Genomic DNA, 51701 nt, shown 5'->3' with positions numbered 1-51701 from the left:
GCGGGGTGGCCATGGAGGTGCCGGACTTGTAGTCGTAGTCCGCCATTGGCTCGATGGAGATGGTGGCCGCCATATCCATTTCCAGTGCTTCACCGTCTTCCTGGCTGAGGGATACTGCAACCAGGTCGCTGGTGGTGCCCAGGTCGCCGCCGAAGATACCCGGTGCGTTGTTGTAGACGATGGCACCGATGCCGCCACCTGCTTCACAGTTGGCGACTTTGTCACCGAAGCTGATTGCACCGCGTTCGATTACACAGATCTTGCCGCTTGCGTCTTCACAGGCGCTGTCGCCGATGCCGCAATTTGCCAGCGGGGCGCTGACGGTGCCGATGGTGCCGCCCACCATGGGGATGGACTCAAACGAGGCGCCGTTCTGCGAGACTGCACCCACGCCGGTTTCACCGGTGCCGCGGGGCACGGTGGACAGCGTGCTCACGCCGGGAGCGGCGATTTCCACCTGCGCAGTGCGCTGGGAGAAGGACGCATGGTTATTGCCTCCGTCCACGGCGGCCACGGACATTACGGCGTCGTAGGAAGCGGGGTAGGAGTGCCATGCGACGCCGTCGTTACCGGCCGCGGCGATCATCAGCACGCCGTCGCGCGCTGCCTGATTGATGGCGCGCTCTTCAATCGGGTTTTCCAGTGCGCCACCGAGGCTCATGGAAATCACGTTGGCACCGGCGTCGGCACAGTCGCTGATCGCACCCGCCAGGCTGGAGGCGTAGGCAAAGCCACCATCGTCGTTGAAAACACGCACGATGTGCAGCTGGATATTGCCGTCGTCATTGACGCCGACAACGCCCTCGCCATTACCGCCCAGCGCGGCGATGGTGCCCGCAACATGAGTGCCATGGCCGTTGCCATCCTGGTCCCAGGGGCCAGCCAGGCCGCCGTCTTCGCCGCTTACCGCAGATGCGGGCAGGTCCGGGTGGCCGTAGTCGTAACCGGAGTCGATGATGCACACCTTGGTGCCGCCGGCGTAGTCGAGCTGGTCGGCCTGGGTCTGGGCAATACCGAAGGGCGAGATCTCGCCCATACCGCCGGTGTCGAGCATCTTGCGCGGGGTGTCTGCATAGACGCCGATAATGCCGGATACGTCCTTCAGGGCGACGAACTGTTCTTTGGTCATCTCCAGCGCCAGGCTGTCGAAGCGCTCGAGTTCGCGGTGCACGGTAATGCCGCGGCCTTCCAGTGCGGTTTTGACTGCGTCGCCCTGTCCGGGCTTGTATTCCAGGACCATGCGCATGGTGTCGGCCGCGAGGGTGGGAGCGCTCATGGCGGCAGTGATGGCTGCTGCGAGCAGCGTGTTGTGTAATTTCATGAATTCACCTTTTTATTCTTTTGCGGGCGATCAGCCGTTTTCTTCGTCGTTTTTATCGTTTTTGGTGGAAGGGCATTCCTGGGTCTGTACGTTGCCGCTCAGCGCGCCGCGATTGGCATAGCTGGAAAATGGGCCGGTATCGACACTGATGCTGGCCATGCCATTGATGCGGTAGGACGCATTGACACCCTCGCCCCAGTCGACCAGACAGGCGACACCGGTGCCCTCGCCAGGCAGCTGCGGGTTGGTGGAGTCGTATTCGAAGGTCACCTCGAATTCACCGGGGCCGCACCGCTGGTCACAGGCCAGCGCTGCGTCCCCGCTAAATTCAATATCTTCTCCACATAAACCCGCCTCCACTACGTTGGCCCGAAAACTAACGCCACCGTCGTTTTCCCAATCGATGGCAGTTTTGTCCTGGAAGTTCACCTGCCCTTTAACCGGTTGTGCGTCACAGCGCTCGGCGTTGAAGGTCATGACTGCTTTGCCGGCGCCACCCATGGAATTCATGGTGCCGCCGCCGTTGACCTTGCCGTCCATCTTGACGCAGCCGGCAGTAGCCAGGGTGATGGCGAGTAGTGTGGTAGTGGTTTTGAGAGCTGGAAGTCTCATTACGATATGGCTCCTTTACGGATTTTTATTTTATAAATTCGTGAATGTGATCACGTTTGTCTGTCAACAGGCAGCCTTTCCGGATAAATCATTTGTGAGAAAGGTTGCAACTGTAACCAAATGACGCGCCATGACGGGCGCGCCTCAATAAAATTGCCTGGGAGAACTGACTAATTGGTCATGGTCAAATTAACCAGTAGTTGTCCCTTTTTTATCTTGACAATATGGTTTTCGCTTGGGTTTGGGTGTGCGCTGTCAGGTCGTTGCGTTGACAAAGAGGAAGGTTGATTCTAAATTCAAACAAATGTTTGAAACGGGTGATTGAATTGCCCGCCAGATTGACCAGATTCAGAAAAATGAGGCGAGAAAATGGCTGAGTACAAGGCGCCGCTGCGCGAGATGAACTTCCTGCTGCACGAGGTTTTTGAGGCCGACAAGCTGTGGGCGCGTCTGCCGGCACTGGCAGACACCGCTGACCGCGAAACCGCCGATGCCATTCTCGAAGAGATGGCCAAGCTGGCCGCAAATACCCTAGATCCGATCAATCGCACCGGCGATGAAGAGGGCTGCCACTGGAACGACGGTGTGGTGAGCACACCGAAAGGTTTCCCGGAAGCCTACGCCACCTATTGTGAGGGTGGCTGGGGCGCGCTGGTCGGCAACCCGGAATTCGGTGGCATGGGCATGCCGAAGATGCTTGGCGCTCAGGTGGAGGAGATGATCTGTTCCGCCAATATCTCTTTCGCCCTCTATCCTGTGCTGACCAATGGTGCCTGTCTGGCGATCGATGCTCACGCCAGCGAGGAACTGAAGCAGAAGTACCTGCCGAACATGTATGCCGGCACCTGGGCCGGGGCCATGGATCTGACCGAGCCGCACGCTGGTACCGACCTCGGCATTATCCGCACCAAGGCGGAGCCACAGGAAGACGGCAGCTACAGCATTACCGGTTCCAAGATTTTCATTACCGGCGGCGACCACGACCTGTCTGAAAATATCATTCACCTGGTGCTGGCCAAGCTGCCGGATGCACCCAAGGGGCCTAAGGGGATCTCGCTGTTCCTGGTGCCCAAGATCATGGTCAACGAAGACGGCAGCCTGGGTGAGCGCAACGCCGTAAGTTGCGGCTCCATCGAGCACAAGATGGGTATCAAGGCCTCTTCCACCTGCGCGATGAATTTCGACGGCGCCAAGGGCTGGCTGGTGGGCGAGCTGAACAAGGGCCTCGCGGCCATGTTCACCATGATGAACTACGAGCGCCTGGGTGTGGGTATCCAGGGCCTCGGCGCTTCCGAGCGCTCTTATCAGAGCGCCATCGAATACGCCCGCGACCGCGTGCAGAGCCGCTCGCCGGAAGGCGCCAAACTGCCGGAAAAGGCGGCGGACCCGATCATCGTGCACCCCGACGTGCGCCGTATGCTGCTGACCCAAAAGGCGCTGATTGGCGGCGCCCGCGCGCTGTCCACCTATGTGGCCAAGTGGCTCGACCTGGCCAAGTTTGGCGAGGGAGAGGAAAAGAAACACGCAGAAGCGCTGGTGGCGCTGTTGACCCCGGTGGCCAAGGCGTTCTTCACCGATAAGGGTCTCGAGTGCACCGTACTCGGCCAGCAGGTGTTCGGCGGCCACGGTTATATCCGCGAGTGGGGCCAGGAGCAGCTGGTGCGCGACGTGCGCATTACCCAGATCTACGAGGGCACCAACGGCATCCAGGCGCTGGATCTGATCGGCCGCAAGACGGTGGCCAACAGTGGCGCCTTCTTCGAGTTGTTCGCAGCCGATGTACAGGCATTTATCGATGCCAACGGGGATAACGAAGCCCTGGCGGAATTCATCCAGCCACTCGGTGCAGAGCTGCAGCGCCTGAAAGAGGTGACCGCTGCGGTTATTGAAGCGTCCAAAACCGACCCCAATGCCCCGGGCGCCGCATCTGTTGAGTACCTGCACCTGTTCGGCTACGTGGCTTACGCCTACATGTGGGCCAAAGTGGTGAGTGTTGCGGCCCCGCAGGCCGACGCGGACGATTTCTACCGCACCCAGGTCAAGACCGCGCGCTTCTACTTCGCTCGCCTGCTGCCCCAGGCCGCCGCGCTGTCCAGCAGCGTGCTCGCAGGCAGCGAAACCCTGATGGATCTGGAAGAAGCGTTGTTCTAAGCCAGAAAAGAACAAACGAATTGATCTGCTGATCAGCCCCGCTCTGCGGGGCTTTTTTCGTTGTGGAGATTCTTCTAGACTCGGGGCATCACAATAATAACCCTGAGGTCAGATCCTCATGTCTGAAAATGACGCCCCGATCCCACCCAAAAAGCTTTCCGACGAAGATCAGGCCAAGGTCGATGCCTACCTGAAAAGTGGCTACAACGATGTTGAACGCAAGCCGTTTCGCCCGTTCCTGCTGCTCGGCGTGATCCTCGCGGTGCTTACCGCACTCTCGCTTCTCAGTCTGGTGATCGCACGCACCAAGGGTGTCGTTTGATATGGCGCATGCTGAGGGATTTATTCCGCTGGAATTTGAACGGCTTGACGATACGACGATGGTGGCGCGGGCCAGGGCGTTTTATCAGCACATGAAACAGCGTCGCTCGGTGCGCGATTTCTCAAGTAATCCCGTGCCCCGTGAAGTGATAGAACAGGCCGTGCTAACCGCCGGCAGTGCACCCAGTGGTGCGAACATGCAGCCGTGGCACTTCTGCGTGGTAGAGTCGGCGGCGGTGAAAAAAGAAATTCGGCAGGCGGCGGAGGCCGAAGAGCGGGAATTCTATGCGCGGCGCGCCTCGGAGGAATGGCTGGATGCCCTGGCACCCCTCGGTACCGATGCGCAAAAGCCCTTTCTGGAAACTGCGCCCTACCTGATCGTGATTTTCCTGAAGAAGTTCTCCGAAGGGGAGCAGGGCGAGCAGCGCAAAAATTACTACACCGCCGAATCGGTTGGCATCGCCACCGGCATGTTGCTGGCAGCGCTGCACGATGCGGGTGTGGCCACGCTCACCCATACCCCGAGTCCGATGAAGTTTCTCAACACCATTCTGAAACGCCCGACATCGGAGCGCCCCTATATGATCGTGGTGGCAGGGCTGCCCGCAGAAAATACCGAGGTGCCGGCGATCGACAAGAAGCCGCTGGAGGAGATCGCTGAGTTCTTTTGACCGCCTTTGCCTGACCGGGGTTAGTTCCCGAGTCGGCTCAGGGTCCGCCACTCCTCCGCGGTCACCGGCTGGATGGACAGGCGTCCCTGCTTCACCAGTACCATCTCCGCCAGTTCCGGGTCCTGCTTGATCTGTTTCAACGGCACCGGGTGGGCAAATTCGCTCTGCCACTGGATATCCACGCAGAACCAGCGCGGATTTTCCGGGCTCGCCTTGGGGTCGAAGTATTTGCTCTCCGGGTCGAACTGCGCCGGATCGGCATAGGCGGCCCTGACTACCTGGGCGGTGCCCACCACCGCGGGCACCTTGCAGGCGCTGTGGTAGAAGAGCACGCCGTCGCCCTCCCGCACCGCATCCCGCAGGAAATTGCGCGCCTGGTAGTTGCGGATACCGTCCCAGCGGCCGGTTTTGCCCGGTTCGCCCTTCAGATCCGCAAGGCTGTATTCGTCCGGTTCTGACTTGAATAGCCAGTAATTCATCCTGCACCTCATCCTGAGCCGCATTCTGCGGCAGTCTGTCAGATTGTTGCGTTTGGTGGTATTTCGTCCACGGCCAACGTCAATTAGTCTATTTTCCCAGATTGGCGCACTTTCTGCGCATTTTGGAGAATTATGGGTACTTCTGTTTTCAATTGGCTGTCCGAGTGGCTGGGATCCGAGCGCAACCAGTACCGGGCGCTGCAGTGGAGTGGCTGGGCTGGCTATACCCTGCTGACGTTTATCGGCGGCTTTTTCTGGGTCGAGAGCCACTGGCTCTACACCGGTTATATCGCCGTGGCCACTGCATCCGGTATCGCGATCTCCGAGGGTATGCGCCGGGGCTTCCAGCGGCTGTGGAACCAGCAGCCGGCACAGCGTCTGCTAGGCACGCTCGGCGTCATCGTGGTGGGCGCCGCACTGTGGGCGGCGATCAAATTTGGCGGATCCCTGTGGCTGTATGGCAGGGAGAGTGATGAGCACCCGGTGGTGCTAGCGGTCTACTGGTTTTCCTATTCCTTCCTGATCTACATGACCTGGACGGCACTTTATTACGGTATCAAGTACTATCAGGCGTCCCTGCTTCAGCAGGAAAAAGCGCTGAAAGCGGAATCCATTGCGCACCAGTCGCAGCTGAAGATGCTGCGCTACCAGCTTAACCCGCATTTCCTGTTCAACACCCTGAACGCTATCTCTACCCTGATTCTGGAGCAGGACGGCAAGACGGCGAACAGCATGGTGACGCGCCTGTCCCAGTTCCTGCGTCATTCGCTGGACAATGACCCGATGCAGAAGGTGACGCTGGCGAAAGAGGTGGAGGCGCTGATGCTGTATCTGGATATCGAGAAAGTGCGCTTTGCCGATCGCCTGCAGGTAAATGTGGATCTCGATGGCGAGGCTCCCGAGGCGCTGGTTCCCAGTCTGCTGCTGCAACCAATCGTTGAGAACGCCATCAAATACGGTATCTCCCAGCGGGAGTGGGGTGGACAGATCACCATCAAGGCGCGGGTGTTTGCCGGCGAGTTGTTACTGGAAATCAGTGACAATGGTCCCGGGGTTCCCGAGGCAGAGCTGGCGCGGCTGGGCAGTGGCAGCGGTGTGGGTATTCGCAACACCTGCGAGCGCCTGCAGGCGCTATATGGTGTCGAGCAGAAGACCCGTTTCTGTAATCGCCCGGAGGGCGGACTCGCGGTGCATCTGCGGATTCCGTTTGAGCGGGACTGACACAGGGAGCGCGGTACCGGGGTACAGCGCGGGGGAAAGTTTGTATGAATGGAGTGATAAGCGGTGAGTAGCGACAGTCTGAAAGTCATTATCGTGGATGATGAGCCTCTGGCCCGGCGCGGCTTGCGGCTGCGCCTGGAAAACCTGGGCGGGGTCGAAGTGGTGGCCGAATGCGGCAATGGCCGCGAGGCAAAAGAGCAGATCGAACAGCTTAAACCGGATGTTGCGTTCCTCGACATCCAGATGCCGGGGGTGACCGGGCTGGAGCTGGTGCAGCTGTTGCCGAAAGACGAAATGCCGCAGATCGTATTTGTCACTGCTTACGATCAATACGCGGTGGAGGCGTTCGAGGTCAACGCAGTGGACTATGTATTGAAGCCCATTGAAGAGGATCGTCTCAGTCGCGCGATGCAGCGGGTGCGCGAGAAGCTCGGCAGTGAAAACCTGGCGGCCCAGCGCGAGCAGTTACTCGAGGCCGTGGCGGATCTTACTCAGGAATCCCCGGAGTCCCTGGAGGTCAAGCTGGCGGCGGGGGAGCTGGGCGGCAGTCGCTTTCCGGAAAAAATCGCGATCAAGGATTCCGGCAAGATCACCCTGGTGCCGGCGCGGGAAATCGACTGGATTGATGCCGCCGGTGACTACATGTGCGTGCACGCCAATGGCGAAACCCATGTTATGCGTATCACCATGAAGGAGCTGGAGCAGCAACTGGACCCGAAAGTTTTTCAGCGCATCCACCGGTCAACCATCGTCAACCTGAAGCGGGTGCGGGAGATCTGCGCCCACATCAACGGCGAGTACCATCTGGTGCTGAATAATGGTGAGCGCTTGAAGATGAGCCGCAGCTACAAGAACAAGGTGCAGCACTTTATCTGAGGTGCAAAAACCGGGGCCCGGCTCAGATCTGAATCAGCGCCTGGGCCTCGCGGATCAGTTGCTTGCGATCGCGCAGTTCCAGCTTGCGCAGGATCGCGGTCACATGGCTTTTGACCGTGGGCTCGGTGATGTCCAGGTCGTAGGCAATCTGCTTGTTCAGCATGCCCTGGGCAATCATCTGGAATATCTTCAATTGCTGCGGGGTAAGCTGGCTTAGCTTTTCCGCCAGCGCACTTTCGCTCTCTGCCTGTAGCGCCTCTTCACTAAACCACTGATCCCCCGCCAGAACACACTCGATACACTGCAGGATTTCATCTGGCCGCGCGGTTTTGGAGAGGAAGCCACTGGCGCCGAGCCCGGCCGCCTGTTGGATTACCGCATGCCTGTCGCTGCCCGAAACCACCACGACCGGTACCGCGGGGAAATCGTTGCGGATGCGCGCGAGGCCGCTGAAGCCCTCGCTACCCGGCATATTCAGGTCGAGCAGCAGCAGGTCGATTTCCGACTGCGCGAGCCGCTGCAGGGTGGAGTCCAGATCCTCGCTCTGCAGCAATTCCGCATTGGGAAAATGCGGGGTAAGCGTGGTCGCCAGCGCGTCGCGATATAGCGGGTGATCGTCGGCGATCAGCAATTGATAGTTCACAGCAGCACCCTGAAGGATAAATGAAGCGGGTGCAATGGATACTACTGTGCGCTCCATCCACCGTCCACCGGCAGGGCCGCACCGGTAATGGTGCCGGCAAACTCTCCGCACAGGTACAGCGCCAGTTCTCCGATTGCTTGCGGATTGGTGGCCCGCGCCATCGGCTGTTTGGCCCCTACCAGTTCGGTGCGTGCGGTTTCCAGATCTACCTGCTGTTTGCGGGCAATGTTTTCAATCTGCGGCTGAATCAGCGGTGTTTCCACCCAGCCGGGACAGATGGCATTGGCGGTGATATTGCAGTCGGCATTTTCCAATGCGAGCACCTTGGTCAAACCGACCAGTCCATGCTTGGCGGCGCAGTAGGCGGACTTGTGTTCCGAGGCCACCAGGCCGTGTACAGAGGCAATATTGATAACCCTGCCCCAACCACTGGCACGCATGGCCGGCAGCAGGTCGCGGCTGAGAAAAAAGCTGGCACTGAGATTGATCGACAAAATCTGATGCCACTTGTCTGCGGGGAACTCGTGGGCGGGCGCGGTGTGCTGGATGCCGGCATTGTTAATCAGTACTGACGGATTGCCAATGGCTTCGCGGGTGTCAGATACCAGCTGCGCGCAGCCGGCTTCACTGGAGATATCCGCACTGCTGAATCCCACCTTGCCGGGGTAATCGGCAAATTCGTTGCACAGGGTGCGCGCGGTTTCGCTGTCGGCGAGGCCGTGCAGCATCACATGGTGACCGGCGCGCCCGAAACAGTGGGCAATGGCAAGCCCGATACCACTGGTGGACCCAGTGATCAGAACTGCGTGTGTTTGACTCTTCTGCTGCACGGCGAACTCCCGCAGATGCTTATTCTTTGGATAAATCCTAGCAGCGGCGGGAGTTGCGGGTCTGTATGACCAAGGTATGAGTCGGGCTCATACCCCGGTCAACTGGCCGGAATTAGCGGCGACGATGTCCGCTACCACTGTGACGATGGTGTCCACCGCCATGTCCGGGGCGATGTCCCGGGCGGCCGGGACGATGATAGCCGTGGGGCGGACGATAACCGGGACGGTTGTAGTAGTGGCGACCGTGGTGGCGATAGTAGCCACCGCGGTGACGGTAGTAACCGCCGCGATAGTAGCGGGAACCACCGTACCGGTAGTAGCGTGGCGACGAATAGTAGAAGGACACGCTACCGGACGGATAGACATAGGGGCGGGAGTAGGGATAACTGGAGTAACCCACACTTCCGGAACTGTAATAGCCGTCTGAAACACAGGCGCCCAGGGTCAGGGTGCCGAAGACGGTTGCGGCCAACAGGCCTTTTTTGACAATGCTCTTCATAAGAGACCTCCGAGGGGCAAGCAACGGGTTACCAGGGTGTCGATCCACCGTGGATACCGGTTAACTGGTGTCAGTGTTTAACCAGAGATTTGAGAAGGCTCAGCGAGGCTGATTCACGCGGTGTCGTGGCATCGGCTGGTAGTAGCTGCCGCCACGGATGTAGTAGTCAGAATGCCGGGCGTTGTGACAGTGCCCGTTCTGGTGGCAGTGGTAGTAACGGCCTTTTACCGAGTAGTAACCCGGTCCCTCGTTGGTTCGGTTGATAGCCGTTGTGGTATCGGTCATATCCTCCATGCTGGTACAGCCGGACAGGGTCAGTAGGGCTACTGCGCCGAGCCCGCTGGCCAGTCCTGCGAATGTGCGCTTCATGAAAACCTCCACGCCGCGAGGGCGGGTGAACCTTTTTATTTTCGATCCGGTCGCCGGCCGCAATGTGCCGACGCCAAATCGAAACCCAAGTGGAAGTTATTTAAGGGTCGCGCAAGCTCGATCACGACCCATTGCGATGAATATCAACAACCAATAAGTAATTAGTGGTTGGACGGATATAAGAGAAAGGCTGGGTGAGAAACGCAGAGGTGCGAGTGCTGGGGGGAGGGAAGTGGCCAATGCCCGCCAGTCAGCGGGCGGGCATCAAGGATGAACCGGGGCTGAGGGAACGCTTCAGGCGGAAACCAGCTGCTGTAACTGATTGTCCAGCAGTTGCTGCAGCTTGGGATTGAGCCCGGTTATTTCGGCTCCCCAGCTGGTGGTGTGACACTGAATACGGTCGGCGAGGGATTCGTCGTCCTGCAGCTGTGGATGCAGCGCCAGCCCGCGGGACTGGCTCAGTAATTGTTCGCCATCGAAATCGAATTGCTCCGGCTTGGTGGGCAGTACCGCCAGAGCCAGCTGCAGGCCAGTGGCGCGGCTGGACTGCTGCAGCCCCCGCAACAGCAGTCCAGCGCAGACCGCGCGAAACGCCGCGTCCTCACCGGCAAAGCCGAGGCCCACGGTGGGGCCTGCGCTGGGTAGCGTGCGCGCATCGTAAATACGGGTCAGCAATTGCAGTCGCTGTACGAGCTCGCTCTGCAGGCTGTCCATGGCACTGCGCGAGAGCTGGTTGCCCAGTTGTGCCCAGTTAAGGGGGCGCAGGTACAGCCCGGCAGTCACTTCCGGCGGTGGCTTGGGTTTGGCTTTGGGGACGATCAGCGGTTTGCGCGATGACTGCGGGCGAATCTGGCTGACCGCGAGGGCGCAGGCCGCACTGAATGGCAGCGCGAAGATCAGGCACAGCAGCAGGCTCGCCCAGGGATAGGCGACAGACGCCCCGGGCTGGATATTCAGTGCCACGCTACCCGCCAGGCTATCGTGCAGCACCACCGGCTCGGTAATCATTTCCCCGCGATCGCGCACCCCGGCCTGCGCCAGCGGGCTGGAATCCACATCCTGGATGGTCACGCCGCGCACGGATGGCAGTGCCAGTGCCTGCTGGGCCAGCATCTGCAAGCTGATGCGATCGCCTGCCACGATCTGCTCGAGGCTCTGGCTTGCCAGCAGCTTGGCCGCCGCCTCCGCACTGGCCCGGTCCCGGGCAATGGCATCGGACTGTTGTCGGCTGTAGGCGTGGCCCAGGGTCGCCAGGCAAAAGCCGGCGAGGGTCAGCCAGATGGTGGCCGCCAGCAGCTGGCGCTGGCGGTTGCGGGAGAGTCCGGCAAGCCACTGGGGCAGGTTGCTGGTAAATTCGGACAGGCTGGCGAGCAGGTTTTTCATCTTGTTATGGATTCGCTGGCGATACAGCAGCTGATTTTATCCCACTTCTTCAGCGAAAAAAGGCGCCGGGCTATAATGCGCGGCCTTTTCCCGGCGATCGAGCCGCTCGAGCGCCCCATTAGAGTCGATAAGAAACAGCCATGGAAGCACCAACTTACTCCTCCGTCGCCGCTCTCTGCCAGCAGGTATTTTCACTGTCCGCGGGCGAAAGCATGCCGGATTCCCCTTCTGCCGTGACCGCCCCCTGGTGCCTGACCCTGCTTGCGGAGCCGGTACGGGAGTCGCAACTCGCGCAGGTGAAGGCGTTTCTGGGCGAGCAAGGCTGGGCGGTGAGCGGGCTGGATATTCTCGCCTGTAGTGCGGAGCGAATCGCCATCCGCCTGCAGCTGGATGCGAACCTGGATTTCGACAGTGCGCGCAAGGCACTGCTTGAGCTGGCTGCAGCACTGGGCGTGGAACTGACGCTGCAACCCGGCAGCACCCAGCGTGCGCCGCGGCTTGCCTGCTTTGATATGGATTCGACGCTGATTCAGGCAGAAGTAATCGATGAGCTGGCCAAGATTGCCGGAGTGGGGGAGCAGGTGGCTGAGATCACCCTCGCGGCCATGCGCGGCGAGCTCGATTTCCAGCAGAGTTTCCGCAAGCGTATGGGGCTGTTGCAGGGGTTTACCGAGGAGCGCCTGGCTGAAATCGCTCCCAAGTTACCGATTATGCCCGGCGCACCGCGCCTGCTGCGGGCACTGCGCGCGCTGGGGTGTAAAACCGCCATTCTGTCCGGGGGCTTCACCTATTTCGCCGGCTACCTGAAAGACAACCACCTGGCGGTGGATGTGATTCATGCCAACCAGCTGGAGTTTGAAGGCGGTGCCCTGACCGGTGGTGTGATAGACCCGATTGTGGACGGCGCGCGCAAGGCCCATTTGCTGCAGGAGATCGCCGAGGAGATGCACCTGTCACTGGATCAGGTGATTGCCGTGGGGGATGGCGCCAACGACCTGCCGATGCTGTCGCTGGGTGCCCTGGGTATCGCCTTTCACGCCAAGCCCAAGGTGCGTGCGGAAGCGCCGCAGGCGATCGATGATTTTGGGCTGGATGCGGCGCTGTATCTGTTTGGCCTGAACGACCGGCAGATAGCGGAGTTACTGGCGGAGTAAACTCGCGGGCGGTATTTGCCCGGCTTTCAGAAGGACTGGATCAGTGCCAGAGCGGGGCGCAGCTCGCTGTCGAGGGCGGCAAACGGCATCGGCGGCTTGCGTTCGCGGTTGCCGTCCCGGTAACAGGTGGCCTGTCGCTCACAGGCAGCCATGACCATTGCCAGTGTGACCAGTGCGATGACGGCGAATATTCGCTTGCCCATGAGGGTTCCCTGTCTGCGATGAATTGGTGTCTTTGCGGTGTGTTGCGATTTAGACGAGCTGAGGCGAGAAAAAGTTGCGCTTGGAGCGCAGAGATTAAGAGAAATGCGCCGGTTTGAATAGCGTTGCGGCAACAACGGCGCGGTAATCCACATTCTCTTCCCCCGTCGAGAGTTTTTGTTATTTTCCTGTACGTTTTCGGGGCGTTTCCCCTGCGTTCTTCCGCCCGCTTCCTTCCCCTGTGTCATAGGCATATTTCGAATTGATATACATCGATGGGCACAGTTCCTTGCATACAAACGTCATACCATATGAAGTTTGCGCCGTGAAAGAGATGTATGCCGTGCCTATTGCCGGGCTGCGTGACCTGCAGGCCCCGGGGGTTAATCAGGGTGCCGTCGCAGAGTTTCTTCCATACGGATAAAAAAATAACGTTATATGGAAAATGTTTATGTCTAGAAAAATTCTCCTGTTCCTTTTCCTCAGCCTTTGCTCCGCTGCGTCCATGGCGCAGAGCCTGCTTGATGGACGCTATGCGATTGTCTCCCGCCACAGTGGCCTGGCACTGGACGTCGCCGGTGCCAGTGGTGAAGACGGTGCCAATGTACAGCAGTGGGGCTACGACGGCGGCGATTGGCAGCATTTCGACGTCGTCTATCAGGGCGATGGTTACTATTCCATTCGTCCGGTGCACAGCGGAAAATCCCTCGATGTCTATGGCTGGAGCAGCGAACCGGGCGGTGAAATCCGGCAGTGGAGTTACCAGGGCGCGGACAACCAGCTGTGGGCCATTGCCGCTACGGACAGCGGTTATTTCACCATCCGCTCCAAGTTCAGCGGCCTGAACCTGGATGTATGGGGCTGGAGCGAAGAGAGTGGCGGTGATATCCGTCAGTTCACCCCCGATGGGGGGTACAACCAGCAATTCCGCTTTGTGCGCGCCAATGACGGTGAGACCACGGTGGAAAATGGTCGCTACGCGATTGTCTCCCGCCATAGTGGCCTCGCCCTCGATGTCACCGGCGGCAGCAACGAGGATGGCGCCAATATCCAGCAGTGGGGCTATGGCGGCGGCGCCTGGCAGCAATTCGACGTCACATATCAGGGCAATGGTTACTATTCCATTCGCGCGGCCCACAGCGGCAAGTCTGTGGATGTTGCAGACATGAGCCTGGAGGCTGGAACCAGCATCGTGCAGTGGAGTTACTGGGGCGGTGATGGCCAGTTGTGGTCGATCCAGCCTGTGGACAGCGGCTTTTACACCATCACTTCCAAACTCAATGGCATGGCGCTGGACGTTTGGGAGTGGAGCACGGAGAACGGCGGTGATATCCGCCAGTACACCGCCTGGGGCGGTGAGGCGCAGCAGTTCGGCTTTACTTCCACCGTCGCGGGTAGCAGTGAGTCGGCAGATGGGTTTGCCTCCCGCGGTGGCGGCACCACCGGCGGTGGTAGCGCAAGCCCGGTAACGGTCAACAGCTGTAGCGAGCTGGCATCTGCGGTTTCCGGCTCCGGCGCCAAGGTGATACAAATCTCCAATAGCACGATCGATTGTCGCGTGAGTGGTAATTATCGTGAGGCCTGCCCCATCGATTGTGGGGACGGCAAAATGTACCACCGGGTGCCGGTGGGCTCCCAGAGCTGTACCGAGCTGGGTTCCAGCAACAACAACACCGAAACGGTTGCGGTGCGTGATACCCGTATCAATGTCGGCTCCAACACCACCATTGTCGGTCTCGGGGCAAACTCCCGGGTACTGGGGGGTAGCTTCAATCTTGGTGACGCCAGCAATGTCATCCTGCGCAATTTCACCATTGAGGATATCAATCCCGGACTGGTGGAGGCGGGGGATGCGGTGACCCTTTCCGGCAGCAGTAATATCTGGGTGGACCACATGCGCACCAACCTGATCAGTGACGGTCATGTGGATATCAATTCGAGCCAGAATGTGACCCTCAGCTGGAACCACTTTATGGGTTACAACCCTCAGGTGTGTGGCAACCAACACCACTACACCAACGGTGTGGGTGAATCCCAGGTGACCTTCCACCACAATTTCTGGGATACCAATTCCGGGCGCAATCCTCGCCTTTCCGGCTCCAGTACCAACGCGCATATTTACAATAATTACTGGCTGGACATTACCTATTTCTCCATTAACACCAGTGACGGTGCCCAGGCGAAGGTGGAGGGGAATTACTTTGCAAACTCTTCCCGTCCTCACTGGAATGAGAGCGGCTACATGGATGCGAATATTGCATCTAATCGCTATACCGGTCGCTCCGCAACGGACAGCGAAAGGGATACCGGAGATAGCGTCTTTGCCGTGCCCTACAGCTATTCGCTCGACAATGTGGATAACCTGCCGGCAGTGTTGAGCAGCCAGACCGGCCCGCAGTAGCGAACGGTTTATATCCGCCAATAAAAAGCCCCCGCCCGGGTTCCGGACGGGGGCTTTTGCGTTTCAGGTGCGCGGCTATTTGCGCCGCTTACTTCACGGGATGCTCGGATTCGAGCTCCGCCACATCCCGCGCTACCTGACCGGGTGAACCGGTGCGGCGTGCCAGCACGTCGTAGGCCACCGGCACGATGTACACCGTGAACAGGGTCGCCGCCAGCACACCGAACAGCACCACGGTACCGATGACCGCGCGGGTTTCCGACCCGGCGCCGGAGGACAGCAGCAGCGGCAGCGAGCCTGCGGCAGTGGTGATCCCGGTCATCAGGATCGGCCGCAGGCGGGTCTCCGCGGCCTGGCGCAATGCCTGGCCAAACTCCACGCCGCGGTCCCGCAGTTGGTTGGCGAATTCCACAATCAGGATCCCGTTCTTGGCCGCCAGTCCCACCAGCATGATCAATCCCACCTGGCTGTAAATGTTCAGCGACTGATTGGTAAGCAGCAGGCCCAGCAGGGCACCGGCCATGGCCAGGGGTACGGTGAACATGATTACCAGCGGGTGGATAAAGCTCTCGAATTGGGCGGCGAGCACCAGGAACACCACCAGCGCGCCGAGCAGGATAGCGAACAGGATGGTGTTGCCCGAATCCTGGAAGCTTTTCGACTGGCCCTTGTAGTCGATCACCGGCGAGCCTTCGATATTTTCGTCCACCAGCTGGTTCAGGTAGGCAAGCGCCTCACCCAGTACCAGCCCGTCCGCCAGGTTGGCGTCGAGGGTGATGGAGCGCACCCGGTTGTAACGCTGCAGTTGTGGCGAGTCCGCGTACTCGCTGACTTCCACCAGGCTCTGCAGGGGGATCAGCTCGCCGGTGGTCGAGGAGCGCACGTACAGGTTTTCCAGGCTGTCCGGGGTGCGCTGCATATCGCGCTCCCCCTCGAGGATCACATCGTATTCCTCACCGTTGTTGATAAACGTGGTGGCGCGCAGCGAGCCGAACATGGTCTGCAGGGTGGTGCCCACATCGCTCACCTGGACACCCAGATCCGCGGCGCGCTCGTAATCCACATTGATACGCAGCTGGGGCTGGGTTTCCTTGTAGTCCCAGTCGACGCCGAGCAGGCCAGGGTTGGATTTTTCAATTGCGGCGTTCAGCTGGTCCCGCCACTCGGTCAGTTGCGCGTAGCTGCCGCCGCCTACGACAAACTGCACCGGCTTGCCCAGACCACCGCCGAAACTCTGACGCATCACCGGGAAGGCGCGCACCCCACTCAGGTCACTCACCGCTGCGCGCACCTGGTTCATCAGTTCAAACCCCGAGGGGCGTTCACCCCAGGGTGCCAGGGTGAAAATCACCATGCCGGTATTGAACGTGGCAGAGGTGCCGAAGGAGCGCGGTGAGCGCACCAGCAGCCGGTTTACATAGCCCTTTTCCACCAGCGGCATCAGCCGCTCCTCGATGGTATCCATGTATTCCTGCATGTACTGGTAGCTTGCGCCCTCGGGACCGTTGACCAGCAGGAAGAAGGAGCCGCGGTCTTCGCGCGGGGCGTATTCGGTCGGGATCAGGCGGAAGGACAGCGCGGCGAAGATCATCACGCCTACAAACACACAACCAGCGACCCAGTGCTTGCGCAGAATAAAATCGAGCCCGCCCCGGTAGCGGCGCTGGATGCGGGTCAGCGCGTTGTCCATAAAGCGGGTGGCCGCATTGTGCTCATCGTTGGGGCGAATCAGTTTCGCCGCCAGCATGGGCGACAGGGTCAGCGCAGTGATAGAGGAGAAGATCACCGCCGCAGACATGGTCAGCGCAAATTCGGAGAACAGGCGGCCGATATCCCCTTCGAGGAAGGTGATGGGCACAAACACCGCCACCAGCACCAGGGTGGTGGCGACCACCGCAAAGCCCACCTCGCGCGCGCCGCGATAGGCCGCCAGCAGCGGCGGCTCGCCGTATTCGTCCATGCGCCGAAAGATGTTCTCAAGCACCACGATGGCATCGTCCACCACTAGGCCGATGGCCAGTACCAGCGCCAGCAGGGTGAGCAGGTTGATACTGAAACCGAAGGCGTACAGCAGGATGGAGGTGGCGATCAGGGATACCGGCACCGTTACCGCGGGCACCAGGGTCGCGCGCCAGTTACCCAGGAACAGGTAGATCACCAGGGTCACCAGGATCACCGCGATTACCAGGGTGGTGTATACCTCCTTGATCGCCTCGGACACGAACACCGACGCATCGTAACTCTGGCTGAGGCGCATGCCGTCCGGCAGCGTCTTGTTGACCTTGACCATCTCCGCCTTTGCCGCTTCCGCCACCGCCACGATATTGCCGGTGGACTGGCGGGTAATACCGATACCCACCATTGGTTCGCCGTTGCCGCGGAAGGTGGAGCGGTCCTCGGCGGAACCCAGTTCCACCCGCGCCACATCACCGAGGCGCACCACATGGCCGCTGTCACCGGTGGCAATGGCGAGGCGTGCGAAGTCCTCGGCACTCTGGAACTGGCGCTGCAGGCGCAGGGTGAACTGGCGATCGCTGGACTCCAGGTAGCCAGCCGGCAGCTCGCGGTTTTCCGCGCGCAGCGCCTGTTCGATATCCGCACTGGTAACGTTGTGCGCGGTCATGGCGCCGCGGTCCAGCCAGATACGCATGGCGAAGTCTTTGGCGCCGCCGACCCGTACCCGCGCCACGCCGTCGAGCACCGAGAAGCGGTCCACCAGGTAGCGGTTGGCGTAGTCGGTGAGCTCTGGCACGGTGAGGCGGTCGGAGGTGAGGTTCAGCCAGATCACCACGTCGTCGCTGCTATCGACCTTTTCGATTTCGGGGGGATCCGCTTCCACCGGCAGGTTGTTCATCACCCCGGAAACCCGGTCGCGGATATCGTTGGCCGCGCCGTCCACATCGCGGTTGATATTGAACTCGATGGAAATCCGCGAGCGCCCGTCGGTGCTCGATGAGGTCACCGTCTTGATGCCCTCGATTCCTGCGATACGATCCTCAATCAGACGGGTGATACGGGTTTCCACAATATCCGCGGAAGCGCCCGGATAATTGGTGTCGATGGACACGATGGGTGGGTCGATATCCGGGTATTCCCGCAGCGCCAGCCGGTCAAAGCTGATCAGGCCGAACACCACCAGCAGCAGTGACAGTACCAGCGCGAAAACCGGGCGTTTGACCGCCGTATCACTGATGATCATTGGTTGGCTGCTCCGTTTTCAACCTGTACTGAAACGGGCTGACCGTCGCGGATATGCAGGGTGCCGCGGGTCACCACCTGCTCACCCTGGGACAGCCCGGACAGCACTTCCACCTTGCCGCGGTAGCGGTGCCCGATCTGTACCTGGCGGCGTTGCACCATATGCCCGCCCTCGGTTTTCTTGACCACATATACGGACTGGTCTCCCGCCAGCGGTACCAGCGCTGCCTCCGGAATAGTCAGTGCCTCGCGCGGGTTGCTGATGATGCGCACCCGCAGGAGCATGCCGGGCTTGAGCTGGCCGTCGGGATTATCGAGGCGGCCACGCACGGTAAACGCGCGGGTCTGCGGGTCCACCCGCGCTTCCACAATCATTACCTCGCCGTTGAATACCCGATCGGGGTGGGCCTGGCTCACCGCTTCGATTTTCATACCGCCGCTGATCGCCGACAGCTGTCGCTCCGGCACGGTGAAATCCAGTTTCAGGCGATCGATTTCCTGGATGGTAGTGAGCTCCGTGGTGGGGGTGGCGAGGCTGCCCACACTGATATTGCGCAGCCCGAGCTGGCCGTCAAACGGCGCGCGGATAATGCGGTCGTCGATGCGCGCCTGCAGGCCGTCGATCAGGGCGCGGGTCTCCGCTACCTGGGTTTCTACCGCCTCCAGCTGTTCGCGGGTACTGAGGTTTCTGCCCACCAGGCCGCGCAGGCGCTTCGCATCCCGCTCGTAGCGTTGCAGGGTGGCGCGGGCGCCGGCCAGTTCCGCCAGTTCCTCACCATGGCTCAGCTCCACCAGCACATCCCCGGCTTTCACCCGCTGTCCGCTCTCGAACGCGATACGGATGATGTGCTCGGTTACGCCAGCGCGCAGGGAAACAAACTCCCAGGCCTTGGCGGTGCCGAGTGCCTCCACCGGGTTGGAAATCTGTTCCAGGGCCACCGGGGCGGCGCGCACCGGAACTGGCGCTTTGTCGGGGCCGCCCTGGGCGAGAACTGTAGGTGGGGTGATGAGCGTGAGGAGTAACGCGGTGGTCGCTCCAAGGTGTCCGAATGCGCGGATCATTTTCATGGTTATGGGAAATACCTGGTAGCCGGGGACTTTTTCTGACGCGGAAAACTGTGGCAGCAACTTTCAGGCCAGAATAAAGGAGATGAAATACAGGGCTGGGGATTTTTACATAAGTTTACCTCCCGATGTGGAACCAGCGGGAGGTAACGCGATGAACAGCGCACTCCCCGGGATTGCCCGACGGGGAGTGCATACGGCTGTCCTCAGTCGCCGTAGATAATCTTGCTGTTTACCTTCACGGTCAGCGGATGATAGCCCGGCTTGGCTTTCTCGAAGATGCGCTTGGCTTCGTCGGTTTTACCGTTTTCCACCATATTGCGATACAGCGGACGCAGGAACTTGTTGCGGCCGATGCTCACCAGGAAGTCTTCGAGGCGCGCGTTGGACGGTTTATAGTCGTTGCGCACGGCAATCATCAGCCAGCTGAAGGCGATCTCGTTATTTTTGGATTGGGTCAGGTCGAATGTCTCGTCCAGTTCCTGCAGCTGATCTTCGCTGAGTTTCTCCGGCATGCCGTCGAGGAAGTATTTCCACTGGTGGAAGGTCCAGTCCTTGGTGTCGATATCGCCCGCCTTGATTCCACCGTTCAGCCACTGTTCGCGGATCGGGTCCAGCTTGGTGAAGGCGTCAGACTGCGGATGCGGCGCGCCTTCCGGGATGCCGGGCTCGAAGATCCATTCCTGGATACGCGCCCGGTCCAGCTGGTCCGGGTACTGCTTGAGCAGGGTCTCGTCCAGGTACTTCACGAAATCTTCTGTGGTGATGCTCTGGAAGGCGAAGTGGTTGAAGTACTCCATCAGGAACTTGTCGAAGTTCTCGCGGCCCACTTTCTGCTCCAGTTCGTACAGGAACAGGGAGCCCTTCTCGTAGGGGATGTTGGAGAAAACTTCATCGGGATCGCGGCCGCGCAGGTCGATGGCCATGATCTCGTCCTTGTCTTCGCGGTCGTCCAGGTCGGCCTTCAGGTCGTCATAACCCAGGGCCATTTCCATCTGGTAGCGTTCGTCACCGTACACAAATTGCATGATGCGGTTGGTGAGGTAGGTGGTGAAGCCTTCGTTCAGCCACAGATCGCGCCAGCTGGCATTGGTGATCAGATTGCCGGACCAGGAGTGGGCCAGTTCGTGGGCAATCAGGGCAACCAGGCTCTTGTCGCCGGCAATCACGGTGGGTGTGATAAAGCTCAGGCGCGGGTTTTCCATGCCGCCGAAGGGGAAGCTGGGGGGCAGAATCAGCAGGTCGTAGCGGTCCCAGCGGTAGGGGCCGAAGTTCTCCTCGGTGACCTCGAGCATGGACTCGGTGTCCTCGAACTCCTTGGCTGCGGATTCCAGCAGTTCCGGCTCGGCGTAGACACCGGTGCGCTCACCCATGGCTTTGAAGTCCAGATTGCCGATGCCGATGGCAATCAGGTAGGAGGGAATTGCCTGGGGCATTTCAAACTCGAACACACCGTCCAGTTCCGCTTCCGGATCGTTGTTGGCGCTCATCACCGCGCGCAGTTCTTGCGGGGTGCGGATAGTGGCCTCGTAGGTCATGCGCACCTGGGGAGAATCCTGCAGGGGAATGAAGCTGCGCGCGTGGATGGCCTGGGCCTGGGTGAACAGGAACGGGTGCTTCTTGCCCGCAGTCTGCTGTGGCTCCAGCCACTGTACGCCGGAGGCGCCGGGAGAGGTCTGGTACTGGATCGCGACCCGGTTGGCACCCTTGGGCAGCTGAATTTTCAGCGGCGTGCCCAGGTGCGGGTCTTTCTTGCCCATGCTGAATTTGACCGGCTGCAGGGAGTCGCCGATACCGGCGCGCACCGCGGTGACGTCAAGTTCGCGGGTGTCCAGAATCAGCGGCGGATTCTTGGCGGTCTGGCGTTTGATGTCGAGGATGGCCTCGCCCTTCAGGATCTTGTTGTCGAAGTCGGCGGTGAGATCGAGATCCAGATGTTTGACGAGATAGTCGTTGGTATTGGCAAAGGAGTGGTAGTCGACACCGGATTCCGGCTCGGCGTTATCCGCGAGCGGGGTGTCTTTTTCCAGATTCTCCGGCGTGTATTCGGTGGCGCTCTGCGGGATGTCTGCAGTGCTTTCACTGTTTGCCGCATCTTCATTCTTGCTGCAGGCACTCAGTGTAACGAGGCTGCAGGCGAGCAGCCCGGCGCCGATCAGGCGGCCGAGGTTGGGGGTGAACAATTGGGGCAGCATGGAAGGCTCCGTGATTGTTTTATTTGTGAATTCAGAACTGGGTAAATTCTTCGCGGCACAGAATACCGAATTGAGGGCGTGGCGGGGAAATCGGATTTCTGTTTTGGTCCTAGGTTAGACCGAAATCGAAAGACTTGCTGAATCTGCTTACCTTTCCAAAACATCCTTGTTTCAGAAAGGCTCGCAACGGGTGAAGCTCGGTCGCACACTCCTTGCGCAAAGCTTTCCGGCGGGTTTTATCAGTCCAGGCTGAAATCAAAGTCCATTTCTTCTCCGGGCGACTGTACATAGTAGCCCTGGATGTAGTCGGTACCGGTCTGCCACAGGGTGGGTAGCATGCTGGCCTGTTCCACGTGGGGGACGATTACCCGGGTATCGATCTCCTTGAGCTGGCCAACGAGATTCACCAGTGCCTCGCTGTCTACCCCTTCGTCCTGCACTTCACGCACAAACGAGGCATCAATCTTGGCAATGTCCACTTTCACGTGTTCCAGTGCCTTGAACGGGCTGAGGCCGGTGCCGAAGTGGCACACGGCAACCCGGCAGCCCATGTCCTGTACCAGTTTGGCGAAGTCGCGGGCTGCGTGGAGGTTGCTGTTGATGTCTTCCGCGCGCAGCTGGAAGGTGACAGCATTGGGCGGTACCTTGGCGGCCTTGAATGCTACACCGAGCCACGCGGGCAGGCTGGTATCCTTGAGCGATGCAGCGGTGAGGTGGATGAGTGTCGAAACGTCCTGGCCCTTGGCGCGCTGCGCGGCAGCGGCTTTGATCGCATTGAGGATGATCCAGCGATCCATTTTTGAAGAAAGGCCGGCATCGCCCAGAGCTTCGAGGAAGGTGATCGGCGAGAGCTCTTCCTTACCGTCCACCAGGCGCACAAGCACCTCGTACATTTTCTCTCCGCTACCCTGCAGGCTGAGGATCGGCTGGTACAGCAGTTTGAGATTGCCTGCTTCCAGAGCCTGGATAACCCGCGCGCGGTGGTAGGTGTTGGCGTCGCCCTGCTGGGTGCTGTCCGGTTCGTAGAGGGCGAAGCCGTTGCCACCGTCTTTTTTCACCGCCTGCTCGAGGGCCTTGCCCGATTGCTCCAGTACCTTGTCGGCGTTGCCTGAGGTTTCGCTGAGCAGGGAGATACCGATGGAGGCGGTGATATGCAGGGTTTTACCGCCGCCTTCAAAGATGGTGTCGGCGATTTTCTGCAGCAGTTCGCGGGAGCGGCCCTCGGCGCTGTCCGGGGTGGTTTCCGGCATGAGCAGGCAGTAGCTGTCTTCGCCATAGCGGGCGACCACATCGCCGCGGCGGACACTGCTTTGCAGCAGCTCTGCGAATTTTTTGTGCAATTGGTCGGCGCCGGCAACCCCTACCAGCTGCTGTACAGATTCTTCGAAACGATCGATCTGAATCAGCATCAGACCGCCGGTGCGCTGGGAGCCCGCGGCGGACTGGATGGCGCTGTTCAGCAACTGCACGAAGCGCTGACGGTTGTACAGGCCGGTAGCCGCGTCGCGATTCTTGGCTTCGCTCAGCTGTGCTTCCAGCTCTTCCGTGTTGCCACTACTGGCGGCGATGCGCACCTGCAGGCAGCGTTCGTCGTCATACACGGTGGACAGCACTTCGGCCTTGGTGGGCAGCGGGGTACCGCCGGCCGTTTTGGCAGTGAACTGCCACACCTGGGCTTCCACCTCGTTGTTGTTGATGGCGCACTGGCGCAGGAACTCACGCGCGTCGGGCTGTTCGCCCTCGGTGAGCATGTCGATCAGCGGCTGGTATTCCACATCATCGCGATCGCCGTAGCCGAAGCGCTCGGCGAAGGATTCATTGGCATAGACGATGAGGCCATCGGAAATATAGGCGATGGCATCTTTGGAACTATCCAGCAGTTCCTTGGCGCGGTTCAGTGTGGCGTTGTAGCGGCGGTCGTGCAGGCGCGCCTGGCGGCGTTCGTTAAGGGCGGCGAGTTCGCGCTGGATCACCAGCAGCAAGTGCTGGTCTTCATCGACAGTGACTACATCGCGGGCGCCGGCCTTGAGGCCCTCCACCACCGGCTGGGAGCCCTCGCGCTCGGTGAGCAGGATGGCGGGAACGTCTTTCTGCAGTTTATTGATGGTGCGGATTGCGGAGGCGGCTTCGAGCTGCTTGCTCTGCTCCGCGGCAATCAACAGATCCCACGCGTGCTCCTGCAGGAGCTTGGTGAGGGCTGCCTCGCTGGCCACGTGCTGGGCCCGGTTGGGGCGGCCTGCGTTGTGCAGCATGCTCACCAGTCGCTGGGACTCGCCGGGAGCGTCATTGATAAGAAGAAGGCGGATGGTGTTTTCGCTGCTCATTGTATTCCTGTTGTACTGCGTCGCGGCGGCGTTATGTAATTCTGTCGTTTGTTATACCGCTTCCATGCTGTACTTGGGACTCCGCTGGCGGTTGCCGGACAACCGTCAGCCAATCCGGGAGGCCGCGAACCGGATAGTGTAGGCCGCGTAAATCCGCATTAACAGGTGTAAAGTCGGCACTAGGTCACACACTTTTCGGAAGTCGCAAAAATTTGACGATTCTCGCGCTGACTCCCTCAGGAAAACTCGAAAATCGCGAAGCTCCCGGTGGCGAGTGTCTGCTTGTGCAGGGTGACCGATCGCGTCTGCCCGGCGTTGATGATATCGACGGTATCGCCGGGCTGAAACAGGGGCGCGGGCAATATCAATTCCGCCGTCTGCCCGCCATGGCCGGTAAGCAGGCCGACCATGGGATCGGTGCGACGGCCGTCGCGGGAGTAGCGGCGCACGCGCACCGCGCTGGTGTGGCCACCGAGCAATTCAACCCCGCTGCGGCACTGGTCCGGTAGTCCAAACTGCCAGCGTACCAGCGCCAGCTCCCAGTGATCCTTGACGCGCAGCGCAATCAGGTCGCCACTCTTCAGGCGGCCGCGGCAGTCCGGTGGCAACCTGAGGCCGGCACCACTGGCGCTGCTGTTGAGCAGGGTTGCGGGGATAGGTTGATAGCGTTTCTGCACGCCGTCGGTATTGGATTTACGGGATACCGAAGGGGCGCTGGGCAGTGCACGGGAAGATTGGTCATGCAGTGAGACTTCATAGTCCTTCAGTGGTCGTCCGGTGCGGAAATCGATGGTGTCCACTTCCATTACCAGGCTCTCCGCCGGGGACGCGGCAAAGGTGCTGGTCAGCTCCGGGGCGTCGCCACTATCGTTTTTGAGATGATGTCCGATGGCGCTGAGCCCGGTAATGACTTCGCAGCGGATGTTTACCGGGGTGCGTTGTGCTTCGCGGGATTTCCCGCCCGCCCAGGTGTCCTCGACCCGGTGCAGAATATCTGGTGAAAGGGCTCCCGGGCGACGCAGTCGGCGCTGGAGTTGTCGCAGCGGATGGCTCAGGTCGATGCACCAGCCCAGGGGAGCGGAGAAGTACTTCATGTCCACACTGCTGTTTTGCAAGCGCACCGAGGGGATCGGTGGCTGATCCAGACGGAGGCTGGCGAGCAGTGTTTTCAGGGCGGGATTGATCCGTTCCAGCAGGCGCGCGCCGTTTGCCCAGCGGGCGCAGCACAACCACAGCTGCAATTGCTCCTCGACAGTTAGTTGTAGCGGATTGGCGCTGGCGAACAGGGCGCAGTGCAGATAGGGCTGGGTCAGCTTTACCCAGCGGTGCGAGGTCAGGGAGGCGGTGCTGCTGTTGTTTTGCGCCGTGGGCCTGTCGGCCGCTAGCGGGTCCAGCACCCTTCGCTGATCCAGCTGTTGCTCCCGTGCCAGGGTTACCAGGCGTTGCATACGTGCCCAGCTGCCCTTGGGCGGCGCCAGGTAAAAGTGGCTGCTGATCTGGATCAGGCGCCGATAGCTGTCGATTCCCCGGTGCAGTACCCGCGCCAGTCGACGACGGTAAAACAGAGCGTGGGGCTCGGACAGCAGCTGCACACAGATACTGCTGTAGGCCTGGGCCAGGTGCTGGTAGAGAATGACCGCGGTGAGCAGGTCGCGACGCTGTTGCGGGGTTTGCAGGACACTGCCGCTGCGATCCTCGGCGAGCTGTAACAGGGATAACTCGCTGGCATGGTTGGCGATTACCGGTCGCAGGACCTCAACACACGCCAGGCGGATTCTGGCGGGGGCGGTCCAGCGGGTGATCTCGGCCAGCACACTGCGCAGGGTGCCGGCGTTGCGCTGGAGTTGTTGCTCCGGTGGATTTTGTTTCAGGTAGCTGTGTATCCAGCGTTTCAGCTGGCGGTGGTTGTAGCAGCCACAGGTGAGAGCATCCAGATCCCGCGCGCCCGGGGAAAGCTGGTCGAGGATTTTGCCCGAGGCCGAGCCGTTCGCCGGAGACGCCGGACGATCCGTTTCATCGGATGAGCGAATCTCTTCCGCGAGTGGCTCTGCGGGGCTGCGATAAGAGGGTGGTGTGCTGGCGGATTTCCGCTCGGCTTCACTGCCGGACCGGGCTTGCTGCCCGATTGTTTTTTCTTCTGCTTCCTGCATCACAATAACCGGGGTTTGACTCCCTGCAGTATACGAGGCGCTGCAATTTGCACAAACGTGCCGGTTGAAATAGGTGACGAAAGTGTCGGTTATTTTGCAATAAAGTCCGAGATAGTTCGCGTTCTTAGCGCGTATTAGCTCTTTAGGGCTGGCTCCCGATCAGCCCGGCGAGTCGCCTCAAAGCGGTGTTTTGGATTTCTCTGCGGGTATTTCACGTACCAGTTTCGGCACCAGATACCCGGGCAGTCGCTGGCGCAATTGCGCTACCAGCGCACGGGCGCGGGCATCGCTTACTTCGAAATGGGCGGCCCCCTGTACCCGGTCTAACTGGTGCAGGTAATAGGGCAGTACGCCGGCGTCGAACAGGGTCTCGGACAGGTCCGCGAGGGCCTGTTCGCTGTCGTTGATACCTTTCAGCAGGACCGACTGGTTGAGCAGGGTGACGCCGGCGGCCCTGAGCTGGCCGAGGGCGTTGCGCACCGGCCCATCGATTTCGTTGGCGTGGTTGCAGTGCAGGACCAGCACCGGCTTCAGGCGGCTACCGGTAAACCAGTCGAGGAATTCACGATTGACGCGGGATGGCGCCACAATCGGCAGACGGGTGTGGATGCGCAGTTTGTCCACCTGCGGGATTGCCGCCAGTTCACCTGCCAGCCAGCCGAGCTGGCGATCGCTCATCACCAGGGGGTCGCCGCCGCTGAGAATGACTTCCCGCAGATCCTGCTGGCCGCGGATATAGTCCAGTGCCTGCTGCCACTGGCTGCGGTTCAGGTGGTTGTCGCTGTAGGGGAAGGCGCGGCGGAAACAGTAGCGGCAGTTGACGGCGCACTGGCCGGCTGTGATCAGCAGCAGGCGGCCGCGGTATTTGTGCACCACGCCGGGCACCGGGTTGGCAGCGGCTTCCTGCAGTGGGTCGTCGCTGAATCCCGGAGTGGGCTGCAGTTCGTGCGCGCTGGGCAATACTTGTAACAGCAGCGGGTCCTGCGGATCGCCGGGACGGATACGGCCGAGGTAGGGGCGCGGCACGCGCAACTGGAACAGTTCGCCCGCCGCCTTCAGCTGTGGCAACTGTTGCGGTGCCAGCTGCAGCCGTTCAAGCAGTTCCTGCGGGTCGGTGACCAGGTCCGACATTTCTTCCTGCCAGCGGCGTTCGGCCGACCGCCGTGGGCTGTCGGTCGCGATTTCCGTTGTTGTGATTTCACGGGGGGGCTGGCGGTGCTGTATCATATGCGGCTGTTTTTTGGCGCGGTCGGCGGCGGTACTGCTGTTTTGACGGGTTTGGTTGCCCGTTTCCCGGTGCGGGGCGCGCGAAGTTTAATCAATTTGACGGCTCAATGCTGATATTTCGAGGAACTCATGGCTAGTTATTCCACTAACGAATTCAAAGGCGGTCTGAAGGTGATGCTGGACGGCGACCCTTGCTCCATTGTGGAGAATGAGTTCGTGAAGCCCGGCAAGGGCCAGGCGTTCAACCGCGTGAAGCTGCGCAACCTGAAGACCGGCCGGGTCTGGGAACGCACTTTCCGTTCCGGTGAGAGCCTGGAGTCTGCGGATGTGATGGACCGGGATATGGAATATCTCTACAACGATGGTGAGTTCTTCCACTTCATGGAGCCGGAGACTTTCGAGCAGCATCAAGCGGATGAGAAGGCAGTTGGCGATGCGGCCAAGTGGCTGAAGGAACAGGATGTTTGTGTTGTGACTCTGTACAACGGTGCGCCACTGGCGGTGACGCCGCCGAACCATGTGATTCTGGAGATCACCGATACTGATCCTGGCCTGCGCGGTGACACTGCCCAGGGCGGTAACAAGCCGGCGACCCTGTCCACCGGTGCTGTGGTGAAGGTGCCGCTGTTCCTGGAAATCGGCGAGACCATCAAGGTCGACACCCGTACCGGTGAATACCTGGGGCGCGCCAAGGAAGACTGATCTTTCCTGGATTGCTGATCTCAAGGGCGGATACTTCGGTATTCGCCCTTTTTCGTTCCTGCCCAGCGCTCTGCCTTCGCATCAGCGTTTTGTGATTATTGGCAACTAAACTGGTTCACCCTTTCAGTTAATTATTCTTATGTCTGATTCTGTTTGGCGCCCCACCGCCCCCCTGGAAAACCTCCGCCGCCGCGCCACCCTGCTCGCGGATATCCGTCGTTTCTTCAGCGAACGCCAGGTACTGGAGATGGAGGTACCCATTCTTTCCCGGCGTGCCACCAGTGACCCGCATATCGACTCGATTGTGGCCGATTGCAGCGGTGACGCTGCGTATCTGGCGACCAGCCCGGAATTCGGTCTGAAGCGGCTGCTGGCGGCGGGGATGGGGGATTGCTATTACCTGGGCAAGGCGTTCCGCAATGGCGAGGCCGGGGGGCGGCACAATCCCGAGTTCACCATGCTGGAGTGGTACCGGGTGGGCTGGGATGACCACCGCTTGATGATCGAGGTGGGGGAGCTGTTGTCCTGGCTGCTGCGGATTTCAAAAGTGCGCTCGTACAGTTATCGCGCGCTGTTTCTTCAGCACCTGGACGTGGACCCGCACCGGGCGTCTTTCGAGGAACTGAAGGCGACGGTGGCGAAGGTGCTGGAGCTGTCGTTCGAGCCGGCGGGCCGGGATGAGTGCCTTGACCTGTTGATGAGCCACCACATTGAGCCGAATATGGGGGAGGGGATCTCGCTGGTTTACGATTTCCCTGCGACGCAGGCGGCGCTGGCACGGGTGGAGGATGATGAGCTGGGCGTGCCAGTGGCGCGGCGGTTTGAGGCCTATGTAGGTGGCATGGAGCTGGCCAATGGTTACTGGGAATTGACCGATGCGCCGGAGCAGTTGCGTCGCTTTGAGGCGGATCACTGCTATCGCGAGGGTAACCACAAGCCGGTACACCCGTTCGAGGAGCGCCTGGTACAGGCCCTCGAGGCGGGCATGCCGGAGTGCGCGGGGGTGGCACTGGGGGTGGACCGGTTGCTGATGCTGGCCTGCGGTGCCAGCCGGATCGAGGAGGTGATTGCTTTTCCCATCGAGCGCGCCTGAGCGACGCGCTCCGGGTTAGGCGCTTTTGCGGCCGTCGCTCAGTTCGCTGTTTTCCGCCGGGCCGTTCGGAATATGCGCGCTGCCGCGCTCCGGGGTGAATTCGTAGTGGGCGACCTCGCCCACGGCATAGAAGCCGGCATTCAGCCACAGGTCCTGTTGATCCTCGCCCACCAGGGCCACTGCATGTTTGTGGTGGCTGTAGGTCACTTCGTTGACCAGATGCTGGAACATGGCCCTGCCGATACCGCGGCCGCGGTGTTCCGCGAGAGTGGCGAGGTCGTAGAAACCGAGGGAATCGGCGGAGGAAAACAGGCAGCCAGTGGCGACGGGGGTGCCCTGGTATTCGCCCAGGAACAGTTTGAGACGGCTGTGTTTGTGTTCCGGTAGCTCCGAGAGCTGCTGGTAGAATTTTTTGATCTGCGCGTTTTCGCGCGGGTTGCCCTGCATTTCCACAATCAGGTCGCCGTAGGCGAGGATGCCCTCCGCGGTGATAACCGGCTTGATCTCCAACCCTTCCAGTTGCACTTCTTCCGCGGCCAGCTGTTTCACCTCTGAGGCCATGGCAATCTGCGGCGCCTTGCGCACCAGGTGTAGCTCGGCGAGGGCTTCGTCATCGAGGGGCTTGCTGGCGCAGTGCCACAGGGAAAAGGGGCTGTGCCGTTCCGCAAAGTAGTCCACCACAAAGCGCTGCAGGATTCGCGGTTGCATCACCGAGTTGCTGACTACCTGGTTGAAGCGGCTGCTGAGCAGCCCGCTGTCGGTGCGCAGCAGGCCAGTGATTTCCTTGCTCTGTTTGGGATTCAAGAGGTCTGCACAGTACCCGGCTTTGTTTTCCAGGTTGCGGCAAACGAGATTTTTCGCGCTGAGACTGTATTTCATGGTTACAGAATAGTCCTGCCGGTTGATGGCCGTATCTATTGTTCGCAACCTGTGACAGCAGAATCAGCGCAAACGATCCACCTGCGACAGGGCGCATTGATTCATCGACAGCGCCGGCTGGTCGCAGCTGGCAGTGCCAATGACCTTGGCGGGTACACCTGCCACCAGCGCTTTTTCCGGCACGGCTTTCAGCACCACACTGCCGGATGCGATTTGCGAACAGCGGCCGATCTCGATATTGCCGAGGATTTTGCTGCCGGCGCCGATCAATACGCCGCAGCGCACTTTCGGGTGACGGTCGCCGGATTCCTTGCCGGTGCCGCCGAGGGTGACGGACTGCATGATGGAAACATTGTCCTCGACCACCGCTGTCTCACCGATCACGATCCCGGTGGCGTGATCCAGCAGGATCCCCCGGCCGAGCTTTGCCGCAGGGTGGATATCCACACCGAATACCACCGAGATCCGGTGCTGCACAAACAGCGAAAGCGAGCGGCGATTTTGTTGCCACAGCCAGTGGGCTACCCGCCACGCCTGCAGGGCATGGAACCCTTTGAAATACAGGAACGGCTCGTACAGGGAGTGGCAGGCGCTGTCGCGCTGCTCTACCGCCGTCAGGTCCGCGCGTGCAGCAGCGCCGATACTCGGGTCTGCTTCCAGTGCTTCATCGATGACTTCGCGAATCAGCAGTGCGGGAGCGACCGGGCTGTCGAGTTTGTTGGCGAGGTGAAAGCTGAGCGCAGACTCCAGCGTGTTGTGGTTGAGAATGGTGGCGTGCAGGAAACTGGCGAGGATCGGTTCCCGTTCCACCTGTACCGACACATCTTTGCGAATCCCACTCCACAGCTCGTCCTGCTCCACACGGGGCTTTAGGTTTTCCATCTGAATAAATTTCCTTTGCTGTGGATCACACGGCGCCGAGGGTGAGCGGCGGTTCCTGCAGAGCCGATTGCTGTTCCCTGAGGGCCAGAATATGTTCCGCCCAGTAGCGCGGGGTGTTGAACCAGGGGAAGGCGATGGGGAATGCCGGATCCTCCCAGCGCCGTGCCAGCCAGGCCGCGTGGTGCATCTGGCGCAGGCAGCGCAGGGGCTCCACCAGTTGCAGCTGGGCCGGATCAAAAGGGTAGAAGGTCTCGTAACCTTCTACCACCGCGTCGAGATAGGCGGTCTGCTCCGCGCGGTCACCGGAAATCAGCATCCAGATATCCTGGATGGCCGGGCCGCTGATGCAGTCGTCCAGGTCCACAAACCAGGGCGTATCGTCCCGCCACAGGAAGTTTCCGCTGTGGCAGTCGCCGTGCAGGCGGATTTTGCTCCATTCCTGTTCGAATAGCGGCGCGATCTGTTCGATCAGGTGGGCGGTGACGGTGGCGTAGGCCTCTACATTTTCACGGGGGAGGAAATCACCACCGAGAATGAATTCCCGACTATCGATGGCAAAGTGCTGCAGCGACAGTTCCCCGCGGTGCTCAAAGGGGCGCGCCGCGCCGATGGCGTGAATACGCCCGAGCATGGTGCCTACCTGTTCCAGGTGGTCGAAATTATCCAGCTCCACCTGGCGTCCACCGCGACGGGGAAACAGGGCGAAGCGAAAGCCGTGCGCCGAGTGCAGGGTACCGCCATTGATTTCCATCGGCGCCACCACCGGTACTTCGGCGGCGGCCAGTTCCAGGGAGAACTGGTGTTCCTCGAGGATTTGCGCATCGCTCCAGCGCCCCGGTCGATAGAACTTGGCGATCAGCGGCTGCGCCTCGTCAATCCCCACCTGGTAGACGCGGTTTTCGTAGCTGTTGAGGGGAAATATCCGCGCGTCAGACAGCAGCCCAACACTCTCCACACAGTCGATCACCCGGTCCGGGGTCAGGGCATCGTAGGGGTGTGACGATTCGGTCATGGCTGCGCTCCGCTAAGCTTCGCAAAGCTCTGGTCAATAGGGGGCGCTATGCTAACGCGGTTGCCCGGTGCCGCCAAACGACAATACCCGTGAGTCGCGCGGGAATAGTCGCGTGGGAATAGTTGCGGGGAAATGGGGGTGCTTCCCGGGGCGGCGAGTGCGCCCCGGGGGAGGGGGCTGCCTCAGTCTGCCGTCTGCGGGCCGATAATTCCGCTCACCTCGACGATCTTGTCTGCGGGAAAGCCGCCCAGCTTGGCGTGTTTGGCGATGATTTCCTTGTTCGGTGCCTGGTAGACGCAGTAGAACTTGTCTTCCGCGACATAGCTCTGCTGCCACTGGATTTCCGGCCCTAGTGATTCAAGTACCGCGCGGGATTTCTGCGAGATGGATTTGAGCTCTTCCGCGGTCAGCTTCTGGGCTCCCGGGATGGTGCGCTCAATGATGTACTGGTGGTTTTCGGCGGCAAAGGTGGACAGGCTGCAGAGCAGTAACGCGGTAGTAAAAATGGAACGTACCATGGTCTGTTTCTCCGTTGGTTGAATGACCACCGAGGTCCGCCGGTGGTCTGGGTTGCATCCAACCAGCGCGCTTACCGACCTGCAATGAATTGCACCTGACCTTTACCTGAACCGGGGAATGCCGTTAAATCAATGGCTTAGCGGTACACATGAACCGCGCATCTGGCGCGGAAATCCCTGAGGACCCGGTCCGGGTGGTGTATGACGACGCTGCAATTCGGAGAATTTGAACTCGACTGCCATCAGCCAGCGCTCACCCGGCGCGGCAGGCCCGTGAATGTGCAGGAATTACCGCTGCGTCTCCTCGTCCTGCTGGTAACCCACCCCGGTGAACTGATGACCCGGGAAGCACTGTTCCAGCATTTCTGGCCACAAGACCGCAGCGGCTTGCTCGATGACAATCTCAATACCCTGGTGCGCAAGCTGCGGCAGGCGCTCAATGACTCGGCACGCAGTTCCCGCTTTATCGAAACAGTCCCCAAAAAGGGGTATCGCTTTATTGCACCGGTAATTCCGGTGGCGAGGGAAGCGGCTGTGGATACAGCGCCGCCGCAGCCCGGCGGCAACACCATGCACCTCCCGAAACTTCCCGCTGCTGTGGTGCTGTTGACTAGTTTATCCCTGCTGCTTTATTTCCTGGTCCCTCGCTGGATTACAACTGCCCCGGAAGAGCGCGCTCCCCTCGGCTCTGTTGCGGTAATTCCGTTTATAAATACCAGTGAAAGTAACCAGCGGGATTATTTCAGTGATGGCTTGGCTGACGACCTGCTCAATCGTCTCTCCGGGTTTCAGGGCATTCGCGTGGTGTCGCGGACCTCGTCGTTCGCACTGCGGGATTCGGATCTGGACGCCCGCAATATTGGTCAATTACTGAATGCGGACGCGCTGGTTGAAGGCAGTGTGCGCAGGGATGGCGAACAGCTGCGTATTAATGTGCGGCTGGTAGACGCCCGCGATGGCTATCAGTTGTGGTCGCGCAGCTACCAGCGGGAACTGACCAATATTTTTGCAGTGCAGGAAGAGATCGCTCTGGAGATCGCCGGGGCACTGGCCGGGGAGCTGCACGCCACCGGCGAGCGCACCACAGCGGTGAGCCGGATTCCCCCGGAGGCTTACGACAATTACCTCAAGGGACGTTTCTACTGGCACAAGCGTTCGCAAAGCAGTTTGCTCGCGGCGGTGGATTATTTTGAGCAGTCCATTGCGATGGCGCCGGAGTATGCGCCGGCCTGGGCGGGGCTGGCCGATGCCCTCGCCGTGTTGGGGTTCTACGATTACCTGGCGCCGTCCGAGGCATTCACCCGCGCGCGCGGCGCGGCCCGCCGCACTCTGCAGCTGGATCCGGCCAATGCCTCCGCAGAGGCCAACCTGGGGTATGTAGCGCTGTATTACGATTGGGATCTGAACCAGGCCGAGGCCCATTTCCTGCAGGCCATTGCCTTCAAACCGGATTCCTCCAAGGCGCACCAGTGGTATGCCAACCTGCTGGTGGCTGCCGGTCGCTTTAGCGAGGCGGAGCGGGAAATGCGCAAAGCCACGGAGCTCGACCCCCTGTCTCTGATTGCCAATGCCGCACTGGGATGGGTGCTGTATCACGCGGGCCAGCATGAAGCAGCACTCGAGCAGCTGGCACTGGCACAGGAGCTGGATCCGGATTTCGAGCTGGTCTATCTGTGGCGCGGGTGGGCCCTGGAGGCCATGGGGGATCTCGATGCAGCGAAGACATCCCTGCAGGAAAATGTTTCTCGCTCCCAGGGGAGCGCCATCGGTGTCGCTTCACTGGCGAGGGTGCTGGCACTTAGCGGGCAGGCGGAGGATGCGCGTGCGCTGCTCACCGGGCTGGAAGGAAGCGATGGCTATCTGCCGTCTTATGAAATGGCGAAAGCCTATCTCGCCCTTGGGGATTTGTCGGCGGTAGAGTTGTGGCTACGCCGGGCGACGGTGCAGAACTCCCATTCCATGGTGTTTCTGAATGTGGATCCGCAGCTGGCGGCTTTCCGCAAAACAGAGTTCTACCCACCGCTTGCCGAGCAGGTTGCCTCCGGCCACTGATGCGCCGGAGGCTGGCAACATCAGACGGCGATCTTTTCCAGCGCCAGGCTGCCGATGGAGTAACCGGCACCAAAAGAACAGATCACGCCCTTGCTGCCCACGGGCAGATCGTCGCTGTGCAGATTGAACGCGATCACCGAGCCGGCGGAGGCGGTGTTTGCGTAGCGGTCCAGAACCACCGGCGCGCGCTCGGTGGAGGCCTCGTCGCCCATCAGCTTCTTCGCAATCAGGTTATTCATATTGATATTCGCCTGATGCAGCCACCAGCGGTCAATCGCGGCGGGTTGCATACCCAGTTCTTCAACCTGGGTCTCCAGGTGTGATGCCGCCATCGGGCACACTTCCTTGAATACCTTGCGTCCGTTCTGGCGGAACAGCTTGCCGGGGCCAAACGGATCGCTGTCTTCGGCGCGGGCCACGTAGCCAAAGTTCGAGCGGATATTGTTGGAGAACAGGGTCTTTGCCTTGGTGCCGAGCACTTCCCACGCAGACTCTCCGCTGCAGGTCTCGCGGCGCTCCACCACGCTGGCCACCGCCACGTCGCCAAAAATAAAGTGGCTGTCGCGATCGGTGTAATCCACCTGCGGCGAAGCCAGTTCCGGGTTGATCACCAGTACCGCTTTGGCCGAGCCGCCGCTAATGGTATCCACCGCGCGCTGCAGAGAGAAAGTGGCCGAGGAGCAGGCGACTTCCATATCGAACGCAAAGCCGTCGATACCGAGTTGCGCCTGGATTTCGATGGCGATGGCGGGGTAGGCGCGCTGCAGGTAAGAGGCACCCACGATCACCGCGTCGATGTCTTCCGGTTTCTTGTTGGCTTTTTCCAGAGCCAGCTTTGCCGCCTTCAGGCCCATTTCGGCCTGCAGACTCAGCTCGTCGTCGCCGCGCGCCGGCAGGTAGGGGCGCATGCGTTCGGGATCGAGAATACCTTCTTTGCTGACCACGTAGCGGCTCTTGATACCCGAGGCCTTCTCGATAAATTCGGCGGAGGAGTAGGGTTTGGCCTGCAGCTCGCCGGATTCGATGGCATCGGCATTTTCGCGGTTGTACTTTTCCGCGTAGGCGTTGAGCGCCTGTACCAGCTCTTCATTACTGATGGCATCCGGCGGCGTCCACAGTCCGGTGCCGCTGATCACGATGCCGCGGGGCATTTGGAATTCACTCATGTTCACTATCCCATCATCCTGTGCTGACCACTTGCGCAGGCATGCAGCCAGGGCAAGAGGACTTCTTTTATAACGTTAGCAGCCGGTTGAATTTTGCGCAGCCGCGGAAAAGGGCGACTATTGTGCCGATAGTGGTCATGCCGGTCTATAAACGGGCACGGCAGTACCGAGTGGTCATTGGGGAGAATTGGCTGAGAGTCAGGGGGTTCTGGCCAGCGCGTAAGCGCTAACCCGGATTGCCCCCGCTGCAAGCAGGGCTCGGCAGGCGACTTCGAGGGTTGCCCCGGTGGTGATGACATCGTCCACCAGGCCGATATGCAGGCCGTTTACGTGCGGGTCGCAGGCAAAACTGTTGGACAGGTTCTTCAGGCGCTCGCTGCGGCGTAATTCCTGCTGGCTGCCGGTAGGTGTGATCTTGCGCAGGGCGCGGTTATCCACAGGGATACGCCAAGAGTGACCCAGGGTGTCGGCGATCAGCTGCGCCTGGTTGTAACCCCGGGAGAGCTGCTTGCGCCAGTGTAGCGGCACTGGCACCAGCAGGTCAGGTCGTTCGGGCCCGGGATGCAATTGCCGGGCAGCCAGTTCGGCCAGGGTGCGTCCGGCGGCCAGGTCGCGCTGGTATTTGAAGCGCTGGATCAGTTGTGCCACCGGGTAGGCGTAATACCAGCAGGTGTGGCAGGAGGATTGTGGCGGTGGCTTTCGCAGGCAGCGGGGGCAGTGATGATCGGTGGTATTCGGCAATGGCAATGCACAGCTGGCACAGGCGTGGCCAAGGGCGGGCAGATCCCTGCGGCACGGGGCGCAGATCCCGTATTCGATTTCGGCGCCGCTGCGACAAAGGATGCACACCGCCAGGTGTCGGTCGATCGAGCGCTCCAGCAATTGTCCCAGCAGGCGCATTACCATTTTTCTTCCTCCCTGATCCTCCCGGCCGCACTTGTCCCTGCGGCGGTGGCCATTCCCACCCTTTTGGGACCTGTAAACCTGAAACGGTTCTGTTGGTTGACAGCCAAATGGCCCCCGCTAAACTGGCTGCCTTGATGGAAACCCGGTTGTACAACCGACCCCGGCGCCGCGACCAATCCGTTCCCGCGCCCCTGAGGAGAATAATTCCTGTGACTGCCAAGCCGCAAATGCCCCAAGCCACTTCCGTTTACGGCGAGGTTCGCCACGACTGGAACCGCCAGCAGGTTCTGGACCTGTTTGCGCTGCCGTTCAATGACCTGCTGTTTACCGCCCAGCAGGTTCACCGCCAGCACTTTGATGCCAACCGGGTACAGGTGAGCACTCTCTGCTCCATCAAGACCGGCGCCTGTCCGGAAGATTGCACTTACTGCCCGCAGAGCGCTCGCTACGACACCGGTCTCGAGCGCGAGAAGCTGATGAAGGTGGAAAAGGTGGTGGAAGAGGCGCGCGCGGCCAAGGCCGGTGGCGCCACCCGTTTCTGCATGGGCGCCGCCTGGCGCTCACCGAAAAAGAAAGACATGCCCTATGTCACCCAGATGGTGAAAGAAGTGAAATCGCTGGGGCTGGAGACCTGCATGACCCTTGGCATGCTCACCGACGAGCAGGCAAAGGATCTGGCGGACGCCGGACTGGATTACTACAACCACAACCTGGATACCTCTCCGGAATACTACGGCGAGATCATCACCACCCGCACCTATGAAGACCGCCTGACCACCCTGGGCAATGTGCGCGCGGCGGGCATGAAGGTTTGTGCCGGTGGCATCATCGGTCTGGGTGAAGGGGAAAAGGATCGCGCCGGCCTGCTGATACAGCTGGCAAACCTGCCGGACCATCCGGAATCCGTGCCAATCAACATGCTGGTGAAAGTGGCCGGTACCCCGCTGGCAGAGAACGAAGACCTGGACCCGTTTGAGTTTATCCGCTGCATTGCCGTGGCCCGCATCATGATGCCGAAATCCCACGTGCGTCTGTCTGCCGGTCGCGAGTCCATGAACGACGAGATGCAGTCCCTCGCATTTCTCGCCGGTGCCAACTCCATCTTTTACGGGGAAAAGCTGCTGACCACCGGCAACCCGGAAGCGAACAAGGATATGCAGTTGTTCGCTCGTCTCGGCATCAAGCCGGAGGAGTACCAGCAATACCAGGACGAAGCTTCGGTGGAAGCGGACCTGCAGGCGCAGATCACCGAGCAGCAGAACGATCCCTTCTTTTACGACGCCGCCAAGGCGTAACCCCGGTCAGCGGTTTTGACCTCGAGCCTCCAATCCTTTGTACAGCAGCGCCTCGACGAGCGTCGGGCGCAGCAGCTGTACCGCGAGCACAAGACCCTCGTCGCCGCGCCGAATCCAGGTGCGGTGGTGGATGGGTGTGAACTGATTACCTTCAGCAGCAATGACTACCTGGGGCTCGCAGCACACCCGGAGGTTATCCGTGCGCAACAGCGCGGCGCCGAGCTCGGTGCCGGTGCCACCGCCTCCCACCTGGTGAATGGTCACTTCGAGATCCACCAGCAGCTGCAGCAGAAAATTGCCGAGCTTACCGGTCGCGAAGCAGCGCTGTTGTTTGGCAGTGGCTATATGGCCAATGTAGGAGTGATCGGTGCATTGGTGGGGCGCGGTGATTTTGTGGTGCAGGATCGACTGAATCACGCGTCGCTTATCGATGGTGGCCGCCTGTGCGGCGCGCAGTATCTGCGTTTTGCCCACAACGATCTCGATGCCCTGGAGCGACAGTTGCAGCGCGCGCGTTCACAGTGTCGCGACGACGGAAAAATCCTGCTCGCGGTGGACGGGGTCTACAGCATGGACGGCGACACGGCGCCGCTGGCCGAAATGGCCGCGTTGTGTCAGGCCTACGACGCCTGGCTGATGGTGGATGAGGCGCATGGATTTGGTGCCATGGGCAGTGTGCAATCCCCCTGTGCGGGCAGCGTTGCCGCGGCCGGACTGGATCAGGATTCCGCACCGGTGGTGATGGGCACCCTCGGCAAGGCGGCGGGCAATGGCGGCGCGTTTGTTGCCGGTTCCCGCGAACTGATCGATTACCTGGCCCAGTTTGCCCGCACCTATGTATACACCACCGGCATGCCGCCGGCAGTGGCGGCGGGCAGCCTGCGCGCACTACAGCTGATGCAGGAGTTGCCGCTGCGCCAGACCCTGGACGAGCGTATCGCCTATTTTCGTGCGCGCGCCGCAGCACTGGGCCTGGCCCTGGAAAATTCCAGCAGCGGGATCCAGCCGCTGGTGCTCGGTTGCGAGAAAACGGTGCTGCTGGTTGCGGAACGGTTGCGGCAGGCGGGATTTCTGGTCGGCGCCATACGCCCTCCCACCGTGCCGGCGGGCACCGCGCGCCTGCGTATCACGCTTTCCGCGGCGCACTCGGAATCCCAGATAGACGCCTTGCTGGCTGCGCTGGTGGCCGCACTGGCGAGTGCGGAGTTACCCGTATGAGTACTATCCGGAACATCGCGCTGATTCACGGCTGGGGGAGCGACTCCTGTTGCTGGGAGCCGTTGCTCGACGCTATGGGGACAGTGGCACAAGCGGTGCATCGTATCGATCTGCCGGGGTTCGGTGAGTGTGCGTCACAGCCGTGGCCACAGACCGAGCAACTGCTGGCAGAGCTAGAGACACAGCTGCCGGAAGACTGCCTGCTACTGGGCTGGTCCCTCGGTGGCATGTTGGCAGTACAACTGGCCGCGCGCTCGCGAAAAGTACGCGCGCTGGTGACCATCGCCGCGAATGCCTGTTTCAGCGAGCGTGACCAGTGGCCGGGTATGCCGCCAGCCGTGTTTGATAATTTCTGTGTGTCGCAGCAACAGCAGCCGGAAAAGAACTGGCAGCGCTTCTGTGGACTCCAGGCGCGCGGGGATCGTGAAATGCGCAGCCTTTTGAAAACCCTCAAAAGTTGGCAGCCCGCAGAGTTTCCGACGAGCTGGAACCGTTCGCTGACCTGTCTGGGAGAGATCGACAACCGTCATCTTCTGCCGGCACTGAAAATACCCGCGTTGCATATCTTTGGAGAGCAGGATGCGCTGGTGCCGGCGGTCGCCGCACAACAGCTGCACGAGCTGAAGTGTCCGGTCACCATCATGCAGGGCGCGGGGCATTGCCCACACCTGAGCCGCCCGGCAGATGTGGCGGCACTGGTAAAGGGGATACTCGAGGATGGCGAATCTGTCCCACTGGATAAATCCGCGGTAGCCCGGGCATTCGGGCGCGCCGCGCAGAGTTATGACGCCGCCGCGCATTTACAGCGTGCGGTGTGTCGTGAGCTGCTTGGCCGTGTTGATGGGCACTGTAATCCCAAGCGGATTCTCGACCTCGGCAGTGGCACCGGTTACGGCAGTGCCCTGTTGCGCAAGCGCTTCCCCGATGCGGAAATCATCGCCCTGGATTTAGCGCCGGGCATGCTCGCTTTCGCACGGGAAAATCGTCCACAGGCCGACAATTATATTGCTGCAGACGCGGAACAGTTACCGCTGCGGGACGGTTGTATCGATCTGGTATTTTCCAGTTTCGCACTGCAGTGGTGCTACAACCTGCCGCAGCTGTTTGCCGAAGTGCGTCGCGTTTTATCGGCTGGTGCGCAGGTGCTGATTTCGACCCTGGTACCGGGTACGCTGCAAGAGCTGGAGGAAAGCTGGTCAGCAGTGGACGGGAATGTACACGTGAATCGCTTTCTGCCGGCAAGCGACTGGCAGCAGGCGTGTGCGGACCATCAACTGGGTGGCCTGCTGCAAACCGAGCAGCGGGTGCTGCATTTCGATGCTGTAACGACCCTGATGCGGGAACTGAAGAGTATTGGTGCGCATAACGTCAACCGCGCTGCGGGCAAGGGGTTGCTCAGTCGAGCGCGCCTGCGCCAGTTGACCGAGGCCTATGAAAACAAGCGCACTGGCGCCGGGTTGCCGGCGACTTATCAGGTGCTGTATCTCAACCTAAATCCATCCGATAACGGTGCCAGCGCACATCCGGTATTCACCGGTACGCACGCGGCTACGGGATCCGATCCCGTGTAAATGGCTGCCGCCCCCAGCGTCACTTTTCCGGCACAAATGCCACTACCCTTGTGGGGCCACCACTGCCTCCGCGAATCTTCATCGGCAGTGCAATCAGCGTAAACCCCCGATCCGGCAGTGCTTTCAGGTTGGCCACATTTTCCAGCGCCGGAATATCGTGCTGGAACAGTATCCGGTGGGTTTTAAACAGGCGGGAGGCGCCGTAATCGATACTCGGGGTGTCCAGTCCAACGGCCTTGATCTTGCGTTTTTTCGCAAGAAATTCAGCCGTTTCCGGTGCGAGTCCGGGGAACTGTAATTTCTCCACCGCCGCTTCGCCCCGCTCCGCGGTGCCCATATATTTCACCGGATCCGGCCAATAACGGGCGCTACCGGTGTCCAGCAGCACGATGCTGCCCGCGGGAATTTTCCCGTACTGTTTTTCCCAGCGTTCAATATCCGCGATGGAAACCAGGTAGTTGCGATTCTTGCCGATACGGTCGGCCACCCGGATCACGATCCCGGGACCGATCAACTGTTCCAGTGGCAGCTTGTCCACGCTGAGCTTGCCGCGGGCGAAGTGTACCGGTGCGTCCACATGGGTGCCGCCGTGTTCCGCTCCCGCCAGGTTGTAGGCCGAGTAGAAGTAACCCTTGTCGGTTTCTCCGTCAAAGACAGTGGACTTGGCAAACTTGTCCGCGGTGGGCCAGTAGATGGTGTCGTCAGCAAAGTCGTGGGACAGGTCCACCCAGCGTCCGTTGCCAAAAATCTCGGGTTGCGCCTGTGCGGGGATATTCCACCCGAGCGTTAGTATTGCCAGTGACAGTATGTGGAGCGGGCGCAGCAAAGCGGACATGAAAACCTCCCTGTTTTCTGTGCGTTGCGATTACGGTGGCAGGACCCTTGAACCTGTGAGGTCTGCGGTGGATAGTAGTCCGTCGGAAGCGGGACATGCTTCCATGTAAAACCGCCATTCACGGAAGTCGCGATACTTGAAAGCCTATACCAAAGCCAAGCCACTGCCAGCGGATTTTATCCGCGCACTGGCGCTGTCACGCCAGCGAGTGCAATACCCCTGGGAGGGGGATGTCGCCGGTCTCGTGGCACACCTGGGGGCGTTACAGCTGGACGCTATTCAGGTGATTACCCGTGCCCACCACCACCAGCTTTTCACACGGCTTCCCCGCTACCGCGAGTCGCGACTGGTGGAAGCGGAACAGGCGCGGCAGCTTTTCGAATACTGGTCTCATGCCGCCGCCTATTTGCCGATGTCGCATTATCGTTTCGCGCGGATTCGTATGGACAGAATCCGAGAGGGGCAGAAACACTGGTTTCACAAAAACGACAGGCTGTGCCGCTTTGTGCTCGACCGCATTCGCGCCGAGGGGCCACTGACCGCCAGTGATTTTGTGCGTGCCAAGGGGGGATGGTGGTCGTGGTCGGATGAGAAAAAGGCTCTGGAGCAACTGTTTCACGAAGGCGAGCTGATGGTGAGTCATCGCGACGGTTTCCAGAAAGTTTTTGACCTGCCCGAGCGTTTATTGCCGAGTGATGTGGTGACCGCGGCTGCATCTGAGAAGGAGTATGGCGAGCAGTTGGTGCGGGGTTTTCTGCGTGCCCAGGGTGTGGGGCGCGCAGAAGAAATCCACTATCTTCGCCGGGAAGACCGGGCACTGGTCAGGTGTGCGGTGGAAGCGATGCTGGGGAGTGGCGAGCTTGTCGCCGCTGGCGACGAGTTGATCCTCGCATCGGACCGGGAGGTGGATGTGCCGACACCGCGGCGAATGGTGCGTCTGCTGTCGCCGTTTGATCCGGTGGTGTTGCAGCGAAAAAGGTTGAAGCGACTATTCGGTTTCGACTATCAGCTGGAGTGCTACGTACCGGAGGCAAAGCGCCGGTATGGTTATTTCTGTTTGCCGATTCTTTACCGCGACCGGTTTGTCGGGGTGGTGGACCTGAAAGCAGATCGCGCCGCTGGGTTGTTGCGGATCAAGTCTTTGCACTGGCGGGCGCCACCCACAAGCGGCCTGGAGACGGGCTTCAATAAAGCGCTCGGCGACTTCGCCCGTTTTCACGGGCTGCTCGCCGAGGCGGTTTGATCTCTGACCTGAGAGACTATATCTGGGCGACTAGACCTGAACGACTACGTAGACCTCACGGCCGTCGCGTTGGGTCGGCATGAAGTAGTGGCCGCCATAGCGGTAGTACTGGATGCCATTGATCACCTCAGCGGTGTAGCCGGTGGGGAGCTCATTGACCACCTGGCCGGGCGAATAGGCCGGCTGAGTAGCGCCGACCGCAGGAGCGCTGGCCACCACGGTATTTGCTGGCGGCGGCACCACGACATAACGGTTTACCCGCGGCTGCCACTGGTAATAGGAGCTGCCGTACTGGTAGTAGGTCAGGCCGCCAATCTGCACGCGAACCGCACTTCCGGGCAGGGTGAGTACCGCGGCTCCCAGAGGCGCCTCGACCACCACATAGCCGGTGGGTGCCGGACGGTAATAGTAGCCACCGTGGTAGTAATAGGGATTACCTCCCACGGCCATGGTCATATAGCCCGCGGGCAGGATGGGTACGGTAAAGCCGATGCCGATACGCGGCCCGCGGAAGCGCGGTCCCCAGTAGCCGCCGTGGCGGTAACCGTGGCGATATACCGGTTTGTGGCCGTGATGGTGACCGCGATGTCCCGAATGCGCATCCGCTGGCGCCGCAAACGCAAAGGAAAGCAGTGCGGCAAGGCCCACACCGAAGAAAAGGAATTTGGCCGTGTTTTTCATTGATCCCCCGCGAGCGAGTACTTACTATCTGTGCAAATAATAACCGCAATCGCGGTTTTGCGCTACGCAATGACTCCTTTTCACCGTTAAGAATTGTCAGCTCGTCGCACCAGTTATCCACAGTCCATCGGCCCTGTGAACAACTGTGCGGCCGCCCGCCCTACAGGGGGTATGGCTTCCCAATCAGGCTCGGCATTAAGGGTGGCGGTTGCGCTGCACGATGCCCATCAGCTTGTAGAGCAGCTGGGCGGCGCCGAACTCGTAGGCGTGGAAGCCCTTGATGGGGGCGAACTCGAGCAGGTCGAAGCCGATGATTTCCCGCTGTTTTGCCACGGACTCGAACAGGTTCAGGGTCTGGTACCAGCCGAGACCACCCGGTACCGGAGTGCCGGTGGACGGGAAGACTGACGGGTCCATACCATCGATATCCAGGGTGAAGAACACCTGTCGGGGAAAGTCATCTGGCAACTGGATGGACTGCACCTGGTTGGGTACCAGCTGGTGGGCGTCCATATAGCGCACGTTGTACTCGCGGCGCGCTTGCACCTCTTCTTCACAGTAGGCCCGGATACCCAGCTGGTAGAGCGGCACACCGGCTTCACATACCAGACGCATAACGCTGGCGTGGCTGTGCCGATGCCCTTCGTAGCGGTCGCGCAGGTCGGCATGGGCGTCGATCTGCACAACGCCGAAGTCGGTATAGCCGGCATCCAGATAGCCCTTGATGATGCCCCAGGTGACGGAGTGTTCACCGCCGATACCCACGGGCATTTTCCCCAGAGTAAGTACTTCGCGGGTGGCGTTTGCGATGTTGTCCATCACCTGTTCGGCCGGCCCACTTACGTCTACGGCTTCCCGGGTGTAGATGCCGAGGTCGCAGGGGGTGGAGAAGTTGTCGAAGGTTTCCAGCTGGTGGGACGCCTCGATGATGGATGCCGGTCCCTTGCCGGTGCCCCCGCCATAGGAGACGGTCTCCTCGTAGGGGATCGGAATAATATGGAACAGGGCGTCCTCGGGCTTGGGCTGCTCGATTTCGGAGCCGAGGAAAATGTTGGGGTCTTCTGTATGCATAATTCTAGCTCTGAGGTCAGCTCTGGGTGGCCTCGGTTAACCTTCTGTGGCGGCGGGCTAAGATAGAATCAAGAAAGCCGATTCTTGAAGTCCTCATAGCCAAACTCTTTTACAAGCCGAAGCTCGTCGGTGTCAGAATTCCACAGCGCAATCGAAGGCAGTGGAATACCGTTAAACGTGTTGGTTTTGACCATGGTGTAATAGGCCATTTCCTCGAACACAACCCGGTCACCGATAAGCAGTGGCTCAGGGAAGCTGTATTCGCCAATACGATCGCCCGCCAGGCAGCTTTGCCCACCTAGTTGATAACTGTGTGGCAGCTCCTCCGGTAACGAAGCACCGGTAATCTCTGGGCGATACGGCATCTCGATTACGTCCGGCATGTGGCAGGTCGCGGATACATCCAGAATCGCTTGTTGTTTTCCATTCCACGTCAGGTCAACCACTTCGCCCACCAGGACACCGCAAAACAGTGCAACCGCTTCTCCCGGCTCGAGATACACCTGAACACCGTGCTTCTCGGAAAATGCCTTAACCGCACTAATCAGCTCTTCCACCTGATAATCGCAGCGGGTGATATGGTGCCCACCACCGAAGTTGATCCACTTCATCTGCGGAATCAGATCGCCGAACTTTTCTTCCACGGCCTCAATGGTGCGTTCCAGCGGTTTGAAATCCTGCTCGCACAGCGTGTGAAAATGCAGGCCACTGATGCCGGTCAGGTCCTCGCCTTCAAATAACGAGCGCACGATACCCAGCCGCGAACAGGGTGCACAGGGATCGTAAATTGCCGTGTGACCCTCGGAGTGTTCCGGATTGATGCGCAGGCCAAACTGTAGTTCTGGACGCTGCTTTTGAGCATCCAGGCAGGTCTCTCGGTAACGCTTCCACTGTGAAAATGAATTGAAAATTACATGGTGTGCGAAGCCCAGGATTTCTTTCAGTTCCTGTTCTTTATAACCGGCACTGAATACGTGCACTTCCTTACCGAGATCCTTACCACCGTACTCTTCAAACCCGAGTTTTGCCTCGTTGATGCCACTGGCACAGGTGCCGGAGAGATATTCGGCCACGATGTGGCCGACGCTGAACATGGAAAATGCCTTGAGTGCCGCCAGTACTTTTGCACCGCTGCGTTTTTGGACATCTGCCAGCACTTCGAGGTTATCGCGCAGGGCAATCTCATCCACCACGAAACACGGGGTGGTAACACGGCTCGGGTCGAAATCGCCGAAATAGTCTTTGCGGGGCGTCAGATCCATTTAACAATCATCGCTTCTTATATTTGCAAAAATCCCGGATCTCGCGATCCGGGATTGATGGGTATTACACGAAAGGCTTGTCCAGCCAGGTTTCCTGCCACGGCAGGCCGTACTTGTTCAGGTCATCCATAAACGGATCCGGGTCCAGCTGTTCCATATTCCACACCCCGGGTTTCATCCACTTGCCTTCCATCATCATCTTGGCACCGATCATTGCCGGTACGCCGGTGGTGTAAGAGATGGCCTGGGACTGGACCTCCTTATAGGCCTCCTGGTGGTCGCAGATGTTGTAGACATAGTAAATCTTGTCTTCACCGTCTTTGACGCCCTTGATGATATTGCCGATACAGGTCTTGCCCTTGGTCAGCGGACCGAGGCTCGCCGGGTCTGGCAGCAGCGCTTTCAGGAACTGGATCGGAACAATTTGTTGCCCCTGGAATTCGATGGGCTCGATACTGGTCATGCCCACATTCTGCAGTACCTCGAGATGCTTCAGGTAGCTCGCGCCGAAGGTCATCCAGAAACGCGCGCGTTCGATCTCCGGGAAGTGCTTGGACAGGGATTCCAGCTCTTCGTGGTACAGCAGGTACAGATCCTTTTCACCGATACCTTCCGGGAACTCGAATACCCGCTTTTCTTCCATGGGCTTGGTAGTGACCCATTTGCCATCTTCCCAGTAACGACCATTCGCAGTGATTTCGCGGATGTTGATTTCCGGGTTGAAGTTGGTGGCAAATGGCAGACCGTGATCGCCCGCATTACAGTCGAGAATATCCAGGGTCTTGATACGGTCAAAGTGGTGCTTTTTCGCATAGGCGGTAAACACACTGGTGACACCCGGATCGAAACCGCTGCCCAGCAGCGCCATCAGGCCCGCTTTCTCGAACTTGTCCTGATAGGCCCACTGCCAGCTGTACTCGAACTTGGCCTCTTCCGGCGGTTCGTAGTTGGCAGTGTCCAGATAGTGCACGCCGGTTTCCAGGCAGGCATCCATGATGTGCAGGTCCTGGTAGGGCAGGGCCACATTGATGACCATGTCCGGCTTGACCTTTTCGATCAGCGCGACCATTTCTCCGACGTTATCGGCATCCACTTCCGCGGTGTTGATTTTGCGCGGCAGCATATCGGCGATTTTGTCGCATTTCGATTTTGTGCGGCTGGCGAGGGTGATATTTTCAAAAACTTCCTCAACCTGCGCACACTTGTGTGCAACCACCTGACCGACGCCACCGGCGCCTACTATCAGAACGTTGGCCATTTTTTTCTCCCTGATCGTGATGTTGGGGAAACCAATAAATTATTTCTCGAAGTAGGTATACCCACTCATGCTTGCAGTGTAAGTGTGCAAAATATCCTTACGCTGCTGTGCAGTGATGCGCTTTTCTTTCACTGCCCGCTCCGCCAGCTTGCGGAAACGCTCAAACAGATCCTGTGGTGAGTACTCCACATAACTCAACACATCGGCAATGCTGTCACCGTGGATTTCTCGGCTGTAATCGACGTGTCCCTCGTCGTCGATACGCACGCTTACCACATTGGTATCGCCAAACAGGTTGTGTAGATCACCCAGGGTTTCCTGATAGGCGCCAACCAGAAAAGTTCCCAGAATATATTCTTCACCTTCCTTCAGCGGGTGCAGTGGCAGAGTCTTGCGTACATCCTGTCGATCGATAAACCGGTCGATCTTGCCGTCGCAGTCGCAGGTGATGTCCGCGATGATTGCCGAGCGGGTCGGCGCCTCGTCCAGACGGTGCACCGGCAGCAACGGGAACAACTGATCGATTGCCCAGATATCCGGCAGCGACTGGAACACACTCACATTCGCGTAGTAAATATCTGACAACACTTCCGGCAGTGCCTGCAGGTCCACCGGAATTTGATCCACTTCGTCCAGCAGTTTGCGGATACGCTGTGCGCACTGCAAAAACAGGTTCTCCGCCAGCGCGCGATCCCGCAGACTCACCTGGCCGTGCAGGTAGAGCGCGCGAATCTCATCGCGGTAATAAAGGCCATCGTTGTAGCTCTCCTGCAGATTCTTCGGCGTCACACTCTGCAACGCATCCTGCAGGTTCTTCAGCATCGGGTGTGCGTCGTCACCGATACTGTCTTCTTCCAGCTCGATAGGCTCGAAGCTGGTGGTATCCAGGATGTTGAACAGCAATACCGACGAATAGGCTACCGTGGCGCGGCCTGACTCGGTAATGATCACCGGGTGGTCCACGCCCTCGCTGTCCAGGGTGCCCATGATCGCCTCGACCACATCCACGCAGTACTCGTCCAGCGAGTAGTTCTTGGAGTGGGTGTAGTTGGTCTTGGAGCCATCGTAATCCACCGCCAGGCCGCCACCCAAGTCCAGATAGCCCATGGCGGCGCCTTCTTCTACCAGGTCTGCATAGTAGCGACAGGCTTCCAGCACCCCGGTGCGGATGTCGCGGATATTCGGCACCTGCGAGCCCAGGTGATAGTGCAGCAGCTTCAGGCAGTGCAGCATATTGTGGTCGCGCAGCTTGTCGACCATCGCAATCAGGTCGTTACTGCCGAGGCCGAAGATGCTGCGGTCGCCGCTGGTGGCATTCCAGTAGCCGCCCACCTTGGAGGCGAGTTTGACCCGCACACCGATATTGGGCTCTACCTGCTCGCGCTCGGCACAGTGGATGATGGTGTCCACTTCCGACGGAGTTTCCACCACAAAGAAAACCTGCACGCCAAGGCGCTGCGCCTGCAGGCCCAGGTTGATGAACTCTTCATCTTTGTAACCGTTGCAGACGATCAGCGCGTCGGTGTTGTCGAGTATCGACAGCGCTGCAATCAACTCCGCCTTGCTGCCAGCTTCCAGGCCGTGGCCGAACTGCCGCCCGGCGCGGGCAATCTCTTCGATCACCTGGCATTGCTGGTTCACTTTGATCGGGAAGACGCCGCGGAATACGTTCTGGTAACCGCTACTTTCAATCGCGCTGCGGAAGGAATTGTTGATACGCGCCACTTGCGCGTCCAACAAATTCTCAAAACGCACCAGCAGCGGCATACCGAGGCCGCGCTCGGTAGCACCGTGGGCAATGTCCAGCAGGGAGACAGCGTGCAGATCACCGGCGTCGTTTTTTACCTCAACCGTGATCTCACCAGACTGGTTCAAATTGAAATAACCGGCACCCCAGTTGCGGATACCGTAGAGCTCTGCGGAGTTTTCGCAGGTCCAGTTTTCGATCTGTTGTTGTTTCATGGCGCCTTTTAAGTTGGGGAATCCTTGGGTGCTCTGAGAGTGTATTCCGGAAACAGTTCCCGGGGTGCGTCAGGGGCGCGAATCTTGGGGCCAGTCTTTGTTGAAAGCAATAACTATAGAAAAGAAATTTTGCCTTTTTTAACCGGCAAAAATTAAATTTTTATTCGGTTTTGTGCGCTGTGTATTTATGCGTGCATTACTGGCGCACAAATTTTTCAGTATGACTGGAATGACAGTATTGAGAACGGTTGGGAAGTGGGCGTGAGAGGTGGTGGAGGGCGGGAATAAAAAAAGCGACTCCGGAGAGTCGCCAGGGGTAATAACCGAATTCTCATTCGGTTGTTGGGGTTGGGAGAAATACGATTCCTGTGAGAACGGTTTGCTGCGCTTCCGGTTTAGAAAAATCCGGGGTTGGCGACCACCATATAGCCGCGGCGACGATGATCCCAGCGGTAGTAAGTGTCGTAGGCCACGTAATAACTCAGGCCGTTAAAACTCACGCTCATGGCTGCGCCGGGCAGGGTGCGTACAAAGGCGCCGATCGGGGCCTCGGCGACCACATAGCCTGCGCCGTAGGGGCGGTAGAAGATGCCATCGCTGAAGTAGTAGCCGAGACCGCCGAAGGTCAGGCTGATATAACTTGTGGGCAGGCGCTTCCAGCGATAGCCGTAACCGTAGTGTGCCGGACGCCAGCGGTGCTTGTGCGGACGATAGTGCGGACGGTGCGGTCTGTGATGGCCGTGATTGCCGCCCCTGTAACCGTGATCGTGTCCACGCCCGTGTTTGCGTTCGTGCTTGCGGTCGTGACGGTTTTTGTCATAGCGACGGTCGTAGCCCACGTACTTCAGGTATTTGTGATCATCTTTACCGCGGTGATGGTCGCGGTTGCCACCCTGTCGGTTCTGGTTTTGGCGGCGGTCGTCACGGGCGTGGGCGCGGTCCTGGCGACGATTGCGGTCATCCCGGCGCTTGTTCTCGATATCCCGGATTTTGTTGTGGTGCCGCTCGTTGCGGTCCCGCTGTTGCTGAACGAACTTGCGGCTGTGGTCATTCTTGTGGTGGCGATCGTCCCTGTCCGCCAGTGCCGGCCCGGCGGTCAGCAGCAGGCTGGCGGTGGTGATGGCAGCTATCAGTGTTTTCATGGTCGCTCTCCGCAGCCGCCGGGGCGGCTTTCAGGCCCCTTGCCGGGGCTTTCTGTGAATATGGGAGCAAGTTTGCCCTGCGTACACTGAATCCTTCCTGAACCGGACAGAGCGAATTGATAACTGTGTCGCGAAAACCGAATCTGACCAATGTTTTCGGGCTGGGTCACTCAATTTGTTCCCGTCGGCGGTGGGAGGTAATATGCCGCCCGTGTACACCTCTGGCGGAACCCCCGGCAATGCAAGTCTTTCACCATGTGGCCAGCCTGCGCGACGCGCTGGGCCAGGCCCGCCGCGATGGCAAGACCATCGGTTTCGTGCCCACCATGGGCAACCTCCATGCCGCACATATCGAGCTGGTCAACCTGGCCCGGCAGCAGTGCGACGTGGTGGTCGTATCCATCTTCGTCAACCGTCTGCAATTCGGCCTGAATGAGGACTGGGATACCTATCCCCGCACCATGCAGGAGGATATGGCCAAGCTCCGTGCCGCGGATTGTGACTTCCTGTTCCACCCGGAAGAGAGCGAGATTTACCCCAACGGTATGGACCAGCAAACGCGAGTGGTGTGTCCGGCCATGACCGACGTGCTGTGTGGCGCCAGCCGCCCCGGACACTTTGAAGGGGTGACTACCGTCGTCGCCAAGCTGTTCAACATTGTGCAGCCAGACAGGGCGGTATTTGGTATCAAGGATTTCCAGCAGCTGGCGGTGATCCGCCGGATGGTGGAAGACCTGTGTATCCCGGTGGAGATTGTCGCGGCTCCGGTACACCGGGAAGAGGATGGTCTGGCGATGAGTTCGCGCAATGGCTATCTCACCGAGGAGGAGCGTCCGAAGGTGGCGATTCTGAACCAGTCGCTAAACTGGGCACGCACAGAGATTGAAAACGGCCGTCGGGATTTTGCCGCGCTGGAAGATGAGGCTAAGACTCGGATCGAGCATGCCGGATTCAAGGTGGACTATTTTTCCATCTGCAACAGCAAGGATCTGCAACCAGCGGCGCACGATGACCGCGAAATCACATTGCTCGGTGCCATGTACACCAGCGGTGCGCGCCTGATCGACAATGTTTCTTTGAGTATGTGAGAGGACTCCGTGATGCAAATTGAGATGCTGAAGGGCAAGCTGCACATGGCGGCGGTGACTCAGGCAGAGCTGTGGTATGACGGTTCCTGCGCGATCGATGAAGATCTGGTGGAGCTCGCTGGGCTGCGCGAGTTTGAGAAGATCGATATTTACAATGTTTCCAATGGCGAGCGTTTCCACACCTACGTGATTCTCGCCGAGCGCGGTTCCGGGATTATTTCCATGAATGGCGCCGCAGCGCGCCGCGTGCAGGTTGGCGATCGGATCATCATCGCGGCTTATGCTCAGGTGTCCGAAGCTGAAGCTGATTCGTTTAAGCCCAAGCTGGTTTATCTCGACGAGCAGAATCGGGTGGAGCGGAGCACCAATACTATCCCCGTGCAGATGTCCGAGCCTGCGTGATTCTTTGGGGGCTGTGGTCCGTTTGTGCGACGCTCCTGAAAGCCAATCCCCGTCACTCTACCTTCGATTTCGGATCTGGTAGTGCGTGAGCTTAGCCTGACATGATCAGAGCGCATTGCTAGAAGCGAAGGCCAAGCGCTGGGTATAAGTTTTCGAAAGCGTCGGCGACAGG

Annotated in this window: 44 protein-coding genes; 16 read left to right on the top strand and 28 right to left on the bottom strand. The window is 59.8% G+C overall.

Features of this window, described 5'->3' with window-relative positions:
- On the bottom strand, positions 1–1321 hold a 1321-nt coding region (locus tag B4U49_RS14230; protein WP_078085275.1), incomplete at its 3' end, for a S8 family serine peptidase.
- Positions 1322–1351: 30 nt separating this feature from the next.
- Entirely contained in the window at positions 1352–1933 is a 582-nt protein-coding gene (locus tag B4U49_RS14225) for a hypothetical protein (protein WP_078085274.1), read from the bottom strand.
- A gap of 369 nt (positions 1934–2302) precedes the next feature.
- Here B4U49_RS14225 and B4U49_RS14220 point away from each other — a divergent pair, with 369 nt between their 5' ends.
- From B4U49_RS14220 to B4U49_RS14210, 3 genes are all read left to right on the top strand, one after another.
- Positions 2303–4084 carry an acyl-CoA dehydrogenase C-terminal domain-containing protein gene (locus tag B4U49_RS14220; RefSeq protein WP_078085273.1) on the top strand — a complete coding sequence of 594 codons (1782 nt, stop codon included), beginning with the start codon at positions 2303–2305 and terminating at the stop codon, positions 4082–4084.
- A gap of 118 nt (positions 4085–4202) precedes the next feature.
- Positions 4203–4406: a DUF3094 family protein gene (locus B4U49_RS14215; RefSeq protein WP_078085272.1), complete on the top strand. Its 204-nt coding sequence runs from the start codon at positions 4203–4205 to the stop codon at positions 4404–4406.
- 1 nt (position 4407) lies between these two features.
- Complete coding sequence (locus tag B4U49_RS14210) at positions 4408–5076, top strand: nitroreductase family protein (protein WP_078085271.1); 669 nt, start codon at positions 4408–4410, stop codon at positions 5074–5076.
- A gap of 20 nt (positions 5077–5096) precedes the next feature.
- Here the strand turns inward: B4U49_RS14210 and B4U49_RS14205 are convergent, their stop codons facing one another.
- Entirely contained in the window at positions 5097–5555 is a 459-nt protein-coding gene (locus B4U49_RS14205; RefSeq protein WP_078085270.1) for an EVE domain-containing protein, read from the bottom strand.
- 132 nt (positions 5556–5687) lie between these two features.
- Between B4U49_RS14205 and B4U49_RS14200 the strand changes: the two genes are divergently transcribed.
- Both B4U49_RS14200 and B4U49_RS14195 read left to right on the top strand, forming a co-directional pair.
- Positions 5688–6776 (top strand): sensor histidine kinase, encoded by a 1089-nt coding sequence (locus B4U49_RS14200; protein WP_078085269.1) that lies wholly within the window; start codon positions 5688–5690, stop codon positions 6774–6776.
- Between the two features lie 63 nt (positions 6777–6839).
- The gene (locus tag B4U49_RS14195) at positions 6840–7652 is read left to right on the top strand and encodes a LytR/AlgR family response regulator transcription factor (protein WP_078085268.1); all 813 of its coding nucleotides are present in this window, start codon (positions 6840–6842) and stop codon (positions 7650–7652) included.
- Positions 7653–7674: 22 nt separating this feature from the next.
- On the opposite strand, the gene B4U49_RS14190 is transcribed toward B4U49_RS14195, so the two are convergent.
- The 5 genes from B4U49_RS14190 to B4U49_RS14170 form a co-directional block, all read right to left on the bottom strand.
- Positions 7675–8352, bottom strand: a complete 678-nt coding sequence (locus B4U49_RS14190; RefSeq protein ID WP_078085267.1) for a response regulator — start codon at positions 8350–8352, stop codon at positions 7675–7677.
- Positions 8337–9125, bottom strand: a complete 789-nt coding sequence (locus B4U49_RS14185; protein ID WP_239692642.1) for a 3-hydroxybutyrate dehydrogenase — start codon at positions 9123–9125, stop codon at positions 8337–8339. Before B4U49_RS14185 ends, B4U49_RS14190 begins: the two co-directional genes overlap by 16 nt.
- Before the next feature lie 112 nt (positions 9126–9237).
- Positions 9238–9624, bottom strand: a complete 387-nt coding sequence (locus B4U49_RS14180; protein WP_078085265.1) for a hypothetical protein — start codon at positions 9622–9624, stop codon at positions 9238–9240.
- Positions 9625–9723: 99 nt separating this feature from the next.
- Positions 9724–9993: a hypothetical protein gene (locus tag B4U49_RS14175; RefSeq protein ID WP_078085264.1), complete on the bottom strand. Its 270-nt coding sequence runs from the start codon at positions 9991–9993 to the stop codon at positions 9724–9726.
- A gap of 294 nt (positions 9994–10287) precedes the next feature.
- The gene (locus tag B4U49_RS14170; RefSeq protein WP_078085263.1) at positions 10288–11376 is read right to left on the bottom strand and encodes a hypothetical protein; all 1089 of its coding nucleotides are present in this window, start codon (positions 11374–11376) and stop codon (positions 10288–10290) included.
- 140 nt (positions 11377–11516) lie between these two features.
- On the opposite strand from B4U49_RS14170, the gene serB reads away from it, so the two are divergent.
- Entirely contained in the window at positions 11517–12530 is a 1014-nt protein-coding gene (gene serB / locus B4U49_RS14165; protein WP_078085262.1) for a phosphoserine phosphatase SerB, read from the top strand.
- Positions 12531–12556: 26 nt separating this feature from the next.
- Here serB and B4U49_RS19115 read toward each other — a convergent pair whose 3' ends face one another.
- On the bottom strand, positions 12557–12733 hold the full coding sequence (locus B4U49_RS19115) for a hypothetical protein (RefSeq protein WP_158078630.1): 177 nt from the start codon (positions 12731–12733) through the stop codon (positions 12557–12559).
- A 449-nt stretch (positions 12734–13182) separates the two neighbouring features.
- Here B4U49_RS19115 and B4U49_RS14160 point away from each other — a divergent pair, with 449 nt between their 5' ends.
- Positions 13183–15132 (top strand): RICIN domain-containing protein, encoded by a 1950-nt coding sequence (locus B4U49_RS14160; protein ID WP_158078629.1) that lies wholly within the window; start codon positions 13183–13185, stop codon positions 15130–15132.
- Between the two features lie 88 nt (positions 15133–15220).
- Here the strand turns inward: B4U49_RS14160 and B4U49_RS14155 are convergent, their stop codons facing one another.
- The 6 genes from B4U49_RS14155 to epmB all read right to left on the bottom strand — a co-directional run bounded on the left by B4U49_RS14155 (position 15221) and on the right by epmB (position 27291).
- Entirely contained in the window at positions 15221–18331 is a 3111-nt protein-coding gene (locus tag B4U49_RS14155) for an efflux RND transporter permease subunit (RefSeq protein ID WP_078085260.1), read from the bottom strand.
- Positions 18328–19398, bottom strand: coding sequence for an efflux RND transporter periplasmic adaptor subunit (locus B4U49_RS14150; RefSeq protein ID WP_143735675.1), 1071 nt, complete (start codon positions 19396–19398; stop codon positions 18328–18330). The genes B4U49_RS14155 and B4U49_RS14150 overlap by 4 nt, the downstream gene beginning before the upstream one ends.
- A gap of 203 nt (positions 19399–19601) precedes the next feature.
- Positions 19602–21590: a M1 family metallopeptidase gene (locus B4U49_RS14145; protein WP_078085258.1), complete on the bottom strand. Its 1989-nt coding sequence runs from the start codon at positions 21588–21590 to the stop codon at positions 19602–19604.
- A 239-nt stretch (positions 21591–21829) separates the two neighbouring features.
- The gene (locus B4U49_RS14140; protein WP_078085257.1) at positions 21830–23914 is read right to left on the bottom strand and encodes an EAL domain-containing response regulator; all 2085 of its coding nucleotides are present in this window, start codon (positions 23912–23914) and stop codon (positions 21830–21832) included.
- A gap of 236 nt (positions 23915–24150) precedes the next feature.
- Positions 24151–26064: a hypothetical protein gene (locus B4U49_RS14135; RefSeq protein ID WP_078085256.1), complete on the bottom strand. Its 1914-nt coding sequence runs from the start codon at positions 26062–26064 to the stop codon at positions 24151–24153.
- A 177-nt stretch (positions 26065–26241) separates the two neighbouring features.
- Complete coding sequence (epmB, locus tag B4U49_RS14130) at positions 26242–27291, bottom strand: EF-P beta-lysylation protein EpmB (RefSeq protein WP_078085255.1); 1050 nt, start codon at positions 27289–27291, stop codon at positions 26242–26244.
- A 129-nt stretch (positions 27292–27420) separates the two neighbouring features.
- Here epmB and efp point away from each other — a divergent pair, with 129 nt between their 5' ends.
- Together efp and epmA are read left to right on the top strand one after the other, a co-directional pair.
- Positions 27421–27993, top strand: a complete 573-nt coding sequence (gene efp / locus B4U49_RS14125; protein ID WP_078085254.1) for an elongation factor P — start codon at positions 27421–27423, stop codon at positions 27991–27993.
- 139 nt (positions 27994–28132) lie between these two features.
- Positions 28133–29086 (top strand): EF-P lysine aminoacylase EpmA, encoded by a 954-nt coding sequence (gene epmA, locus B4U49_RS14120; protein WP_078085253.1) that lies wholly within the window; start codon positions 28133–28135, stop codon positions 29084–29086.
- A 15-nt stretch (positions 29087–29101) separates the two neighbouring features.
- Here epmA and B4U49_RS14115 read toward each other — a convergent pair whose 3' ends face one another.
- The 4 genes from B4U49_RS14115 to B4U49_RS14100 form a co-directional block, all read right to left on the bottom strand.
- A complete protein-coding gene (locus B4U49_RS14115) occupies positions 29102–29890 on the bottom strand; it encodes a GNAT family N-acetyltransferase (protein WP_239692640.1) in 789 nt (262 codons plus the stop codon).
- A gap of 138 nt (positions 29891–30028) precedes the next feature.
- Entirely contained in the window at positions 30029–30847 is an 819-nt protein-coding gene (cysE, locus tag B4U49_RS14110; RefSeq protein ID WP_078085251.1) for a serine O-acetyltransferase, read from the bottom strand.
- A gap of 25 nt (positions 30848–30872) precedes the next feature.
- Positions 30873–31859: a serine/threonine protein kinase gene (locus tag B4U49_RS14105; RefSeq protein WP_078085250.1), complete on the bottom strand. Its 987-nt coding sequence runs from the start codon at positions 31857–31859 to the stop codon at positions 30873–30875.
- A 182-nt stretch (positions 31860–32041) separates the two neighbouring features.
- Positions 32042–32377, bottom strand: a complete 336-nt coding sequence (locus B4U49_RS14100; RefSeq protein ID WP_078085249.1) for a DUF4242 domain-containing protein — start codon at positions 32375–32377, stop codon at positions 32042–32044.
- 201 nt (positions 32378–32578) lie between these two features.
- Here B4U49_RS14100 and B4U49_RS14095 point away from each other — a divergent pair, with 201 nt between their 5' ends.
- Positions 32579–34429: a winged helix-turn-helix domain-containing tetratricopeptide repeat protein gene (locus B4U49_RS14095; RefSeq protein ID WP_078085248.1), complete on the top strand. Its 1851-nt coding sequence runs from the start codon at positions 32579–32581 to the stop codon at positions 34427–34429.
- A gap of 20 nt (positions 34430–34449) precedes the next feature.
- On the opposite strand, the gene B4U49_RS14090 is transcribed toward B4U49_RS14095, so the two are convergent.
- The gene (locus B4U49_RS14090) at positions 34450–35595 is read right to left on the bottom strand and encodes a beta-ketoacyl-ACP synthase III (protein WP_204903051.1); all 1146 of its coding nucleotides are present in this window, start codon (positions 35593–35595) and stop codon (positions 34450–34452) included.
- 198 nt (positions 35596–35793) lie between these two features.
- A complete protein-coding gene (locus B4U49_RS14085; protein ID WP_078085247.1) occupies positions 35794–36501 on the bottom strand; it encodes a ComF family protein in 708 nt (235 codons plus the stop codon).
- 227 nt (positions 36502–36728) lie between these two features.
- Here B4U49_RS14085 and bioB point away from each other — a divergent pair, with 227 nt between their 5' ends.
- The 3 genes from bioB to bioC are packed head-to-tail and all read left to right on the top strand — an operon-like array spanning position 36729 to position 40585.
- Positions 36729–37796 carry a biotin synthase BioB gene (gene bioB, locus B4U49_RS14075; protein ID WP_078085245.1) on the top strand — a complete coding sequence of 356 codons (1068 nt, stop codon included), beginning with the start codon at positions 36729–36731 and terminating at the stop codon, positions 37794–37796.
- A 15-nt stretch (positions 37797–37811) separates the two neighbouring features.
- Positions 37812–39014: an 8-amino-7-oxononanoate synthase gene (gene bioF / locus B4U49_RS14070; RefSeq protein WP_078085244.1), complete on the top strand. Its 1203-nt coding sequence runs from the start codon at positions 37812–37814 to the stop codon at positions 39012–39014.
- Positions 39011–40585, top strand: coding sequence for a malonyl-ACP O-methyltransferase BioC (gene bioC / locus B4U49_RS14065; RefSeq protein ID WP_078085243.1), 1575 nt, complete (start codon positions 39011–39013; stop codon positions 40583–40585). The genes bioF and bioC overlap by 4 nt, the downstream gene beginning before the upstream one ends.
- Before the next feature lie 19 nt (positions 40586–40604).
- On the opposite strand, the gene B4U49_RS14060 is transcribed toward bioC, so the two are convergent.
- Positions 40605–41420, bottom strand: a complete 816-nt coding sequence (locus tag B4U49_RS14060; protein ID WP_078085242.1) for a cyclase family protein — start codon at positions 41418–41420, stop codon at positions 40605–40607.
- 136 nt (positions 41421–41556) lie between these two features.
- Between B4U49_RS14060 and B4U49_RS14055 the strand changes: the two genes are divergently transcribed.
- Positions 41557–42663: a winged helix-turn-helix domain-containing protein gene (locus B4U49_RS14055; RefSeq protein ID WP_078085241.1), complete on the top strand. Its 1107-nt coding sequence runs from the start codon at positions 41557–41559 to the stop codon at positions 42661–42663.
- A gap of 30 nt (positions 42664–42693) precedes the next feature.
- Here the strand turns inward: B4U49_RS14055 and B4U49_RS14050 are convergent, their stop codons facing one another.
- From B4U49_RS14050 to B4U49_RS14025, 6 genes are all read right to left on the bottom strand, one after another.
- Positions 42694–43344, bottom strand: a complete 651-nt coding sequence (locus tag B4U49_RS14050; RefSeq protein WP_078085240.1) for a DUF6515 family protein — start codon at positions 43342–43344, stop codon at positions 42694–42696.
- 195 nt (positions 43345–43539) lie between these two features.
- Positions 43540–44415: an agmatinase gene (gene speB / locus B4U49_RS14045; protein WP_078085239.1), complete on the bottom strand. Its 876-nt coding sequence runs from the start codon at positions 44413–44415 to the stop codon at positions 43540–43542.
- A gap of 68 nt (positions 44416–44483) precedes the next feature.
- Entirely contained in the window at positions 44484–45677 is a 1194-nt protein-coding gene (gene nspC, locus B4U49_RS14040; RefSeq protein ID WP_078085238.1) for a carboxynorspermidine decarboxylase, read from the bottom strand.
- 64 nt (positions 45678–45741) lie between these two features.
- Positions 45742–46935, bottom strand: a complete 1194-nt coding sequence (locus B4U49_RS14035) for a saccharopine dehydrogenase family protein (RefSeq protein ID WP_078085237.1) — start codon at positions 46933–46935, stop codon at positions 45742–45744.
- Between the two features lie 39 nt (positions 46936–46974).
- Positions 46975–48897, bottom strand: coding sequence for a biosynthetic arginine decarboxylase (speA, locus tag B4U49_RS14030; RefSeq protein WP_078085236.1), 1923 nt, complete (start codon positions 48895–48897; stop codon positions 46975–46977).
- 395 nt (positions 48898–49292) lie between these two features.
- A complete protein-coding gene (locus tag B4U49_RS14025; RefSeq protein WP_078085235.1) occupies positions 49293–50039 on the bottom strand; it encodes a DUF6515 family protein in 747 nt (248 codons plus the stop codon).
- A 239-nt stretch (positions 50040–50278) separates the two neighbouring features.
- Between B4U49_RS14025 and panC the strand changes: the two genes are divergently transcribed.
- Together panC and panD are read left to right on the top strand one after the other, a co-directional pair.
- Complete coding sequence (panC, locus tag B4U49_RS14020) at positions 50279–51127, top strand: pantoate--beta-alanine ligase (protein ID WP_078085234.1); 849 nt, start codon at positions 50279–50281, stop codon at positions 51125–51127.
- Between the two features lie 12 nt (positions 51128–51139).
- The gene (panD, locus tag B4U49_RS14015; protein WP_078085233.1) at positions 51140–51529 is read left to right on the top strand and encodes an aspartate 1-decarboxylase; all 390 of its coding nucleotides are present in this window, start codon (positions 51140–51142) and stop codon (positions 51527–51529) included.
- Positions 51530–51701: the final 172 nt, after the last annotated feature.

The sequence above is a fragment of the Microbulbifer mangrovi genome (assembly GCF_002009015.1).
GTDB lineage: Bacteria > Pseudomonadota > Gammaproteobacteria > Pseudomonadales > Cellvibrionaceae > Microbulbifer > Microbulbifer mangrovi.
Note: the sequence above shows the minus strand (reverse complement) of the source record. Positions and strands in the feature narration are given on the sequence as shown.

Bases quoted from the DNA above. Each gene is read 5' to 3' on its own strand.
- B4U49_RS14095 (WP_078085248.1), top strand. From the start codon at position 32,579: ATGACGACGCTGCAATTCGGAGAATTTGAACTCGACTGCCATCAGCCA.
- serB (WP_078085262.1), top strand. From the start codon at position 11,517: ATGGAAGCACCAACTTACTCCTCCGTCGCCGCTCTCTGCCAGCAGGTA.
- B4U49_RS14220 (WP_078085273.1), top strand. From the start codon at position 2,303: ATGGCTGAGTACAAGGCGCCGCTGCGCGAGATGAACTTCCTGCTGCAC.
- B4U49_RS14190 (WP_078085267.1), bottom strand. From the start codon at position 8,352: ATGGAGCGCACAGTAGTATCCATTGCACCCGCTTCATTTATCCTTCAG.
- B4U49_RS14160 (WP_158078629.1), top strand. From the start codon at position 13,183: ATGTCTAGAAAAATTCTCCTGTTCCTTTTCCTCAGCCTTTGCTCCGCT.
- B4U49_RS14225 (WP_078085274.1), bottom strand. From the start codon at position 1,933: ATGAGACTTCCAGCTCTCAAAACCACTACCACACTACTCGCCATCACC.
- B4U49_RS14175 (WP_078085264.1), bottom strand. From the start codon at position 9,993: ATGAAGCGCACATTCGCAGGACTGGCCAGCGGGCTCGGCGCAGTAGCC.
- epmB (WP_078085255.1), bottom strand. From the start codon at position 27,291: ATGATACAGCACCGCCAGCCCCCCCGTGAAATCACAACAACGGAAATC.
- B4U49_RS14100 (WP_078085249.1), bottom strand. From the start codon at position 32,377: ATGGTACGTTCCATTTTTACTACCGCGTTACTGCTCTGCAGCCTGTCC.
- B4U49_RS14155 (WP_078085260.1), bottom strand. From the start codon at position 18,331: ATGATCATCAGTGATACGGCGGTCAAACGCCCGGTTTTCGCGCTGGTA.
- B4U49_RS14215 (WP_078085272.1), top strand. From the start codon at position 4,203: ATGTCTGAAAATGACGCCCCGATCCCACCCAAAAAGCTTTCCGACGAA.
- speA (WP_078085236.1), bottom strand. From the start codon at position 48,897: ATGAAACAACAACAGATCGAAAACTGGACCTGCGAAAACTCCGCAGAG.
- B4U49_RS14060 (WP_078085242.1), bottom strand. From the start codon at position 41,420: ATGTCCGCTTTGCTGCGCCCGCTCCACATACTGTCACTGGCAATACTA.
- B4U49_RS14035 (WP_078085237.1), bottom strand. From the start codon at position 46,935: ATGGCCAACGTTCTGATAGTAGGCGCCGGTGGCGTCGGTCAGGTGGTT.
- cysE (WP_078085251.1), bottom strand. From the start codon at position 30,847: ATGGAAAACCTAAAGCCCCGTGTGGAGCAGGACGAGCTGTGGAGTGGG.
- speB (WP_078085239.1), bottom strand. From the start codon at position 44,415: ATGCATACAGAAGACCCCAACATTTTCCTCGGCTCCGAAATCGAGCAG.
- B4U49_RS14205 (WP_078085270.1), bottom strand. From the start codon at position 5,555: ATGAATTACTGGCTATTCAAGTCAGAACCGGACGAATACAGCCTTGCG.
- B4U49_RS14140 (WP_078085257.1), bottom strand. From the start codon at position 23,914: ATGAGCAGCGAAAACACCATCCGCCTTCTTCTTATCAATGACGCTCCC.
- epmA (WP_078085253.1), top strand. From the start codon at position 28,133: ATGTCTGATTCTGTTTGGCGCCCCACCGCCCCCCTGGAAAACCTCCGC.
- B4U49_RS14150 (WP_143735675.1), bottom strand. From the start codon at position 19,398: ATGAAAATGATCCGCGCATTCGGACACCTTGGAGCGACCACCGCGTTA.
- bioB (WP_078085245.1), top strand. From the start codon at position 36,729: ATGCCCCAAGCCACTTCCGTTTACGGCGAGGTTCGCCACGACTGGAAC.
- efp (WP_078085254.1), top strand. From the start codon at position 27,421: ATGGCTAGTTATTCCACTAACGAATTCAAAGGCGGTCTGAAGGTGATG.
- bioC (WP_078085243.1), top strand. From the start codon at position 39,011: ATGAGTACTATCCGGAACATCGCGCTGATTCACGGCTGGGGGAGCGAC.
- panD (WP_078085233.1), top strand. From the start codon at position 51,140: ATGCAAATTGAGATGCTGAAGGGCAAGCTGCACATGGCGGCGGTGACT.
- B4U49_RS14090 (WP_204903051.1), bottom strand. From the start codon at position 35,595: ATGAGTGAATTCCAAATGCCCCGCGGCATCGTGATCAGCGGCACCGGA.
- B4U49_RS14050 (WP_078085240.1), bottom strand. From the start codon at position 43,344: ATGAAAAACACGGCCAAATTCCTTTTCTTCGGTGTGGGCCTTGCCGCA.
- panC (WP_078085234.1), top strand. From the start codon at position 50,279: ATGCAAGTCTTTCACCATGTGGCCAGCCTGCGCGACGCGCTGGGCCAG.
- nspC (WP_078085238.1), bottom strand. From the start codon at position 45,677: ATGGATCTGACGCCCCGCAAAGACTATTTCGGCGATTTCGACCCGAGC.
- B4U49_RS14085 (WP_078085247.1), bottom strand. From the start codon at position 36,501: ATGGTAATGCGCCTGCTGGGACAATTGCTGGAGCGCTCGATCGACCGA.
- B4U49_RS14145 (WP_078085258.1), bottom strand. From the start codon at position 21,590: ATGCTGCCCCAATTGTTCACCCCCAACCTCGGCCGCCTGATCGGCGCC.
- B4U49_RS19115 (WP_158078630.1), bottom strand. From the start codon at position 12,733: ATGGGCAAGCGAATATTCGCCGTCATCGCACTGGTCACACTGGCAATG.
- B4U49_RS14180 (WP_078085265.1), bottom strand. From the start codon at position 9,624: ATGAAGAGCATTGTCAAAAAAGGCCTGTTGGCCGCAACCGTCTTCGGC.
- B4U49_RS14210 (WP_078085271.1), top strand. From the start codon at position 4,408: ATGGCGCATGCTGAGGGATTTATTCCGCTGGAATTTGAACGGCTTGAC.
- B4U49_RS14135 (WP_078085256.1), bottom strand. From the start codon at position 26,064: ATGCAGGAAGCAGAAGAAAAAACAATCGGGCAGCAAGCCCGGTCCGGC.
- B4U49_RS14105 (WP_078085250.1), bottom strand. From the start codon at position 31,859: ATGACCGAATCGTCACACCCCTACGATGCCCTGACCCCGGACCGGGTG.
- B4U49_RS14170 (WP_078085263.1), bottom strand. From the start codon at position 11,376: ATGAAAAACCTGCTCGCCAGCCTGTCCGAATTTACCAGCAACCTGCCC.
- B4U49_RS14200 (WP_078085269.1), top strand. From the start codon at position 5,688: ATGGGTACTTCTGTTTTCAATTGGCTGTCCGAGTGGCTGGGATCCGAG.
- B4U49_RS14025 (WP_078085235.1), bottom strand. From the start codon at position 50,039: ATGAAAACACTGATAGCTGCCATCACCACCGCCAGCCTGCTGCTGACC.